The organism is Corallococcus silvisoli, from assembly GCF_009909145.1.
Lineage (GTDB): Bacteria > Myxococcota > Myxococcia > Myxococcales > Myxococcaceae > Corallococcus > Corallococcus silvisoli.
In genome coordinates this window covers 56,468-107,067 of record NZ_JAAAPJ010000027.1, presented here as the reverse complement: position 1 = coordinate 107,067, position 50,600 = coordinate 56,468, and the positions used below count along the sequence as shown (strand labels likewise).

41 protein-coding genes (1 of these 41 cut by a window edge) are annotated in these 50,600 nt (G+C 70.7%); 16 read left to right on the top strand and 25 right to left on the bottom strand.

Translation table 11 applies throughout. From position 1 onward, the window contains the following. The 3 genes from agmC to GTY96_RS35300 all read right to left on the bottom strand — a co-directional run. Window positions 1–3,189: adventurous gliding motility protein AgmC (gene agmC / locus GTY96_RS35310; RefSeq protein WP_268904001.1), on the bottom strand; the 3,189-nt coding region annotated here is incomplete at its 3' end. A gap of 342 nt (window positions 3,190–3,531) precedes the next feature. After that, the gene (gene ftsA, locus GTY96_RS35305) at window positions 3,532–4,767 is read right to left on the bottom strand and encodes a cell division protein FtsA (RefSeq protein WP_014398878.1); all 1,236 of its coding nucleotides are present in this window, start codon (window positions 4,765–4,767) and stop codon (window positions 3,532–3,534) included. Between the two features lie 41 nt (window positions 4,768–4,808). Then, complete coding sequence (locus GTY96_RS35300; RefSeq protein ID WP_143899837.1) at window positions 4,809–5,666, bottom strand: cell division protein FtsQ/DivIB; 858 nt, start codon at window positions 5,664–5,666, stop codon at window positions 4,809–4,811. 802 nt (window positions 5,667–6,468) lie between these two features. Here GTY96_RS35300 and GTY96_RS35295 point away from each other — a divergent pair. After that, a complete protein-coding gene (locus tag GTY96_RS35295; protein WP_201756681.1) occupies window positions 6,469–7,431 on the top strand; it encodes a hypothetical protein in 963 nt (320 codons plus the stop codon). Between the two features lie 132 nt (window positions 7,432–7,563). Here the strand turns inward: GTY96_RS35295 and GTY96_RS35290 are convergent, their stop codons facing one another. The 14 genes from GTY96_RS35290 to mraZ are packed head-to-tail and all read right to left on the bottom strand — an operon-like array spanning window position 7,564 to window position 23,021. Then, window positions 7,564–8,520 carry a D-alanine--D-alanine ligase gene (locus tag GTY96_RS35290; RefSeq protein WP_143899839.1) on the bottom strand — a complete coding sequence of 319 codons (957 nt, stop codon included), beginning with the start codon at window positions 8,518–8,520 and terminating at the stop codon, window positions 7,564–7,566. After that, on the bottom strand, window positions 8,517–9,449 hold the full coding sequence (murB, locus tag GTY96_RS35285) for a UDP-N-acetylmuramate dehydrogenase (protein WP_143899841.1): 933 nt from the start codon (window positions 9,447–9,449) through the stop codon (window positions 8,517–8,519). The genes GTY96_RS35290 and murB overlap by 4 nt, the downstream gene beginning before the upstream one ends. Before the next feature lie 3 nt (window positions 9,450–9,452). Beyond that, entirely contained in the window at window positions 9,453–10,874 is a 1,422-nt protein-coding gene (gene murC / locus GTY96_RS35280) for a UDP-N-acetylmuramate--L-alanine ligase (RefSeq protein ID WP_143899843.1), read from the bottom strand. Further along, window positions 10,871–12,022 carry an undecaprenyldiphospho-muramoylpentapeptide beta-N-acetylglucosaminyltransferase gene (gene murG / locus GTY96_RS35275; protein ID WP_161667023.1) on the bottom strand — a complete coding sequence of 384 codons (1,152 nt, stop codon included), beginning with the start codon at window positions 12,020–12,022 and terminating at the stop codon, window positions 10,871–10,873. The genes murC and murG overlap by 4 nt, the downstream gene beginning before the upstream one ends. Further along, window positions 12,019–13,182, bottom strand: a complete 1,164-nt coding sequence (ftsW, locus tag GTY96_RS35270; RefSeq protein ID WP_161667022.1) for a putative lipid II flippase FtsW — start codon at window positions 13,180–13,182, stop codon at window positions 12,019–12,021. The genes murG and ftsW overlap by 4 nt, the downstream gene beginning before the upstream one ends. Window positions 13,183–13,187: 5 nt before the next feature. Next, entirely contained in the window at window positions 13,188–14,558 is a 1,371-nt protein-coding gene (gene murD, locus GTY96_RS35265) for a UDP-N-acetylmuramoyl-L-alanine--D-glutamate ligase (protein WP_143899850.1), read from the bottom strand. A gap of 25 nt (window positions 14,559–14,583) precedes the next feature. Then, on the bottom strand, window positions 14,584–15,762 hold the full coding sequence (gene mraY / locus GTY96_RS35260; RefSeq protein WP_143899852.1) for a phospho-N-acetylmuramoyl-pentapeptide-transferase: 1,179 nt from the start codon (window positions 15,760–15,762) through the stop codon (window positions 14,584–14,586). Then, the gene (locus GTY96_RS35255) at window positions 15,762–17,162 is read right to left on the bottom strand and encodes a UDP-N-acetylmuramoyl-tripeptide--D-alanyl-D-alanine ligase (protein ID WP_143899854.1); all 1,401 of its coding nucleotides are present in this window, start codon (window positions 17,160–17,162) and stop codon (window positions 15,762–15,764) included. Before GTY96_RS35255 ends, mraY begins: the two co-directional genes overlap by 1 nt. 49 nt (window positions 17,163–17,211) lie before the next feature. Next, window positions 17,212–18,750, bottom strand: coding sequence for a UDP-N-acetylmuramoyl-L-alanyl-D-glutamate--2,6-diaminopimelate ligase (locus GTY96_RS35250; protein WP_143899855.1), 1,539 nt, complete (start codon window positions 18,748–18,750; stop codon window positions 17,212–17,214). Window positions 18,751–18,801: 51 nt separating this feature from the next. Beyond that, window positions 18,802–20,823 (bottom strand): penicillin-binding protein, encoded by a 2,022-nt coding sequence (locus GTY96_RS35245; RefSeq protein ID WP_143899856.1) that lies wholly within the window; start codon window positions 20,821–20,823, stop codon window positions 18,802–18,804. Then, window positions 20,820–21,212 (bottom strand): cell division protein FtsL, encoded by a 393-nt coding sequence (ftsL, locus tag GTY96_RS35240; protein ID WP_143899857.1) that lies wholly within the window; start codon window positions 21,210–21,212, stop codon window positions 20,820–20,822. The genes GTY96_RS35245 and ftsL overlap by 4 nt, the downstream gene beginning before the upstream one ends. Further along, entirely contained in the window at window positions 21,209–22,177 is a 969-nt protein-coding gene (gene rsmH, locus GTY96_RS35235) for a 16S rRNA (cytosine(1402)-N(4))-methyltransferase RsmH (protein WP_201756680.1), read from the bottom strand. The genes ftsL and rsmH overlap by 4 nt, the downstream gene beginning before the upstream one ends. Beyond that, a complete protein-coding gene (locus GTY96_RS35230; RefSeq protein WP_161667021.1) occupies window positions 22,134–22,517 on the bottom strand; it encodes an STAS domain-containing protein in 384 nt (127 codons plus the stop codon). The genes rsmH and GTY96_RS35230 overlap by 44 nt, the downstream gene beginning before the upstream one ends. A 51-nt stretch (window positions 22,518–22,568) precedes the next feature. Then, window positions 22,569–23,021 (bottom strand): division/cell wall cluster transcriptional repressor MraZ, encoded by a 453-nt coding sequence (gene mraZ, locus GTY96_RS35225; protein WP_143899860.1) that lies wholly within the window; start codon window positions 23,019–23,021, stop codon window positions 22,569–22,571. 236 nt (window positions 23,022–23,257) lie between these two features. On the opposite strand from mraZ, the gene GTY96_RS35220 reads away from it, so the two are divergent. Beyond that, window positions 23,258–23,968 carry a PilZ domain-containing protein gene (locus tag GTY96_RS35220; RefSeq protein ID WP_161667020.1) on the top strand — a complete coding sequence of 237 codons (711 nt, stop codon included), beginning with the start codon at window positions 23,258–23,260 and terminating at the stop codon, window positions 23,966–23,968. 30 nt (window positions 23,969–23,998) lie between these two features. Here the strand turns inward: GTY96_RS35220 and GTY96_RS35215 are convergent, their stop codons facing one another. Both GTY96_RS35215 and GTY96_RS35210 read right to left on the bottom strand, forming a co-directional pair. Beyond that, window positions 23,999–25,807 carry an acyl-CoA dehydrogenase family protein gene (locus tag GTY96_RS35215; protein WP_143899863.1) on the bottom strand — a complete coding sequence of 603 codons (1,809 nt, stop codon included), beginning with the start codon at window positions 25,805–25,807 and terminating at the stop codon, window positions 23,999–24,001. A gap of 181 nt (window positions 25,808–25,988) precedes the next feature. Further along, window positions 25,989–26,567, bottom strand: coding sequence for a hypothetical protein (locus tag GTY96_RS35210; RefSeq protein ID WP_328701110.1), 579 nt, complete (start codon window positions 26,565–26,567; stop codon window positions 25,989–25,991). A 367-nt stretch (window positions 26,568–26,934) separates the two neighbouring features. Here GTY96_RS35210 and GTY96_RS35205 point away from each other — a divergent pair, with 367 nt between their 5' ends. From GTY96_RS35205 to GTY96_RS35175, 7 genes are all read left to right on the top strand, one after another. Next, entirely contained in the window at window positions 26,935–29,175 is a 2,241-nt protein-coding gene (locus GTY96_RS35205; protein ID WP_161667019.1) for a protein kinase domain-containing protein, read from the top strand. Window positions 29,176–29,272: 97 nt separating this feature from the next. After that, a complete protein-coding gene (locus tag GTY96_RS35200) occupies window positions 29,273–29,488 on the top strand; it encodes a hypothetical protein (RefSeq protein ID WP_161667018.1) in 216 nt (71 codons plus the stop codon). 78 nt (window positions 29,489–29,566) lie between these two features. Continuing rightward, window positions 29,567–30,529, top strand: coding sequence for a CarD family transcriptional regulator (locus tag GTY96_RS35195; protein ID WP_143899869.1), 963 nt, complete (start codon window positions 29,567–29,569; stop codon window positions 30,527–30,529). A 94-nt stretch (window positions 30,530–30,623) separates the two neighbouring features. Beyond that, a complete protein-coding gene (locus GTY96_RS35190) occupies window positions 30,624–31,136 on the top strand; it encodes a zinc metalloprotease (protein ID WP_143899871.1) in 513 nt (170 codons plus the stop codon). After that, window positions 31,123–32,073: a hypothetical protein gene (locus GTY96_RS35185; RefSeq protein ID WP_161667017.1), complete on the top strand. Its 951-nt coding sequence runs from the start codon at window positions 31,123–31,125 to the stop codon at window positions 32,071–32,073. The genes GTY96_RS35190 and GTY96_RS35185 overlap by 14 nt, the downstream gene beginning before the upstream one ends. Further along, window positions 32,070–33,908 carry an ArnT family glycosyltransferase gene (locus tag GTY96_RS35180; RefSeq protein ID WP_143899875.1) on the top strand — a complete coding sequence of 613 codons (1,839 nt, stop codon included), beginning with the start codon at window positions 32,070–32,072 and terminating at the stop codon, window positions 33,906–33,908. The genes GTY96_RS35185 and GTY96_RS35180 overlap by 4 nt, the downstream gene beginning before the upstream one ends. Before the next feature lie 147 nt (window positions 33,909–34,055). Further along, the gene (locus tag GTY96_RS35175) at window positions 34,056–34,616 is read left to right on the top strand and encodes a hypothetical protein (protein ID WP_161667016.1); all 561 of its coding nucleotides are present in this window, start codon (window positions 34,056–34,058) and stop codon (window positions 34,614–34,616) included. 136 nt (window positions 34,617–34,752) lie between these two features. Here GTY96_RS35175 and GTY96_RS35170 read toward each other — a convergent pair whose 3' ends face one another. The 4 genes from GTY96_RS35170 to GTY96_RS35155 all read right to left on the bottom strand — a co-directional run bounded on the left by GTY96_RS35170 (window position 34,753) and on the right by GTY96_RS35155 (window position 39,546). Beyond that, window positions 34,753–35,172: an ATP-dependent DNA helicase gene (locus GTY96_RS35170; protein WP_161667015.1), complete on the bottom strand. Its 420-nt coding sequence runs from the start codon at window positions 35,170–35,172 to the stop codon at window positions 34,753–34,755. A 159-nt stretch (window positions 35,173–35,331) separates the two neighbouring features. Continuing rightward, window positions 35,332–36,516: an iron-containing alcohol dehydrogenase gene (locus GTY96_RS35165; protein ID WP_161667014.1), complete on the bottom strand. Its 1,185-nt coding sequence runs from the start codon at window positions 36,514–36,516 to the stop codon at window positions 35,332–35,334. Between the two features lie 13 nt (window positions 36,517–36,529). Beyond that, window positions 36,530–37,993 carry a glutamine synthetase family protein gene (locus tag GTY96_RS35160; protein WP_201756678.1) on the bottom strand — a complete coding sequence of 488 codons (1,464 nt, stop codon included), beginning with the start codon at window positions 37,991–37,993 and terminating at the stop codon, window positions 36,530–36,532. A gap of 65 nt (window positions 37,994–38,058) precedes the next feature. Next, window positions 38,059–39,546 (bottom strand): aldehyde dehydrogenase family protein, encoded by a 1,488-nt coding sequence (locus tag GTY96_RS35155; protein ID WP_143899879.1) that lies wholly within the window; start codon window positions 39,544–39,546, stop codon window positions 38,059–38,061. Between the two features lie 87 nt (window positions 39,547–39,633). Between GTY96_RS35155 and GTY96_RS35150 the strand changes: the two genes are divergently transcribed. The 5 genes from GTY96_RS35150 (at window position 39,634) to GTY96_RS35130 (ending at window position 45,846) form a co-directional block, all read left to right on the top strand. Further along, complete coding sequence (locus GTY96_RS35150) at window positions 39,634–40,392, top strand: glutamine amidotransferase (protein WP_235686095.1); 759 nt, start codon at window positions 39,634–39,636, stop codon at window positions 40,390–40,392. Window positions 40,393–40,516: 124 nt separating this feature from the next. Beyond that, window positions 40,517–41,335: an esterase/lipase family protein gene (locus GTY96_RS35145; protein ID WP_143899880.1), complete on the top strand. Its 819-nt coding sequence runs from the start codon at window positions 40,517–40,519 to the stop codon at window positions 41,333–41,335. A gap of 3 nt (window positions 41,336–41,338) precedes the next feature. After that, entirely contained in the window at window positions 41,339–41,800 is a 462-nt protein-coding gene (locus tag GTY96_RS35140) for a hypothetical protein (protein WP_161667013.1), read from the top strand. Window positions 41,801–41,929: 129 nt separating this feature from the next. After that, window positions 41,930–43,147 carry an AI-2E family transporter gene (locus GTY96_RS35135; RefSeq protein WP_143899884.1) on the top strand — a complete coding sequence of 406 codons (1,218 nt, stop codon included), beginning with the start codon at window positions 41,930–41,932 and terminating at the stop codon, window positions 43,145–43,147. 134 nt (window positions 43,148–43,281) lie between these two features. Then, window positions 43,282–45,846 carry an ATP-binding protein gene (locus GTY96_RS35130; protein ID WP_161667012.1) on the top strand — a complete coding sequence of 855 codons (2,565 nt, stop codon included), beginning with the start codon at window positions 43,282–43,284 and terminating at the stop codon, window positions 45,844–45,846. Window positions 45,847–45,870: 24 nt separating this feature from the next. On the opposite strand, the gene GTY96_RS35125 is transcribed toward GTY96_RS35130, so the two are convergent. Further along, window positions 45,871–46,191 carry a hypothetical protein gene (locus GTY96_RS35125; RefSeq protein WP_143899888.1) on the bottom strand — a complete coding sequence of 107 codons (321 nt, stop codon included), beginning with the start codon at window positions 46,189–46,191 and terminating at the stop codon, window positions 45,871–45,873. 22 nt (window positions 46,192–46,213) lie between these two features. Continuing rightward, the gene (gene rho / locus GTY96_RS35120) at window positions 46,214–47,827 is read right to left on the bottom strand and encodes a transcription termination factor Rho (RefSeq protein WP_143899890.1); all 1,614 of its coding nucleotides are present in this window, start codon (window positions 47,825–47,827) and stop codon (window positions 46,214–46,216) included. 502 nt (window positions 47,828–48,329) lie between these two features. Here rho and ligA point away from each other — a divergent pair. Then, window positions 48,330–50,354: an NAD-dependent DNA ligase LigA gene (gene ligA, locus GTY96_RS35115; RefSeq protein ID WP_161667011.1), complete on the top strand. Its 2,025-nt coding sequence runs from the start codon at window positions 48,330–48,332 to the stop codon at window positions 50,352–50,354. A gap of 10 nt (window positions 50,355–50,364) precedes the next feature. Further along, on the top strand, window positions 50,365–50,600 hold the 5' portion of the coding sequence (locus GTY96_RS35110; RefSeq protein ID WP_143899894.1) for an acylphosphatase. 52 nt of this gene lie beyond the right edge of the window; only the first 236 of its 288 coding nucleotides appear in the window; it begins with the start codon at window positions 50,365–50,367; the stop codon falls past the right edge of the window.

The window sequence follows — 50,600 nt, the reverse complement described above, 5'->3', positions numbered from 1 at the left end:
GCTCCAGTTACCGCCCGTCACCGTGATGGGGCCGTAGTTCGTCCCCTGGAACGTCACCGTCACGCTCGTCGCGTTCGTCGCCGTGCCCGTCACCGTCACGTTCGGGTTCGTCACCGTGGCGCCGTTGGCCGGCGTGCTGATGGCCACCGTCGGGCCCGCCACCGTGAAGGTGGTCGAGGCCTGCGTGCTCGTGGTCGTGCCGTTCGAGGACGTCGCCGTCACGGTGTACGTGCCGTTGGCCAATGGGCCGGGCAGCGCCTGGCTCCAGTTACCGCCCGTCACCGTGATGGGGCCGTAGTTCGTCCCCTGGAACGTCACCGTCACGCTCGTCGCGTTCGCCGCCGTGCCCGTCACCGTCACGTTCGGGTTCGTCACCGTCGCGCCGTTGGCCGGCGTGGTGATGGCCACCGTCGGCCCGGCCACCGTGAAGGTGGAGGAGGCCTGCGTGCTCGTGGTCGTGCCGTTCGTGGACGTCGCCGTCACGGTGTACGTGCCGTTGGCCAATGGGCCGGGCAGCGCCTGGCTCCAGTTGCCGCCCGTCACCGTGATGGGGCCGTAGTTCGTCCCCTGGAACGTCACCGTCACCGTAGTCGCGTTCGCCGCCGTGCCCGTCACCGTCACGTTCGGGTTCGTCACCGTCGAGCCGTTGGCCGGAGCGCTGATGGCCACCGTCGGGCCCGCCACCGTGAAGGTGGACGAGGCCTGCGTGCTCGTGGTCGTGCCGTTCGTGGACGTCGCCGTCACCGTGTACGTGCCATTGGCCAGCGGGCCCGGGAGCACCTGGCTCCAGTTGCCGCCCGTCACCGTGATGGGGCCGTAGTTGGTGCCCTGGAACGTCACCGTCACGCTCGTCGCGTTCGTCGCCGTGCCCGTCACCGTCACGTTCGGGTTCGTCACCGTCGCGCCGTTGGCCGGCGTGGTGATGGCCACCGTCGGCGTCGCGACAGCCACCGTGAAGGTGGTCGTCGCCGTGTTGCCCGTGTTGCCCGCGGCGTTCCGGGACACCGCCGTCACCGTGTAGTTGCCGTTGGCCAGCGGGCCGGGCAGCGCCTGGCTCCAGTTGCCAGAGGCATCCACCGTGATGGGACCGTAGTTCGTCCCCTGGAAGGTCACCGTCACGCTCGTCGCGTTCGCCGTCGTGCCCGTCACCGTCACGTTCGGGTTCGTCACCGTCGAGCCATTGGCCGGCGTCGTGATGGCCACCGTCGGCCCGGCCACCGTGAAGGTGGAGGTCGCCGCGGCGCTGGTGTCACCCGCGGCGTTCCGAGACACTGCGGACAACGTGTAGGTGCCATTGGGCAGCGGGCTGGGGGCCAGGACCTGGCTCCAGGCGCCGCCCGTCACCGTGATGGGACCGTAGGTGGTGGTGCCATTGACGGTGAGCGTCACGGAGGTCGCGTTCGCGGCCGTGCCCGTCACCGTCACGTTGTTGGGGTTGGTCACCGTGGAGGCGTTGGCCGGAGCGGTGATTGCCACCGTCGGCGCCGCCACGATCGTGAAGGTGTTCGTGTTGCTCTTGGTGCTCGCCTGGCCGTTGGTCTCCGCGTACGCGTACACGGAGTGGGCCGCGACGGTGAGCTGCGCGGTGGGCGTGAAGGTCCAGTTGCCCGAGGCATCGGACGTCGTCCGGCCAATCTCCACGTTGTCCACGATAACGACGATGGTCGTGTTCGCCGGGCCCGTACCGGTGAAGGCGGGCGTCCGGTTGGACGTGGTCGAGCCGTTGGCCGGCGTGACGACGACCGGCGCCGCGGGCGTGGTCAGCGCGGACGTGAGCGTGTTGACGACGCCGACGTTGCCAGCCGCCGCACCGTACGTCGCACCGTCATAGATTGAACTCCCGAGCGCCTGCGTCCCCGGAAGGCCCCCGGAGGTCGCCGTGGCGGGCGTGGTCGTGCAGTTGAGGGTCGCGCCCTGGAGGAAGATGTTGCCGCCGCCGCCGGCGCCGCCCGTGCCGTGCTCTTCAGCGCTGCTGCTGCCGCCGTTGCCACCCTTCGCGGAGACGTTGCCGGTGGTGCAGCTCAGCCCGCCATTGAACCGCAGCGACAGCGTGCCACCCGCACCACCGCCACCCGCCGCGTCGTTCTGGGAGCCCACACCCGCTGAACCGTCCGCGCTGATGCGACCCGCACCCGCCAGCGAACCGCCACGGATGAACACGATGCCGCCCGCGTTGCCGCCGCCGCCGCCCACGCCGTCGTTGCCGTGCCCCGAACCGCCGCCACCGCCAAAGAGCACGCGCGTCGTCGGGAGGAAGTTCATCTTCGCGCCACCGAGGCCACCCACCGGGCGCGCCGGGGCGGTGTCACCCGTCCACGTCCGGCCTCCGATGCCACCCTGTCCGCCGTTGCCACCACCGCCGCCGCCGGAGTTGTGGCAGATGCCGCCGCCGCCCGCGTTGAGGATGTTGCCGCGGCCCGCCGTGCCCGCAGGCACCGGGAAGGTCGGCGAGAGCTTGAAGCGGCCCGGCACGACTCCCTCGCCCTTGATGGCGCCGCCCGGCCACGCCTGGTCGAGTTGCGTGCAGTTGTCACCGTCCCCGTTGAAGTACCCACCACCGCGGAAGCCCGCGCCATTGGCGGAGATGGTTCCGTTGTTGGTGACCGCGCCCTGCGCCAGGAACACCACGAGGCCACCCAGGTTGTCCGTCTCGTCGGCATCGTTGGACCAACCCTTCGCCGTGATGCTGCCGCCCGCATCGACCGTCACCGTCGTGTACTCAGGAACCCGGATGGCCTGCGCCGAGGTGCGACTGGCCAACGTGCCACCCGTGAATGCCACCGTGAGGGGCGAACCGAAGGTGAGCCGGGTGGCCGTCAGCGCCGTCACGCGCGCGAACTGCCAGCGGCCCACCGGGTCCGACGAGAAGTCGAACGGCCCCTGGTTGCCGGAGGTCACCGTCCCTGTGTAGCCAGTGGACTGGAACACCATCACCAGGTCACCGACGGCGAAGCCCGTCGTGTCACCCACCGTCACGAACGACGAGCCCGCGGCCGCGTTCGCGGTCAGCCGCGCGTACGTGTTGATGGTGACCGCGTTGCCCGCGGCGACCGTCAGCGCGCCGTTGTGGCCATTTCCCAGGCCGAAGGTGTCGGGTTCCGCGGACGCGGGGGGCGCCATCAGCACGGCGCACAGCAAGGCCAGGAGGCCCGCGGCGGAGCGGCGAACTCCCGGCAGGCGCGTCAGCAACCGCGTAGTTTTTTGTGGAGTCATAAGGTCAGAGGCCCACCGGGAACGGCGGGATGCGTTCTGGGGGCCACAGCCCCCTAGCAAGCCGGGCGCCATCCTCTGTCGGATTTCCATTCCCACCAAATTCAGGCACTTGCGCCGCTCGCTCGCCGTGCCTACGGCCGACGTCCGGAAGGTGGATCCAAATTCCAGAAACTGGACCATTCCGGCGTCCCCCGCTGACGCGTCATCGTCCCTACCTGACGCGTCAGGTCCGCCCCCGGACACGGACACCGGCCCCAGAAACGCGAAAGGGCCCCCCGAAGGGAGCCCCGACTCAGCGCGTCACCGCACCGGATCCGCCTAGAAGATCTCTTCCAGCCACTCGCGCATCCGGCCCTTCACCTTCTTGTAGACGTTGCCGTCCTCGCGGATGCGGAACATGCGCCGGTCCATGTGCTTGGCGCCGTAGACCACCAGGCCCACGCCCGTGGCGTACATGGGGCTCTTCACCACGTCCACCAGGCCGCCAATGCCGCGCGGCATGCCCCGGCGCACCGGCAGACCCAGCACCTCTTCCGCCAGCTCCGGCATGCCCGCCAGCAGCGTCGAGCCGCCGGTGATGACGATGCCCGAGGCGAGCAGATCCTCGTAGCCGCACTTCTGGATTTCACGGTGCACGAGCTGGAAGATCTCCTCCACGCGCGGCTCCAGGATCTCCGAGAGGATCTGCCGGCCCAGGACGCGCGGCTGACGGCCGCCCACGCTGGGCACCTCGATCGTCTCGTCCTTGTTGATCATCGACGCGAGCGCGCAGCCGTACTTCTGCTTGATGCGCTCGGCTTCGTGCGCGGGGGTGCGCAGGCCGATGGCGATGTCGCTCGTCAGGTTGTTGCCGCCCAGGGCAATCACCGCCGTGTGGACGATGGAGCCGCCGGAGAAGATGGCGATGTCCGTGGTGCCGCCGCCGATGTCGACGAGGCACACGCCCAGCTCCTTCTCGTCCTCGCTCAGCACCGCTTCGGCCGAAGCCAGCGGCTGGAGCACGATGTCGGAGACGTTCAGGCCCGTGCGGTTGGCGCACTTGACGATGTTCTGCGCGCTGGAGACGGCGCCCGTGACGATGTGCACCTTGGCCTCCAGGCGCACGCCGGCCATGCCCAGGGGCTCCTTGATGCCGCCCTGGTCGTCGATGATGAACTCCTGGGGCAGGACGTGGATGACCTCCCGGTCCAGGGGGATGGCCACCGCCTTCGCCGCGTCGATGACGCGCGCGATGTCCGCGTCGCGGACCTCCTTGTCCTTCACCGCGACGATGCCCTGGGAGTTGAAGCCCTTGATGTGGCCACCGGCGATCCCCGTGTAGACGTGGGAGATCTCCGCCCCGGCCATCAATTCGGCTTCCTCCACGGCGCGCCGGATGGACGACACCGTGGCCTCGATGTTGACCACGACGCCCTTGCGCAATCCCTTCGACGGATGCGTGCCGATACCGATGATGTCGATACCGCTATCGGTCAGCTCGCCGACGATGGCGCAGATCTTCGTCGTGCCGATGTCGAGGCCGACGATGATCTCCCCCGACTTCTGCTTCGCCATGACTCCTCCCAGGCTCCCTCACTTTCGTGAAGGAAGCATCCTCACTGCGTCGAGTCCCCGCTCCTCTCGGAGTCGGACCCACTCGAAAGCCTCACCGCCACCCAACCCGGTCGGGCACGGTTATCCAGGCGAATGATCGCGGCTGCAAGCCCTCTCGTGCTGAGCTCGCGACGAACGCGCGCCAGCCGCTGGAGCTTGACTTCCGTATCGCCCGCGCCAAGGCGCACCTCCTGCCCCGTCGCCGTCACCAGCGCAAGTCCGCTGTTCTCCAGGCGAACCTCGGACAGCCGCTCGGATCGCCCGGGCGACAGCCGCGCATAAGCTCGGGTTACATCCAGTGCCTCGCGAAACTTCGCGCGCACCGAGTCCGCGTCCGCCACGTACGCGTCGCGCTCCACGCCGGTGACGAGCGGCAGGTCCAGCCCGTCCCCCGGGGTGACGCGCTTGAAGGGCTCGCCCTCCTCGTCCAGCACGTACAGGTCGCCCAGCACCGCCAGCGCCGCGGGTGCGTGCTCCGACACCTCCACGGACACTCCGCGCGGAAACCGCCGCGTCACCTCCACCTTGCGCACCCAGGGGTGCTGCCCCATGGACCGCGCCAGCGCCGCCGGGTCCAGCGTCCACAGGTTCTGCCCCGCCGTCAGCCCCGACAGCTTCAAGAGCTCCGGGCGCGAGGCCCGCTCCAACCCGGAGAAGGACACCGACTCCAGCGCGAAGCGAGGCGACACCACTGCCCAGGCCCGCAGCTCGCTGCCGCCCCAGATGAGCCCCGCCGTCGCCACCGCCAACCCCAACGCCTTCACCACCATCGCCCCGTGCGAACGGACGGCGCCCTTCACCGCGTCGTTGCGCGGTGCGGCGTCCAGGCGGCGGCGGTTCTTGGTTTTTCCAAAGGCCATGAGTCGGGAGGCGCATGCTGCGTGCGGACTTCGAACCACGCCAGTTTTTGGCTACAGGCACGTCGCTGTAGCGAACCCGGCCCGCTCATCGGGTGCGGGGCTTCTCGCTTCGCAGAGGGCTCGTGAAGGGTGCGGCGGACACTCGTACTCGCCCCCCTTGAACTTCCAGGGGACCGCCCTCGCGGTGCTGACGAGGGCGCTCTCGACGCTCACACCCGCGGGCCCGACCAGGCCCCGTTCTTCGCTGCCACTCGGGCTCTTCACGCGCGTCATCTCGGGTCTGGAGAGAGGCTGGGGTATTTACCACCCCCGGATTGGATGTTGGGCCATCTCTTCCTGAATGGGCAGGGTTCTCTGACTTGTGCCCTCAAGAGTTGCTGCTTTTCCACGCCTCCATGGGCGACGAACGCCTACGGCCTGAGTCACCGTCGGCTGGAGATTCCGCACGCCCCTGCGAGGCCTTGGAGTGGATGCCGTAGAAAGACGGCGGTCACGCCAGTTCTTGCGGATTAAACGCGCGTGACCGCTTCCGCGGGCCGCTTCGCGAGGAGGCCTGGGCTTCCATGGAAGTGGGAACGTCTGAATGAGGATGCGGGTATTTCACGCAGGAGGCCCACCGCATGCGGGCGGTGCGAGGCGTGCGTTTGGACTCCCGCGACCGGACATGCACCGCGCGGGAGCGCTTCGGCAGGTGGCCGGACGGCACGGTGTGACGGGCGTCGCCAGAGGAACGAGCCTCGTTCATGACGCAGGGTGTCGGTTCGGCTCGCATCCGCGCAACGAACCCGTGACAATCCGCGGCATGAACCTGCAACGCTCGATTCTCTCCCTACTGGTTATCTCTCTCACCACTGTTTCCGCATTCTCCGGCTGTGGCTCCGACACCGACGATCCGACACCGGACGCGGGCCTGGACGCAGGCACCAAGGCGGATGCAGGCACCCATCTGGACGCGGGCACCGAGCCCGACTCTGGCACCGGGTCCGACGGAGGGACCGAGAACGACGCAGGCACCGAGCCCGACGCGGGCACCACGCCCGACTCCGGCACCGGGTCCGACGCGGGAACCACGCCCGACTCTGGCACCGAATCCGACGCGGGCACTGAGTCCGACGCGGGCACTGCGTCCGACGCGGGCACCACGCCCGACGCTGGTACCGAGTCCGACGCTGGTACCGAATCCGACGCGGGCACCACGCCCGACGCTGGTACCGAGTCCGACGCTGGTACCACGCCCGACGCGGGCACCGGGACCGAACCGTTCACCGTCTGCGAGGGTACCTGCAAGGAGACGGCGGCCACGATCCGACTGGATGGCACGTCGCGAACCTTGACCAACGCCTACTTCGGTTATGACGAGCCCGCGAAGCCCGGGGACCCGTGGGAGCTGTGGATCGAGCTCAACAACGGCGCGCCGGGTGAGTGCCCGTCCGAGGTCTCGGACCTCCCGCCTCAGCTCGTCAACGTCTACTCGGTGAAGGTGCCGGTGGACGCGACGCCGCAGACAGGCTCCGCGGCGGGCGAGCCGACCGCGACGCTGGTCGACTTCGAGGGCGTGCTCACCACGGCGTACTTCCTCCACAGCACGAGCCTCACCTTCACGCCGGTGGCGGCCTCGCTCTGCCCCACCTGCGCCAAGGCGGGCGCCCCTCCCGCCTCGCACTTCGTGGCCTTCGACGTGAACGGCACCTACGAGAACGGCGCCCTCACCGGTCACGGGTACGCCACCTACTGCCCCTCGCTCGACACCTTCCGGAGCCCGTGACCCTGGGCCCGGCTCGCTTGACGGTGAGCCGGGCCTCCCCGGGCAGGTGAAGGGGCCTGGGCCTCCCGACCATCCCGTCGCCGCGCCATCCGCGCGTCACCGCGAGTGCGCGAAGCGCCGGTGCGGCGAGGCTCAGGCCTTGAGCGAAGCGCCCTGCAACAGCCGCTCGCAGAGGGCCGGGAAGTCGATGCCCCGCCCCGCCGCGATCTTCGGCAACAGGCTGGAAGCCGTCATGCCGGGCAGCGTGTTGATCTCCAGCAGGAACACGTCGCCCGCGTCCGTGACGATGACGTCCGAGCGCGACCCGCCCGCGCACCCCAGGGCCTGGTGCGCGGCGAGGGAGACGGCGTTGACGCGCGCGTACAGGTCCGGCGGCAGCGGCGCGGGGAAGAGGTACTGGGTGCCGCTGCCCGCCTTGTACTTCGCTTCGTAGTCGTAGAACTCGCGAGCGGCCTTGACCTCGATGACGCCCAGGGCCTCGTTGTCCAGCACGCCGCCCTGGACCTCGCGGCCCTTGATGAACTGCTCCACCAGGAGCGTGCCCGCGTACCGCGCCGCGTCCTCGACCGCGGCGGTGTAGTCCCCGCGCGTCTTGCAGATGTGCACGCCCACGCTGCTGCCCTCGCGGCTGGGCTTCACCACCACCGGGAAGGGGAACGGCAGCCGGTCCGCCTCCGCGAGCGCGGCCTCCGCCGTGGCGAAGGCGCGGTAGGGCGGCGTGGGGATGCCGCGCGCGACGAAGATCTCCTTCGCGTACACCTTGTCCATGCCCACCGCGGAGGCCATCACGCCGCTGCCGGTGTAGGGGATGAACATGGCCTCCAGCAGGCCCTGGATGCAGCCGTCCTCACCGAAGCGGCCGTGCAGCGCGAGCCACGCCACGTCCACCTTCTCCGCGATGAGGCGCGCGGGCAGGTCCTTGCCCACGTCGATGTCCACCACGTCGTAGCCCAGGCCCCGGAGCGCGCCCGCCACCGCGGCGCCGGTGCGCAGGGAGACCTCGCGCTCGCTGGAGAGGCCGCCGTACAGCACGCCCACGCGCTTGGCCTTCAACTCGGCCGGGGTGAAGCCTCGGGGACCGATGCTCATGGAAGGAAGACTCCGATGCTCTTGACTTCGGGGTGCATGGCGACGCCCGTGGCCTCCAGCACCCGCGTCTGCATCAGGGTGATGAGGCCCTTCACGTCGCGGGCGGCGGCGCCGCCCAGGTTGACGATCCAATTGGCGTGCAGGGTGGACACCTGCGCGCGTCCCAGCGTGTGCCCCTTCAGGCCGACGAGTTCAATCAGCCGCCCGGCGTGGTCGCCCGGCGGGTTGGTGAACACGCTGCCGAAGTTGGGCTGGCTCAAGGGCTGCGTGCGCTTGCGGTAGCCCAGGTCCGCGTCCATGGTCGCCTTGCTGGCCACGACATCGCCCTTGGGCAGGTGGAAGCGCACGCGGGTGACGATCCCTCCGGGGGGCAGCGTGGCATGGCGGTAGGCGTACGGGACCTGCGCCTTCGTCAACCACCCCACGCCGTCCGCGGTGGCGACCTCGAGGGCCTCCACCACGCGGAAGCACTCGCCGTTCTTGGTGCCCGCGTTCATGGTGACGGCGCCGCCCAGGGTGCCGGGGATGCCCGCGAGGAACTCCGCGCCCACCAGGCCCTGGGCCCGCATCACGTTCACCAGGCGGGCGATGGCCGCGCCGGTGCCCAGCGTCACCCGCCCGTCGTCCGCGCCCACGTCCAGCGCCTCCGGAAACAAGTCCGAGGGCAGCTTCACGGTGAGCCCCGGCACGCCGCCGTCGCCCACCAGCGTGTTGGCGCCGCCGCCCAGCACCGTCACGGGCACGCCCTCGTCGCGGGCGAAGCGCAGCAGGTCCACCAGCGCGTCCGGCGAGCGCGGACGCACCAGGGCCTCCGCCGGACCTCCCACGCGCACGCTGATGAGTGGCGCCAGGGGCTCCCCCGGCTTGACGTCCAGGCCCGGCATGCGCGCCACGCGCGCCGCGAGCAGAGTGACAGCGCCCGCCTCCATCCCCTACCCGCCCTTCGCCGCGCCCATCAGGTTCAAGAGGTCCGGGCCCACCTGGGTGATGTCGCCCGCGCCCAGCGTCAGCACCAGGTCGCCCTCGCGCACGCGCTCCTGGAGCGCCTTCGCCACGTCCGCGCGCTTCTCGATGAACGTCACGTCGCGGTGGCCGTGCGCACGGATGGCCTCCGCCAGCGCGTCGCCGGTGGCGCCGGGGATGGGCTCCTCGCCCGCCGCGTAGACGCTGGTGACGAAGAGCACGTCCGCGTCGTTGAACGCGGTGGCGAACTCCTTCATCAGGTCGTGCGTGCGCGTGTAACGGTGCGGCTGGAAGGCGGCCACCACGCGGCGGCCGAAGGCGCGGCGCGCGCCCGACAGCGTGGCCATCACCTCCGTGGGGTGGTGCCCGTAGTCATCCACCACGGTGATGCCGCCCACCTCGCCGCGCACGGTGAAGCGGCGCTGCACGCCGCCGAACTCCGCCAGCGCGGAGCGCACCGTCTCCAGCGGGATGTCCATCTCCTCCGCGATGGCCACCACCGCCAGCGCGTTGAAGGCGTTGTGCGCGCCCACCATCCGGACGCGGAACTCGCCCAGGTCCTCCTCGCGGCGGAAGGCGCGGAAGGTGGTGGTGAAGCCATCCAGCGAGATGCCCTCCAGCCGGTAGTCCGCCATGTGCGAGCTGCCGTAGGTGACGAAGCGCTTCTCGATGCGCGGCAGCAGCGCCTGGACGTTGGGGTTGTCCAGGCACAGCACGTTGAGGCCGTAGAAGGGGACGCGGTTGCAGAACTCCACGAAGGCGGACTGGAGCGTCTCCAGGTCGCCATAGTGGTCCATGTGCTCCGGGTCGATGTTGGTCACGACCGCGATGGACGGGTGCAGCTTGAGGAAGCTGCCGTCGGACTCGTCCGCCTCCACCACCATCAGCTCGCTCTTGCCCAGCTTGGCGTTGGAGTCGAGCACGTTCACCTTGCCGCCCACCACCGCCGTGGGGTCCAGGCCCGCCGCCGACAGCACCGTGGCCACCATGGACGTGGTCGTCGTCTTGCCGTGGCTGCCCGCGACGGCGACCGCGTACTTCAGGCGCATCAACTCCGCGAGCATCTCCGCGCGCGGGATGACCGGAATCTTGCGCTGGCGCGCCGTCACCACCTCCGGGTTGTCCTTGCGCACCGCGGAGGAGATGACCACCACGTCCGCGTGCACCAGGTTGGACGCGCGGTGGCCTTCGTAGAGCGTGGCGCCCAGCTTCGCGAGCCTGCGGGTGATGTCGCTCTCGCGCAGGTCGGAGCCGGACACGCGGTAGCCCAGGTTGAGCAGCACCTCCGCGATGCCGCTCATGCCGATGCCGCCCACGCCCACGAAGTGCACGTGCGCCGCGTGGCGCGTCTTGAAGAGGCTGCCGGGCTTGTGGGTGAGGGACTTGTTCATGCCTTGCTCCCGGGTGCCTTCTTCACGTCCTTCGGTCCGCGGTCGCGACCGCCCGGGCCCCAGGCCTGGGTGGTCAGGTCCACGCACACGTCCGCCAGCTCCTTCGCCGCGGCGGGGCGGCCCAGGATGCCCGCCTTCTTCGCCATCTGCTTGAGCTTCGCCGGGTCCGTCATCAGCCCGCGCAGCGTCTCCGCCAGCTTCTGCCCGGTGAGCTCCGACTCGCGGAACATCACCGCCGCGCCCGCGTCCACCAGCGCGCGGGCATTCACTTCCTGGTGGTTGTCCGTCGCGTGCGGGAAGGGCACCAGGATGCTGGGCTTCTTGCACACCGTCAGCTCCGCCAACGACGTGGCGCCCGCGCGGCAGATGACCAGGTCCGCCTTCGCGTACGCGGAGGACATGTCGTCGATGAACTCCACCACCGTGGCCACGTCCGCGAAGCCCTTGTCCGCGTAGCCCTTCCGCACCGTCTCCAGGTCCAGCTTCCCCGTCTGGTGGACGATGGAGATCTGCTCCTTCACATCCCCCAGCGCGTCCAGCGCGTCCAGCACGCGGGTGTTGACGCCGCGCGCGCCCAGGCTGCCGCCAAAGACGAGGACGGAGAACTTCTCGTGCGCGGCGCTGCTGCGCAGGTAGTTGTCCATCAGCTTCTTGCGGATGGGGTTGCCAATCATCTGCACCTTGGCCTCCGGGAAGTGATTGCGCGCTTCCTCGAAGGAGGTGAAGACGACCTTCACGATGCGGCCCAGGATCTTGTTGGTGAGGCCGGGCAGCGCGTTCTGCTCCTGGATGGCGGTGGGGATGCCCATCAGCCACGCGGCCAGCACCACCGGCCCGCTCGCATAGCCGCCCACGCCCACCACCACGTCCGGCTTCTGGCGCGACAGGATGCGGAACGACGCCAGGAACGCCAGCGGCAGCGCGATGAGGCCCTTGATGAGCCCGACCACGCCCTTGCCCTTGAGCCCCTGCACCTTCACGAACTCCAGCGGGTAGCCCTCCTTGGGCACCACGCGGGCCTCCAGCCCCCGCTCCGTGCCCACGAAGACGACCTCGTTGTTCGGGTGGCGCGTGACGACCTCTTCGGCCAGCGCGATGCCCGGAAACAAGTGGCCGCCCGTGCCGCCGCCCGCGATGAGGACCTTCACGCCGCCACCTCGCGCAGGTCGGAGGAGCCCGCGCGCACCGGCCGCGACGCGCCCTGGGTGTTCGCGCTCAACGAGAGCAACACCCCCGCGGACCCCATCAGCACCACCAGCGACGTGCCGCCGTACGACACGAACGGCAGCGTCAGGCCCTTCGTGGGCAGCAGGCCCATGGCCACGCACATGTTCACCGTGGCCTGGAACGCGATGATGGAGCTGATGCCCAGGCCCAGGTACGTGCCGAACGTCTCCCCCGCCGCGAGGCTGGCGCGGATGCCGCGCCAGAGCACGATGCCGTACAGCGCGACGAGCAGGCCCACGCCGATGAGGCCCAGCTCCTCCCCCAGGATGGAGAAGATGAAGTCCGTGTGCGCCTCCGGGAGGAAGAACAGCTTCTGCCGGCCGTCCCCCAGCCCCAGGCCGGTGATGCCGCCCGAGCCGATGGACATGAGCGACTCCGCCACCTGGTAGCCCACGTCGTGCCGGTGGGCCCACGGGTCCAGGAACGCCAGGATGCGCTTCATGCGGTAGGGGCTGGTCGCGATGGCGACGAACGCCAGCGGCAGCGCGAGCAGCACGGAGCCCACCAGGTACGAGAGCTTCGTCCCCGCCGCGAACAGCAGCACGAAGAGCATGAACACCAGCAGCACGCTGCTGCCGAAGTCCGGCTGGAGCATGCACAGCAGCACCAGGATGCCGCACAGGGCCAGGTGCGGCAGGAACCCGATGGAGAACGTGGCCACCTTCTCCCGCTTCTTCGCGAGCGAATAGGACAGGTAGACGAGCCACGCGAACTTGGCGATCTCCGCGGGCTGGAGGCTGAAGCCCGGCAGGCGGATCCACCGCCGCGCGCCGCCCGCCGTGGTGCCGATGCCCGGGATGGCCACCGCGACCAGCAGCACGATGGCGACGAGCAGGAGCGGGTACGCCAGCCGCGCCAGCTTCCGCCACCCCAGCTTCATCGCCACCGCCATGGCCACCAGGCCCAGGCCCGCGGCGGACAGCTGGCGCTTGAGGAAATAGAGGCTGTCCCCCAGCTTGTCCTGCGCCAGCACCGCGCTGGCCGAGTACGTCATCACGAGGCCCAGCGACACCAGCGCCAGCACCGCGCACAGCAGGATGGGGTCGAACCGCACGGGGGCGGCCGGAGCAGAGGTCTTCATCACGGTCAGAGCGCCCCGACGAGGCGCTTGAACGTGTCGCCCCGGTCCTCGAAGTTCTTGAACTGGTCGTACGACGCGCACGCCGGGGACAGCAGCACCGTGTCCCCCGCCTCCGCCAGCTGGCGCGCCTTCGCCACCGCCGCGTCCAGCGCGCCGCACGCGTGCACCGGCGCGTCGTTCGCGTACGCCCGCGCCAGCGTGTCCGCGTCCTGGCCAATGGTGAGCACGCCCTTCACCTTCCCCCGCCCCGCCTCCACCATGGGCGCGTACGGCGCGCCCTTGCCCTTGCCGCCCGCGATGAGCCACACGCCGCCCGCGAACGCCTTGAGCGCCACCAGCACGGAGTCCACGTTGGTGGCCTTGGAGTCGTTCACCCACTCCACGCCGTCCAGCACGCGCACGCTCTCCAGCCGGTGCGCCAGGCCCGGGTAGCTGTCCAGCCCCGCCTGCACCGCGTCCTTCGACACGCCGCCCAGCCGCGCCAGCAGCGCCGCCGCCATCGCGTTCTGCGCGTTGTGCGCGCCCCGGAGCGCGCGGTTGGTGAGCGTGTAGTCCTCGCCGGCGAACTCCAGCTGGAAGCCGCCGGGCCGGGACACCGCGAGCCCCGCCAGCCGGGGCATGCCCACCACCGGGTGGCCGGTGAGGCTGAAGCCGTACACGGGCACGCGCGCGGAAGCGGCCAGCTCCATCACCGCCGCGTCGTCCGCGTTCACCACGGCGAAGTCGCTGGCGCCGCCCTGGTTCATGAAGATGCGCGCCTTGGCCGCGCCGTACTCGGCGGGGTTGGCGTAGCGGTCCAGGTGGTCCGGCGTGAGGTTGAGGATGGCCGCGCCGGTGGGCTTGAGCGTGTGGATGCCCTCCAGCTGGAAGCTGGACAGCTCCACCACCAGCGCGTCCCAGTCCCCGGGCACCATCGCGGCCTCCGCCAGCGGGCGGCCCAGGTTGCCGCCCACGAAGGTGCGCAGGCCGCCCTTCGCGTACAGCTCGCCGGTGAGCGCCGTGGTGGTGCTCTTGCCGTTGGTGCCGGTGATGCCCAGCAGGCGCGTGCCCTCCAGCATGCGCGCCGCGAGTTCAATCTCCCCCCAGATGGGGACCCCCGACGTGCGCGCGCTCTCCAGCTCCGGCAGCGACAGCGGCACGCCCGGGCTCACCACCACCAGGTCCTGGCGGGTGAGCAGCCCCGGGGGCGTGGCGCCCGTCACCAGCGTCACGCCCTTCGCGTGCAGCTCCTTCGCCACGTCGCCGAGCGCGTCCTCGGAGCGCGCGTCCAGCGCCGTCACCTTCGCCCCGTGCTGGACGAGCAGGCGCAGCGCCGCGACGCCACTCTTGGCCAGCCCGAACACCGCGACCTTCCGACCGGACAGCGACGTGCTCATGGGTGGGCCGACCTCTTCGAAGCGACTAGCGCAGTTTCAGCGACAGCAGGGCCACGCCACCACAGAGGATGGCGACAATCCAGAAACGCACGATGATCTTCGGCTCGGCCAAGCCCTTGAGCTCGAAGTGGTGGTGCACGGGCGCCATCTTGAACACGCGCTTGCCCGTCATCTTGTACGAGGCCACCTGGATCATCACGCTCAGCGCTTCGGCGAAGAAGATGCCGTGGATGATGGCAGAGACGACCTCGTTCTTCGAGAACACGGCCAGCCCGCCCAGCGCGCCGCCCAGGGCCAGCGAGCCGATGTCGCCCATGAACACGGACGCCGGGTAGGTGTTGAACCAGAGAAAGGAGATGCCCGCGCCCACGATGCTGGCGCAGAAGACGGCCAGCTCCGCGCCGCCCGGCACCTGGAGGATGCCCAGGTAGCGGTACAGCGGCGTGGCTGTGAGCCGGGTGACGCCGTTCACCGTCTCCGTGTCCGCGATGTGCAGCGTGGTGCCCGCCACGTAGCAGAGCACGCAGAACGTCACCGCCGAGACGATGGTGGGCACGATGGCCAGACCGTCCAGGCCGTCCGTGAGGTTCACCGCGTTGGACGTCCCCACGATGACCACCCACGCGAACACCACGTAGAACCAGCCCAGGTCCGGGTTGAACCAATGGGACGGCACGAACGGCAGCGTGAGCCGCGTGTCGATGAGCAGCTTGGGCCCGAAGGAGCCGTCCGGCAGGGTCCACGTGCACATCAGGCCGAAGACGGCGATGAGGAAGAAGGCCGTCTGCAGCAGCATCTTCTTGCGCCCGGCCAGGCCCTTGGAGTTGCGCTTGGACAGCTTGAGCCAGTCGTCCAGGAAGCCGATGAAGCCGTAGCCGAAGGTGAGGAGGATCATCACCCAGACGCCGCGGCTCTTCAGGTCCGCGAACAGGAGCGTGCCCGCCGCGATGCAGATGAGGATGAGCGCGCCGCCCATGGTGGGCGTGCCCTTCTTCTTCTGGTGCGAGTCCGGGGTGTCCTCGCGCACGTTGCTCTGCCCGTGCTGCTTCAGGCGCAGCCGCGCGATGAGGCGCGGGCCAATGACCATCCCCAGGAGCAGGGCGAAGACGCCCGCGGCGATGATGCGGAAGGTCGGGTAGCGCAGGAAGTTGAGGACGCGCCCGGCCTCGGTGTTCTGGATGAGCTCGTACAGAAGGTACAGCACTAGTGACTCCCTCCGGGGGGGGCCGCGCCCGTGAGGGCGGCCACCACGCGCTCCAGCCGCATGCCGCGACTGGCCTTCACCAACACCACGTCACCGGGGTGGAGCCGGGGCGTCAACCACGCCACCAGGGGCTCCACTTCGGTGAAGTGGGCGGCGGAATCTCCCATGGCCGCGCTCCCGTGGCCGCCCGAGGACCGGGGACCGAAGAACGCGACCAGCGACGCGTGCGTCCGGACGAGCTCACCCAACCGGGCATGCTCCTCCGCCTCACCCGCGCCCAACTCCAACATGTCGCCCAGCACCGCCACCGCCCGGCCGCCCTCGGGCACCAGCGTGCCCAGCGTGACCAGCGCCGCCTCCATGGAAGCGGGGTTGGCGTTGTAGCAGTCGTCCACCACCGTGACGCCGTTGCGGCCGTCCAGGATGTTGAGCCTGCGCGCGTACGGCCGCGCGGACTCCAGGCCCTTCACGCACTCCTCGGGGGAGTAGCCCAGGGCCAGCGCCGTCGCGAACGCCGCCGTCGCGTTCTGCGCGTTGTGCGGCCCCACGAAGTGCAGGCGCACCGGCCAGTCCTTCTGGGCGTAGCGCACCGTGGCCACCATCCCGTCGCGCCCCAGCGTGTGCACCGCGGTGAGGCGCACGTCGGCGCCCTCCGCGCGGCCGAACGTGAGGTGCTTCGCGCCGCTGCGCGCGGCCTGATGCACGATGTGCGCGTCGTCGATGTTCACCACCGCGGTGGCCTGCGGGAGCATCTCGCGGAACAGCTCGCCCTCCGCCTCCGCCACGCCTTCCAGGCTGCCCAGGCCCTCCAGGTGCTCCGGCTGGACGACGGTGATGACCCCCGCGTCCGGCTGCACCTTGCGGGTGAGCCTCTCGATTTCGCCGGGCTGGTTCATCCCCACTTCGATGACGGCCGCCACGTGGGACGGCTCCAGCCGGAAGAGCGTGAGCGGGACGCCCACCTCGTTGTTGAAGTTACCCTCCGTCTTCAGCGCGGGGCCCCGCGTGGCCAGGATGGCGCCCACCATCTCCTTGGTGGTCGTCTTCCCGTTGGAGCCCCCCACCGCCGCCACCGGGATGTGGAAGCGGCGGCGGTGCAGCGCGCCCAGCCCGCCCAGCGCGGCCAGGGTGTCGTCGACCTCGAAGAGCGGGTAGCCCTGGGGAAGGGCGGGCAGCGCCCGGCCCCGCTTCACCACCGCCCCGGCGGCCCCCTGTCGCATGGCGCCGTCCACGAAGTCGTGGGCGTCGAAGCGCTCGCCCTGGAGCGCCACGAAGAGGCACCCCGGGGTGAGCGACCGCGTGTCGGTGCAGACGTCGGGAAACCCCGCGGGGACGGCGTCCCCGCGACGGGTCGCACCGGTCGCCTGCACCACCTCGTCATCGGAGAATCGAGCGGCCATGAAGGGGGGAGCCGGAGGGAAGGGGGCCCGGGAGGCCCCCTTCTGGTTTTCAGCCCGGGATGCGGTTGGCCAGCGCCTTCGCGGCGACCTCGCGGTCGTCGAAGGCGAGCTTCTCCGTGCCCACCGTCTGGTAGGTCTCGTGGCCCTTGCCGGCGATGAGGACGACGTCGTCGTCCTTGGCCAGGTTGATGACCTGCTCGATGGCGGCGCGGCGGTCCGCGTCCACGAGGTAGCCCTTCTCCCCGCTCTTCGCCTTGCCCGCGGAGATGCGGCGCAGGCCGCCCTTCTCCAGGCCCGGCGTCACCTGGGAGATGATCTCCTCCGGGTCCTCCGTGCGCGGGTTGTCGCTGGTCACCATCACCAGGTCGGCGCCCTCCGCGGCCACGGTGCCCATCAGGGGGCGCTTGCCCTTGTCGCGGTCGCCGCCGCAGCCGAAGACGACGATGACGCGGCCCTTGGCCAGCGTGCGCGCCGCTTCGATGGAGCGCTTGAGCGCGTCATCCGTGTGCGCGTAGTCCACCAGCACCGCCGGCGCGGGACCGCCCCGGTGGTTCTCCGCGCGGTCCATGCGGCCCGCGACCTGGGAGACCAGCTCGATGCCGCTCTTCACGTCGGAGCGGGAGATGCCCGCGCCCAGCGCGATGCCGGCCGCGAGCATGATGTTCTCCAGGTTGTGGGGCCCCAGCAGCTTGCTCTTCACCTTGATGTCGCCCGCGGGCGTCTTCAGGGTGGCCTCGATGCCCTTGAGCGAATACGTGGCGTCCGCGGCGGAGATCTCACCGGCGCCCAGGCGGCTGAACTTCCACGCCATGCGCTTCTGGCCGCGCAGCTCGTTGTAGACGCGGCTGGCGAAGGTGTCGTCGCCGTTGACCACCGCGGTGCCTGTGGCGGAGAGGTTCTCCACGAAGAGCTTGCGCTTCACCTGGAAGTACTCCTCCAGGTCCTTGTGGTAGTCCAGGTGGTCGCGCGACAGGTTGCTGAAGCCCACCGCCTTGAAGGTGAGCCCGTGCACGCGCTCCTGCGCGAGCGCGTGGCTGGACACCTCCATCACCACCGTCTCCACGCCCGCGTCCACCATCTCGCGGAAGATGCGGTGCAGCTCCAGCGGGTCCGGCGTGGTGTTGGCCAGCTCCGTCGTCTTGCCGCCGAACTTGTAGCCCAGCGTGCCGATGACGCCCGGCGGGTTGGCGCCGGTGTACATGGCGGCCGTCGCGAGGATGGCCTCCAGGAGGTACGTCGTCGTCGTCTTCCCATTGGTGCCCGTGACGCCCAGGAGCGTCAGCTTGTCGGCGGGGCGGCCATGGAAGTTCGCCGCGATGAGGGCCAGCGCCTTGCGAGCGCTGCTCACCTTGAAGAACGGAACCTGCGAGGACTGCCCCTGCTTCTCCGACACCACGGCCACGGCACCGCGCGACACGGCTTCGCCAATGAACTGGGCCCCATCTTCCTTCAGGCCCGGAACGGCGATGAAGAGATCCCCCGGCTTCACGCGCCGCGAATCCTGCGTCACTCCCGTGACGTCGACCGCGGAACGGCCGCCCGAGGTCTGCTCGGCTCCACACCCTGCGAGGACATCCGTCAGCTTCATCTCTTCCCCTTCACACGCATTGCTGATGCGGGGCCTGGAAAGGACACGGCCTCATTGCCGCGTCGCCAGTTCCAGCGTCACCCGAGCCCCCTTCTCCACCAGCGCACCGGCGGGGGGGGTCTGAGACACCACTCGTCCACTGCCTTGCAGCTGTGGCTCCAACGCCGCGGCAAGCAACTTCACCACGGCTTCGCGTCCTGCCTGACCCTGGACATCCGGCACACGCACCGTGCCGTCTTCCGAGGTCTCGGTCACCGCTACCTCCAGACCGGCCCGAACAGGGACGGCCTTCGCCAGCGCCTTCGATGCCGGAGGGGGCACCACGGGCACGGCGGCCGCGGCCACCTCGGCGGGTGCCACCGTCCGGGACGGGGGCACGGCCAGGTGGGCCATGGCGGCGGTAGCGATTTCCTTGAAGGCAGGGGCAGCCACGTTCCCCCCGTATACGTCCGTCGTCGGTTCGTCCAGTACCACGAGAATCACGGCGCGCGGGGCCTCGGCCGGCACCATGCCCGCGAACGACGCGATGCGTTTGTCGGAATACCCCCGCGCGACGGGGTCCGCCTTCTGCGCGGTGCCCGTCTTGCCCGCCACCCGGTAGTCGTCCATGGCCGCCTTGGTCGCGGTCCCTCCCTTGACCACCACGCTCTCGAGCATGCCCACGACCTGGCGCGCCACCCTCTGGGAGACGACCCGCCGCAGCTCCGTGGGCTGGTTCTCCAGCAGCACCACGCCGTCCGGGTCCACGACCTTGGACACGAGGTACGGGCGCATCAGGACGCCGTCGTTGGCCAGCGCCCCGTAGGCCGCCGCCAGCTGCACGGCGGTGGAGGTCATGCCCTGGCCGAAGGACTGGGTGGCCAGGGAGATGTCCGATTTTGGAAACGGGATGACGCCCCGGCTCTCCCCGGTGAGCGCCAGGCCGGTGCGCTCGGCGAAGCCGAAGGCGTGGTAGGCCGCGACCATCTTCTCACGGCCCAGGGTGTCCGCCACCTTGGCGGCGCCGATGTTGGAGGACACCTGGAGGATGCCCTGCGCGTTGAGCCACCCGTGGCGGTGGGTGTCGTGGATGGTGTGGCGGCCAATGCGCAAGGAGCCATTCTCGCAGAAGATGAGCGTGTCCGCGGTGATGGCCTTCTCCTCCAGCGCGGCGGCCACCACGAAGGCCTTCATCGTGGAGCCGGGCTCGAAGGCGTCCAGCGCGGCGCGGTTGCGGATGGCGTTCTTCACGCCGTCCTCTGGCGTGTTGGGGTTGAAGCGCGGGTTGTTGGCCAGCGCCAGCAGCTCACCGGTGCGCGGATCCAACACCACCGCCATGCCCGCGAGCGCCTTGGCGTCGTCCACCGCCTTGGCCAGCGCCTTCTCCGCCACGTACTGGAGGTGGCGATCCATCGTGAGCGTCACGGCGGCGCCCTGGCGCTCCAGGGGATCCATGGCGCCCTGGACCATCAGCTTGCGGCCCTTGGCGTCGCGGAAGCCGGAGGTGCGCGAGTTCTGTCCGGACAGCTCGTCCTCGAAGGCCAGCTCCAGGCCCTCCAGGCCGTGGCCGTCGGTGCCCACCATGCCCACGATGTGCGCGCCCAGCTCGCGCTGGGGATAGAAGCGCTTGGGCTCCTTGGTGAAGCCCAGGCCCGGCAGGCCCAGCGCCTTCACGGCGTCCACTTCCTGAGGCTTCGCTTGGCGCTTCACCCACGCGAAGCGCTTGGCGCGGCCCAGGCGGGCGGCCACGTCGCTGGGGTCCAGGTGCACGGCCTTCGCCAGCTGCCGCGCGGCCTGGGGCACGTCGGGGAGCAGGGACGGGTCCACCCAGATGGAGTCCACCTCCACGCTCTGGGCGAGCGGCGTGCCGCGCCGGTCGAAGATGTCCCCGCGCCGGGCCGGGATGTCGATCTGCCGGACGTACTGGTCCTGCGCCAGGCCGCGCAGCTTCTCCTGCTGGAAGACCTGGAGGGACACGGCGCGGCCGAAGGCCGTGCCCAGGAGCACGAGGAACAGCCCGAACAGGAGCTGGACCCGCAGCTTGAGCCCCTTGGCGTTGGATTCGGGCGGCCGCGAGCTCTTGAAGTCCCTCACCGCTGGGTCCCCCGCTCCGCCACGCGGACGGCCGGGGCCGAGGCGCGGGCCTGCGCGGAGCGCGAATCCTTCACGCGCTCGTCGCCCAGGGACACCACCGCGCCGCCCTTGGGCATGGCCATGCCCAGCTGCTCGCGCGCCACGCGCTCCATGCGGCCCGGGGCCTTGAGCGTGGCCAGCTCCAGCTTCAGCCGGTCGTTCTCCCGGGTCAGCGAGCGGCTCTCGCCCTCCGCGTTGGACAGGCGGTAGCCCATGTCCACCACCAGCACGCGGCTCGTGACGTGGAGGATGCCCACGCCGACGAACAGGGTGAAGAGCATCACCGCGGGCAACAGGTGCAGCAGCACGCCGGCCACGGACACGGAGGGACGCGAGAGGGCCTTGCTCATCGGATTTTCTCCACCGCGCGCAGGTGCGCGCTGCGAGAGCGGGGGTTGGCCTCGACTTCCGCCTCGGAAGCCGCGACGGCCTTCTTGGACACGAGGGCGAAGTCGCCCTGGCTGTTGCAGACGCACACCGGGAAGCCCGGCGGACAGGTGCAGCCGCCCACCAGGGCGCGGAAGGCTTCCTTCACCTTCCGGTCCTCCAGTGAGTGGAAGGAGATGACGGCGGCGCGGCCCCCCACCTTGAGGAGCGACGGCAGCGCGGCGAGCAGCGCGTCCAGCGCCTCCAGCTCCCCGTTCACCGCCATGCGCAGCGCCTGGAAGGTGCGGGTGGCCACGTGGATGCGGTCCGGCCACGCCTTGCGCGGCACGGCGCGCTTCACCACCTCCGCGGCCTCCAGCGTGCGCTGGGGCAGCGCCTTCTTCAGCTCCCGGGCGATGGGCCGCGCGAAGGGCTCTTCCCCGTAGTCGCGCAGCAGCTGCGCCAGGTCGCGCTCGTCGGTGCTGGCGATGAGCTCCGCGGCCGTCTGCCCGCTGTCGCCCATGCGCATGTCCAGCGGGCCGTCCTTCATGAAGGAGAAGCCGCGCTCGGCGACGTCCAGCTGGGGCGAGGACACGCCCAGGTCCACGAGCACGCCGTCCACGGGCAGCAGGTCATGCGCCACGCGGGGCAGGTCCGCGAAGTTGCCCTGCCGCGCCTGGAAGCGCGCGTTCGCGCCCATGCGGGCGGTGGCCGCCGCGAGCGCCACCGGATCGCGGTCCACGCCCACCACCGTGGCGCCCCGGGCGAGGAGCGCTTCGGTGTGGCCACCGCCGCCGAGGGTGCCGTCGAGAATCACCCTGCCCTCCGCCGGGAGCAGCAACTCCACCGTCTCGTGGAGCAGGACGGTCTGGTGCTGGAAGTCCACGGCAGGCCCCGGTGGTGGTTCAGACGAAGGGAGCGCGCGCGAGCTGGAAGGCCGCCCGGGCATCGTTCAGGTGCGGATACAGCTCGAAGGTGTCGTGGGCGCCGGCCGCGCGGAAGATGGCGGCCAGGTACGGCGACAGCCCGGACAGCTTCACGTCTCCTCCCGCGCGGCGGAACGCCTCCGTGCGGGCCATCAGCGGGCGCACGCCGCGGTAGTTCAGGTGCGACACGTCCGCGAAGTCCAGCACCACCTGGCGCGTGCCCCGGTGCAGCCGGTGCATCAGGTCCTCGCACAGCCGCACCAGGTCCGCCTCCTCCAGTTCGCCCTCCAGCATCAGCGTCTCCACGCGCTCGGACGCCGCCACCATCACCCTGTTCCGACGAACCTCCTGCACCTGGTCCATGCGCCTGCCACCCTTCTCTTGACGAACTTCCGGCTGCTGTCGACTTCCCGGCTACGGCTGGCGCAGTTCGCCCAGCACGCGCAACACGTCCTGGGAGGTGGCTTCCTGGCGCGCGTCCTCTTGCGCCTTCGCCCAACCGTCCAGGCTCCACAACTCAATGACCTTGACCATCCCCGCCCACACCACGTCCTTCTCCAGCTTCGCGTACGCCCTGAGGGACGGCGGGATGAGCAACCGGCCCAGCTTGTCCAGCGGGCACTCCTGCGCGCTGGCCACGTACAGCCGCATCAACGTCTTGACCCCCGGCTCCATGGGGTTGCGCCGGGCGAGCGCGGTCTCCAACGCCTCCCACTCCCGCACCGGATAGGCGTGGAGGCAGGGGTCCAGGGCCGTGGTGACGATGAGCCGCTCGTCGTAGGCGCCCACCAGCGTTTCCCGCAGCTTGGCCGGGAGGCTGGTGCGCCCCTTCGCGTCGATCTGGTGCTCATAGACGCCTCGGAACACGCGGGACGATCCACCTTTTCAGCCCAGCACGGGACGGACCACCACTCCTTCCCACTTCTTACCCCTCTGCGGCCGGCATACATACGCGCCCCCCCCAGGGGGGTCAAGAAAGCGCAACAGGATGGAACACCGCCCGCCCGCCGCCGGACATCCGCTGGGGCAGGTGCCGCACGGCCTACCCCTGGAGGTGGGGCAAACTTGAATTTTTCCTCCCCCAGGCCGAGAGTGACGGGCGCGTGAACACGAACGTTCGACTGAAGGTGGCCTACAAGACGCCGCAGTCGTTGGTCGGCGAGTACACCCGGAGCGTGGGCCAGGGCGGCGTCACCCTGGAGACGCGAAGGGCCCTGCCCCTGGGCACCCGGTTCACCTTCGAGCTGCACGCGGGCGGCATGCCCCGCCCGGTGGAGGTGCTGGGCGAGGTGGTCAAGGTGGAGCCCCGCTCCGGCGAGCGCTTCCTGCTCACGGTGCGCTACGACGGCTCCGAGGATCGCAGCCCCCTGGACGCGGTGCTCCAGCACATCTTCGCCCAGGAGGAGCAGAACGGCCTGCGCCGCTTCCCGCGCATGCCGCTGCACCTGCGCGCGCAGGAGAGCGACCCCAAGGCGCCGTCCTTCTTCGTGCGCGACATCTCCCGGGGCGGCGTGGGCCTGGAGGTGGAGGCCCCTGCCCTGCCCAGGGAGGTCCAGGTGGGGGCGCCCTTCCTCATGGAGATGGAGATGAAGGAGGGGCCGCTGCTGCTGCACGGCGAGGTGGCGTGGACGTCGTCGGTGCCGCGCAAGGGCGTGGCGCAGGCGGTGACGCCGGGCTTCGGCGCGACGTTCGGACGGCTGCGGCCGGACATGCTCCAGCGGCTGGAGGCGCTGATGGCGCTGGAGCACCTGCCGCCCGCGCCCTGGCGGGCCCGGGTCAGCTTCGGGCTGGACGCCGTGTCGCGGATGCCCTGAACCCCCAGGGCACCCGCCCCCCTCGGCGGACTACAGCGGGTTGTAGGGGTAGCCGCCGGCCTCTTCCAGGCCCGCCACCACCGTCTCCCGCAGCTGGGCGGGGTCGTACGGGGTGAAGGCGTCCAGCGCGGAGAGGCGCTTGAGCTCCAGCGCGAGCACGTCTCCCTTGAGCGTGGCGCACAGCGCGCGGCGGGTGCGCTCGAAGGCGCGCGCGGTGGACTCCATCGCGTACAGCCTCACCAGCGCCACGCGCACCGGGTCCAGCACGCCGCCGGCGGCGGACTGACGGGTGCGCGTCACCATGGAGTCCAGCGCGTACGCGTCCATCACCACGTCCGCCAGCGCGGCCATGACCTCCTGGTGCTTGTCCAGCTCCGTGCCGAACGCCTCCGCGGCCAGGCGCATGCCGTGGATGGCCAGGTGCTTGGCGCACTCGGCGGCGACCTCCTCGTGGGCCAGCGCGTCCTCGCGGCCCGCGCGGGGACGCTCGCCCCGGCTCAGCTCCTCCGCCACGGAGCGCCCCTGCGCGAACAGCGGCAGGTCGCCCTTCACGGCGCGCTTGAGGAGCATGCCGGTGATGAGCATGCGGTTGATCTCGTTGGTGCCCTCGAAGATGCGGTTGATGCGCGCGTCGCGGTAGGCGCGCTCCACCGGGTACTCCTCGATGTAGCCGGCGCCGCCGTGCACCTGCACCGCGTCGTCCACCAGGAAGCCCAGGGCCTCCGAACCGAAGACCTTCATGATGGAGGCCTCGGTGGCGAACTCCTCCATGGCGGCGATGACGTGCGCGTCGTAGTCCGCGTCCGAGCGCTCCTTCGCGGCGAGCCGCCCGTCCACCAGGCCCGCGGTGCGGTACGTCATGCTCTCCACCGCGTAGACGAGCGCGGCCATGCGCGCCAGCTTCTCGCGGATGAGCGGGAACGTGGCGATGGGCGCCTTGAACTGCTTGCGCTCCTGCGCGAACCGGAGCGCGTTGCCCAGCTGGAGCTTCATGCTGCCGATGACGCCCGCGCCCAGCTTCAGCCGGCCGTAGTTGAGGATGTTGAAGGCGATGCGGTGGCCCTTGCCCAGCTCGCCCAGCAGGTTCTCCGCGGGCACCTTCGCGTCCTCGAAGTAGAGCGGACAGGTGGACGAGCCGCGGATGCCCATCTTGTGCTCCTCCGGGCCCACGGTGAGGCCCGGGGTGTCCTTCTCCACGATGAAGCCGGTGAACTTGTCACCGTCCACCTGCGCGAAGACGACGAACACGTCCGCGAAGGCCGCGTTGGTGATGTAGAGCTTGGAGCCGTTGAGCAGGTAGTGCTGGCCGTCCGCGGAGCGCACCGCCTTCGTCTTCGCCCCGCGCGCGTCGCTGCCGCTGCCCTGCTCCGTCAGCGCGTACGCCGCCACCCATTCCCCCGTGGCGAGCTTCGGCAGGTACTTCGCCTTCTGCTCCGCGTTACCGAACCACACGATGGGCAACGACCCGATGCCCGTGTGCGCGCTGGACGTCACCGACCAGGAGCCCAGCAGGCTCATGGCCTCCGCGAGGAGCAGCGACGTCGTCTTGTCCAGGCCCGTGCCGCCGTAGGACTCCGAGATGTCCACGCTCAACAGGCCCAGCTCGCCCGCGCGGCGCAGCAGGTCGCGCAAGAGCGCGTTGTCCTTGCCCTCGATGCGCTCGGCCAGGGGCAGCACCTGCTCGCGGCAGAACTGGAGCGCCGTCTTGAAGAAGAGCCGCTGCTCCTCGGAGAACCCCTCCGGCGTGAGGATGCGGGTGGCGCCCACCTCCTGGAAGAGGAACGTGCCCCCGGCGAGGACATCCTGGGGACGCGAAGCGGGCTCGGTGACGGCGACCATCGACAACCTCCGGGGAGGGAGCAGTGGCCCCTCCGAAGCCTTCATGGAAAAAGGCGCGCGGCACTCTAGGGCGCGCGGCCCGCTGGGGGTAGTAGCGGCGCGAGCACGCGGCCTCAATGCGATGACGGTCCCCCCGGAGCGCGCGCCCGCCAGGAGGGCAGGAGACTGCGTGGAGCGCCGCCTACGGGGTTCCCGCGTCCCGCGCGGGCCTGGGCGTCGGGTACACGAGGCAGAGCGTGTCGAAGAGCCCGTCCCCCGGCGCGACGTACGTCCCGCCAAGCGCCCGCGCCACCTGCGCCAGCTCCGTGCCGAATGACGGGACGAGGCAGAGGTCCTCCGACGTGGTGAAGCGCCCCTTGAGCCGGGAGAGCTCCCGCCGCAGCGTCGCGATGTCCTGGCGCCCCGCACGCACCGGCACGGACGGGCCGTTGCGGTCCGGCCCGGGCAGCTTTCCCACGCTCGTCGCCAGCTCGAAGCCGTCCGCCCGCTGGATGATGCGCAGCTTCCCGGGCGCCACCTCCGCCAGCCACTCCCGGAAGCCCTCCTCGTCGCGCAGCACCAGCCGGTAGGCCACCGGCGCGTCCGGATGCCGGAGCCACACCGACGCCCCCTGCGCCCGCAGCACCGCCAGCGTGTCGGACACTTGTGCGAGGAACGTGTCCGGGTCACCCACCGTCAGCAGCACGTCCCGGCCCCGCACCCGCTCCGCCAGCCGGTCCGCGTCCCGGGTCCGGGACGGAACGAAGGACTGTGTGTCCATTCGAACCTGTTCTCCAGACATTTCCATGATTAGCAGTTGTTCTGGGAGAGGCTCGCCATAGACAGGGGCGGACGGGGGCGCGACGGTCGCGTCCACCCAGGTCCCGGCGTCCCCCAGGGGGGTAGAAAGGGCCCCTTCTCCGCTGGGCGGGTGGGTCACGGAGGACGCCGGCGGGGCGGCGCTCGCGGGGGTGGGCTCACGGCAGCCGCTGGAGGCCAGGTTGCTCAACAAGAGGAGGAAGAATGCACGGTTACGGGAGCGGGCTGGCGAGCGCAGCGGAATATTCCACCCTGAGCGTCTGAATGGTCCCATGATAGCGTCTCGCGATTTTCCCGAAGGACTCCCTCCAGAAGGAGCCGATTCGAACGTGCCGCAGCCTTCCGCGGGCCTCCAGTTCGGAAAGTACAAGCTGCTCGAGCGCATCGCGACGGGCGGCATGGCGGAGATCTACCGCGCCCGGATGACGGCGGTGGCGGGCGTCACGAAGCCGGTGGTCATCAAGAAGATCCTCCCCGGCTACGCGGACGACAACGCGTTCGTGTCCATGTTCATCAACGAGGCGCGCATCGCCCTGGGGCTGTCCCACGGCAACATCGCGCAGATCTTCGACTTCGGAGAGGTGGGGGGCGAGTACTTCCTGGCGATGGAGTGGGTGGACGGCCATCCGCTGTCGCACGTGATGCGCCGGGCCCGGGCCAAGGGGCTGCCCGCGCTGCCGCCGCCCCTCGCGGTGCTGGTGGCCATCGACATGCTGAGAGGGCTGGCGTACGCGCACACGCGGCTGGACGACAACGGCCGGCCGCTGCACATCGTCCACCGCGACGTGAGTCCGCAGAACGTGCTCCTCTCCTTCGAGGGGCAGGTGAAGCTGGTGGACTTCGGCATCGCGCGGGCACGGCTGGCCGGGCGCGGGGACACGAAGGCGGAGGCGGCGAAGGGCAAGTACGTCTACTTCGCGCCGGAGCAGGCGCGGGGCGAGGCGCTGGACGCGCGCACGGACGTGTTCGCGGCCGGCACCGTCCTCTACGAGATGCTCTGCGGACGCCGCCCCTTCGAGGGCACGCTGCAGGAGGTGCTGCGGAAGATCTCGCTGGGCGACTTCCCAAGGCCGCGCGAGTGGACGCCGGGGATCCCGGCCGCGCTGGAGCGCATCCTGCTCACCGCGATGGCCACGAGCCCGGATCAGCGCTACCCCACCGCGCAGGCCTTCGCGGAGGCCCTGGCGCGGCAGCTCCACGTCACCGCGCCCGACGTGTCCACCAGCGACCTGGGCCACTTCATGGGCTACCTCTTCGAGCCGGAGCTCGTGGAGGCGGGCCGGCCCGTGCAGCTGCCGCGCGAGTTCATCGCCCAGGTGGGCCGCTGGAGCGGTGTCGCGGAGCCGCCGCCCGTGCCGACGCCGCCGGAGCTGCTGCGCTCCACCCTCGAGCCGCGCGGGGTGCCCCGGGGCGACCTGACGACCCAGCCGCTCCCCACGCAGGCGGTGCCGTCCTCGCCGCCGTCCGCGTGGCACCGCTCCCTGCGCGGCTGGGCGGTGCGCGGCGCGCCGGTGGTGGTCGCCGCGCTCGTGGCCACGTGGCTGGGCCTGGTCGTGGGCGGCTCCAACACGTTCGCGGTGGAGCTCAGCTCGTCGCCCGCGGGCGCCAGCATCCGCGTGGATGGCCGGATGCTGCCGGAGACGACGCCCACGCTCGTCACCCAGCTGCCGTCGGACACGGAGCACACGCTGGAGGTGTTGCTGCCGGGCATGGTGCCCTGGAGCCAGCGCGTGCACGCCGAGCACGGCACCACGCTCGCGGTCCATGCCCGGCTCCTGCCGAAGCGGCCCGCCGCGGCGCGGGCCCTGGTGAACCCGGGCCAGGGAACCCCGCCCGTGTCCGGCGCCCGCTACCCCACGGGGGGACCGTTCACGCTCAGCGCGGTGGCGCACGCCATCCGCATGCCCCCACCCGCCGCGGCGCGCATGCGGTTGGATCCGTCCCGCGTCTACGGCCTGCGCGTGGAGGGGTACGTGTCGTTGGGCGGCCCGCTGCCGGTGGCCCAGGCGGTCTACTTCCTGGAGGGCGGCTCGGCCCTGGCCGCGCACGACAGCTTCGGCGTGGTGGGCACCGACGAGGTGCTGGTGCAGAACGCCTCCGCCCTCTCCGTGTTCTTCTGGGACGACCGCCGGGACGACAACCGCGGCGCGCTCCAGGTGCACGTGCATGAACAGACGAACGACGCGCTCCCGCCCCGGCAGGCCGCCGCGGGCGTCACCACGCTGCTCCTGGACTCGTACCGCCACGCCGTCTCCCTGTCGCCTCACGATGGCTTCACGCTGAAGGAGCTGGATCCCTCCACCACCTACCGCGTCGTCGTGCGCGCGGGTCCAGAGCCGGCTCGCACGCGCGGCTTCAACGGCGGCGAGGTGGACGCGGTGCTCGCGCTACACGGCGCGGGCGAATCCCCGGCCACGTCCCCCGGCACCCTGGAGGTCCTGGAGGTCAACCAGCCCACGGTGATGCGGGGCGCGCGCTGGCTGCGGCTCGCGTTCCCGGACGACGACCCGGGCGACAACTCCGGCGGCCTCACCCTGGAGGTGACGCCGGTGGCGCCGCTCCATCAATAGCGGGTGCCACCGGGCGCTACAGCCCGCAGGCGGCCTGTTGCTGAAAAATTGATCATCCGGACTCCGCCCCTACCCTGGGCCGCCACGGAGGACGCTCATGAAGAAGCTGATGGCGGTGCTGGCCCTGGGGATCGCGGTGATGGCCACGGTGGGACTTTCCACCCGAGTGGATGCGCGGCCTGGAAGCATGGCGGACGAGGGGCCGACCGATGCCCAGATTGACGCGGTCCTGGACGCGCAGGCACACGAGGTCATGGTCCGGCTGTTGGAAGCACAGCGCAATGCCCACGGGATGACAAAGCTTCCCCGGTAAACTCGTGGCATCCGGCGGGGCACGGTGCTACGACCGGCGCTCGCTTCGGTGCTCATCCCACCCGCCCACGAGGGGGCCATGCCAGAAGGGTCCGCTGCACTCCAGCTCCAGGTTGGAGACCGGGTCGTCTACCCCAACCAGGGGGTCTGTCGCGTCGCCGCCATCGATGTGAAGGAGGTGGCGGGACAGAAGCTCACCTTTGTCACCATGCGCCGGGAGGAAGACGGCGCCGTCGTGATGGTGCCGCAAGGAAAGATTGTCTCCATCGGCGTGCGCAAGGTGGCCAGCCCCGCGGACGTGGAGGAGATCTACGCGTTCCTCCGCTCGGACAGCGACAAGGCCGACCTGGACTGGAAGCAACGCGCGCGCACCAACCTGGACCGCATGACCCAGGGCGGCATCCTGGGCCTGGCGGAGGTGGTGAAGGGCCTCCAGGTCCTGAGCGAGCTGCGGCCGTTGCCCACCAAGGAGCGCGAGCTCTACGACAACGCCCGGCACCTGCTCGTCTCGGAGGTCGCCGCCGCGCTGGGCACCGCCGAGGCCAACGCCGAGGACTCCATCGACATCGTCCTCTTCCCGCCCGGCAAGGAGCGCCCCAAGCGCACCGCCGCCGAGTTCGCCCGGCCCGGAGGCGACGAGGACGACATGGACCTCGACGGCGACCTCATGGGGCTGGAGGGCGGAGAGCTGGACCTGCCCTCGGACGAGGAGCCGCAGGCCGAGCCGGAAGAGGAGTCCTCCGAGGAAGGCGCGGAGGAGGAAGGCGGCGAGGAGGCGGCCGAGGACGCCCCCAAGAAGCGCGGCCGTCCGCCCAAGGCCAAGCCCGCCGAGGGCGCCGAACCCGCGGCCCCGAAGAAGCGCGGCCGTCCGCCCAAGCCGAAGCCCGAGGTGACGGCCGCGGAGGCCGCCGAGCCCGCCGCGCCGAAGAAGCGCGGCCGTCCGCCCAAGGCCAAGCCCCCGGAGGGCGCCGCGCCCGCGGAGCCCGCCGCGCCGAAGAAGCGGGGTCGTCCGCCCAAGGCCCGTCCGCCCGAAGGCGAGTGAACCCCTGGACCCCACGGCCCTCCCGGCCGCCCGGCCCGCGCCCCTCGCGCGCGCCCGGCACCGCGCGAGGGCCTTCCCGCCGAGGTGACGCCCCGTGATTCGCGTCGTGACGCTGGACCCTTTCGACGACAAGCAGCTCGCCAAGTTCAACCGCACGCTCTACACGGCCTTCGGCGTGGGCAGCGAGCACAGCGGCTCCGCGGAGGTGCCCGCGGGCATGTCCGAGCCCCTGGACGCGGAGAAGCTGCTGGACGAGGTGAAGGGCATCCGGGCCTACAAGGACGACAAGGTGCTGCTGCTCACCTCGCGAAAGCTGAAGGACCGCGACCTGCCCAGCGGCAAGGCGCCCACGTCCGGCTTCGCGCGGTACGGCAAGGACCGGGCGGTGCTCTCCATCGCGCCGTACAAGGACCTGGAGACGGGCTACAAGGCCATCGCGCGCCACGCGCTGCACCAGCTGGGCACGCTGTGGGAGCTGCACCACTGCCTGGATCCGCGCTGCTCGATGTACCCACCCTGGACGCCGTCCTTCAACCAGGGCGACCACATCTTCTGCACCTTCTGCCGCGAAAAGAGCGAGCAGAAGATCCGTCTTGCCAAGTCCTAGGCTCGCGCGCGCCCTGCCCCTCGTGGAGCTGGGGGGCCTGCTCCTCGTCGCGCTCGGGTGCCTCGTCTTCCAGCTGCGGCTGCCGGGCCGGCTGCCCACGGACGCGGACGAGCGCGCCGTCGCGGACGTGCTGACCCGCGACGCGCGTCCTGGGGACGCGGTGCTGCTGTTCCCCTGGTGGACCGAGCGCGCCCGGCTCTTCGTGCCGCCCTCCGTGCCCGTGTACGGGTGGCTGGAGTCGGACCGCGCGGACCTGAGCGCGCACCCGCGCATCTGGGTGCTGGGCCAGCCGGAGCTGCCTCGCTCGGATGCGGCGGCGTTCGACGCGGCCTTCCTGCCCGGCCGCAAGGCGCTGGGCCCGGAGTCGCGGCTGGGCCCGCTGTCGCTGCGCCTCTATGAGAACGGCCGCTACCGCCCCCGCCACTGGGTGGCGAGCGAGTCCGCGAGCGCGGCGCGCGTGTACCTGGAGCAGCCGGACGGCTCCCGCCGCGACTGTCCATTCGACGGGCGCGCGCACCGCTGCCCCGGCCCGCCGCACCTGTACGTCGCGCCGGAGTGGCACGAGATCCTCTACGAGCCCCGGCACTGCCTGTGGATGCACGCGCCGGGAGGACCGCAGCGGCTGGTGGCGGAGTTCGCCAACGTCCCCTCGGGCATGGGCCTGCGGCTGGAAGGCGGCATCATCTTCGAGTTCGCGCACCCGAAGGACCCGCGCCTGAGCACCGCGTACCTGGGCGTGGACGACGCGGCCACGGGCGAGCGCCTGCTGGACGTGGCCATCCCCCCGGGCCGCGAGGGCGTGCAGAAGGCGGAGGTGGTGCTGCCGCCAGGGCCTCCTCGCACGGTGAAGGTCTGGGTGCAGGCGGACAACGCGGAGTCGCGGCAGGTGTGCCTGGACGTGATGGCGCTGGAGCCAGCGGTGGGGGTGAAGCCGTGACGGGCCGGGCGGCGACGCGCGAGGAGAAGCTCTCGGCCCTGGCGCTGTGGGTGCTGGCGTTCGCGGCGCTGTGGAGCACCGAGGCCGCGGTGGGCTTCACGCGCGACGAGAGCGTCTACTTCGCCGCGGCGGAGGGCTACGCGAGCTGGTTCCGGCTGCTCCTGCATTCACCCGCGCAGGCGTTCACCGATGCCGCCATCGTGCGCGCGTGGGACTACAACCACGAGCACCCGGCGCTGATGAAGACGCTGTTCGGGCTGAGCCACCTGCTCTTCCATGACGGCCTGGGCCTGATGCGGGACGCGACGGCCTTCCGGCTGCCCGCGTTCGCGATGGCGGCGCTGGTGCCCGCGCTGTGCTTCCTGTTGGGCAGCGCACTGTATGGCCGCACCGCGGGGTGGTTCGCCGCCCTCTCCTTCCTGCTGGTGCCCCGGCAGTACTTCAACGCGGAGCTGGCGTGCTTCGACATGCCGGTGGCCGCGATGTGGCTGCTCGTCGTGTACTGCTTCTGGCGCGCGCTGGAGGACACCCGCTGGGGCATCGCGTGCGGCGCGGCGTTCGGCCTGGCCATCGCCACGAAACACAACGCCCTCTTCCTGCCGTTCGTGCTGACGCCCTTCGCGCTGTGGCGCGCGTGGCACGCGAGCGAAGGCCTCCCGGAGGCCCGCGCGCGGCTGGGCCGCTTCGTGGGGCTCTTCGCGGCGGTGGCGGTGCTGTACGGCGCGCTCGTGCTGTTCATGGGCGGGAGCGCCGCGTTCCAGCGGCGGTTCCTGCTGCTCAGCCCGCAGACGCTGTTCTTCGTGGGGCTCGCGGTGGGCTGCGCGCTGCTGCTCCGGGACCTGCGGCGGGTGAGCCTGCCGGTGACGCGGGCGCTGGTGCCCATCGCCGCGATGGCGGTGCTGGGCCCCGTCATCTTCTACCTGCACTGGCCCTACCTGTGGCACGCGCCGGTGGACCGCACCGCGTGGTACCTGGCCTTCCACGCGACCCACAACCACTACGCCTGGTTCTACCTGGGCACGCTGATGCGGGGGCCGCCCTTCCCGCTCACCTACGTGGTGGTGAAGACGGCGCTGACGGTGCCCACCAGCCTCTTCGCTCCGATGGTGACGGGCTTCGCCGCGCTCGTGGGCCGGGCGCTCCTGAGCGTGAGCGCGCGCACGCGGGCCTGGGTGCGGATGCCCACGCCGGCGGAGGCGCTGGTGGGCGTCAACGCGGTGACGTCCATCCTCATCATCAGCCACCCGCAGGTGCCTCACTTCGGCGGCGTGAAGCACTGGTTCCCGTCCATGCCCTTCCTGGGCATCCTGGCGGGCGCGGCGGTGGCGCGCGGCTGCTTCGCGCTGTGGGAGGTGCTGAAGGCGCGGAGGCCGTCCGTGTCACCGCTGGCGGTGACCGTGCCGGTGTTCGCGCTGCTGCTGGCGCCCGCGCTGCTGGCGCTGGTACGGGTATTCCCTTACGGGACGGCGGCGTACTCGGAGCTCGCGGGGGGCCTGCCGGGCGCGGCGACGCTGGGCATGCAGCGGCAGTTCTGGTCCAGCCACGTCACCGGCGTGCTGCCGTGGATCAACGCCCACGCGAAGCCGGGCGCGCGCATCTACCTGCACGAGGTGAATGGCTTCTCGTTCCGCGACTACCAGCGCAACGGGATGCTGCGCGACGACGTGCGCGCGGTGAACAGCCCCTTCGACGCGGACATCGTCGCGTACCAGTACCACCAGGAGTTCCGCGAGCACGAGTTCCTCACGTGGCAGGCCTTCGGCACGCGCACGCCCGTCACCGGGCTGTACCTGGACGAAACGCCGCAGGTCGTTGTCTACCAGCGCCCGGAGTAATCCCGGCCTGACATAACGCAGAAGGCCATGTGCACGACCGTGCACTCGGCGTGCTGGCGAGCCTCACGGGCTGAGGGAACGGATGGGAAGTCGAGGGACCAGGGTAGGCTCCAGGTGTCTGCCACTCCACCCTGCTGGGAGGGATACATGACTCGCTGGACGGGATTGCTGACAGTGCTGGCACTGGGCGCGGCGTGCACCGACACGAAGCCGCCCGAGCGGGTGGCGCGGGCCCAGGTGAAGCGCACCGGCCCGGCGACGATGGAGGTCGTCCCCTCGGCGGGGCAGCTCCCCTACTGCATGCTCTTCACGATGTCCGAGAAGGGCGTCATCCGGCAGCTCACGCTCACGCGCGAGAACCGCTCCATCCGCTGCGACGCGAACAGGCCCGTCGCCAACACCAGCTTCCGGGTGCCGGTGCAGGAAGGGAAGGTGCGCCTCTACGTCTTCTTCTCCGACGACCGGGTGCCCGCGGGATCCGTGGCGCAGCAGCTCTACGACTTGCGCGACCGGGAGCGCGTCACCGCCATGGACCTGCGGCTGCCGGGGCGCGTCTTCGTGGAGACGCTGGAGTTCATGCCGGAGGCGGGCGAGCCAGAGCAGACGGGCGGCGTGGTGGGCGCGGGCGGTGTCGTGACGTCCCACGGTGGCGCGGGTGATGCCGACGCCGGTTCCAGCATGCTGTCGTTGCAGCCCGCGGCGGAATGACCGGCCGCGAGCCGGCGGGAGACACAGAGAGCCCGCGCCGGCCGCGTGCGTGTCCGGACGTGAAGAAGCCCGAGGGTGATGCTGCCCCCCGGGCTTCGGTGCTGCCTCGGAATGTGGAGGGCCGGGGCCCCCCTGCTCAGTTCAGCCAGCCGCCGTTGTGCGCCACCCGGTCACGCTGGGCCTGACGCTCGCGCTGCTGCCGCTCGCGCTCCAACCGGGCCTGACGCTCGCGCTCCTGACGCTCGCGCTCCAGCCGGGCCTGACGCTCGCGCTCCTGACGCTGCCGCTCCTGACGCTCGCGCTCCAGCCGGGCCTGACGCTCGCGCTCCTGGCGCTCCCGCTCCCGCCGCTCGCGCTCCAGCCGGGCCTGACGCTCGCGCTCCTGACGCTGCCGCTCCAGCCGGGCCTGCCGTTCGCGCTCCTGACGCTCGCGCTCCATGCGGGCCTGGTCCTGGCGGCTCACGAAGGGGGTGGCCGCGTGGTAGTCCGCCGCCATCACCGGCGAGCTCGCGATGAGCGCCACAGCCACCACCATCTTCTTGAACATTGCCTTCATGACCTGCCTCCGTGAGCCGCGTTGTTGCTGCGTTCTGAACCTTCTGACGGAGGAGGCGCCGGCTGATTCAAAGGCTCCACGATGAAGCGGGGCCGCCCCGATTCTCCTCGGAGCGGCCCCGGCGGAAACAATCCGAAATTGAAGCGGCGTGACGCCCGCTCAGTAGGCCTCGCGGGCCATCGCCAGCAGGTCCGGCTCGGTGACGGCGCGAGGGTTTCCCTGGTGGGACGCGTCCAGGAAGGCCTTCTCCGCGATGCGCGGCAGGTCCTTCTCCTCCACGCCCGCGTCGCGAAGCCGCGCGGGAATCCCGATGGCCTCCGCCAGCGTGCGCACCCGCTCGATGGCGTTGCCCGCGCGCACCTCCTCGCGCGCGTTGGACGAGTCCCCCAGCGCCGCGGCGATGCGCGCCAGCCGCGCGGTGCTCGCCGCGCGGTTGAACTCCATCACCACGGGCAGGACGATGGCGTTCGCCAGGCCGTGCGGCACGCCGGAGATGGGCGTGAGCGCGTGCGCCAGCGCGTGGCTCGCGCCCAGGCCCTTCTGGAAGGCCATGGCGCCCTCCATCGCCGCCGCCATCATGTCCGTGCGCGCCGCCAGGTCGCGCCCCTCCTTCACCGCCGTCACCAGCGACCGCCCCACGCGCATCACGCCGTCGATGGCCACCGCGTCCGCGAGCGGATGGAAGCCATTCGCGAGGTACGCCTCGATGCAGTGGGTGAGCGCGTCCATGCCCGTGGCCGCCGTGACCGACGGGGGCAGCCCCAACGTCAGCTCCGGGTCGATGATGGCGGCCTTCGGCAGCAGGTGCGGGCTGAAGATGACCGTCTTGCGGCCCGTGTCCGCCAGCGTCACCACGCCCGAACGCCCCACCTCCGAACCCGTGCCCGCGGTCGTGGGGATCGCGATGAGCGGCGGCAGGTCGTCGCGCACGTACTGGTCGCCGCCCTTCGCGTCGTCATACCGGCTGAGCGGCGGCTCGTGCGTGGTGAGCAACTGCACCAGCTTGCCCGCGTCCAGCGCGCTGCCACCGCCCAGGGCGATGACCCCGTCGCTCCGGTGCGCGCGGTATGCATCCAGGCCCGCGAACACGTCGCGCTCGGTGGGGTTGGGCTCCACGCCGTCGAAGACCGCGCAATCCAGGCCCGCGCCCCGGAGCACGTCCGTGACGCGCGCGGCGAGGCCGGCCTTCACCACGCCCGCGTCCGTCACCAGCAGCGGGCGCTTCATGCTCAGCCGCGCCGCGTGCGCGGGCAGCCTCTGGAGCGCGCCCGCGCCGAACACGATGCGCGTGGGCCAGGCCATCTCCGTGACACGCGGCTCCGCGGGAATGTCGAAAGGCTTCATGGAAGGTCCTCCTTCAGATGAGCTCCAGGTAGCGCTCCAGCTCCCAGGAGGTGACCGCCCGCTCGTACTGGCGCACCTCCCACTCGCGGGTGCGCACGAAATGGTCGACGAAGCCCTCGCCCAGGATTTCGCGGGCGCGCTCGCTGTTCCTCAGGAGCGCCACCGCGTCCTTCAGGCTGCGCGGCAGGGGTCGGGTGTTCTTCGCCTCGTAGGCGTTGGACAGCACCGGCGCGGGCGGCTCGATTTCGTTCTCGATGCCCCACAGGCCCGCGGCCAGGCTCACCGCCATGCCGATGTACGCGTTCATGTCCGCGCCCAGCTGGCGGTACTCGATGCGCATGGACTTGCTGCCGTCGCCGATGACGCGCAGGGCGCAGGTGCGGTTCTCCAGGCCCCACGTCGCGGTGGTGGGCGCCCAGGTGTTCTCCACGCTGCGCTTGTAGCTGTTGATGGTGGGCCAGTAGAGCGCCGTGAGTTCCGGCATCAGCGCCAGCTGCCCGCCGATGTAGTGCCGCATCAGCCGGCTCATCCCGTGCTTCTGCGACGGGTCGTGGAAGAGGTTGTCCTCCCCCTTCAGGTTCCACAGCGACTGGTGCACATGTCCCGAACAGCCGGGCAGCTTCGGGTGCACCTTCGCCATGAAGCACGCGGACACGCCGTGCCGCGCGCAGATCTCCTTCACCACCGTCTTGAACAGCGCCGCGCGGTCCGCCGCCAGCTCCAGCGTGTCGTACCGGATGGCGGCCTCGAAGACGCCGGGCCCCGTCTCCGTGTGGAAGCCCTCGATGTCGAGCCCGTACGCGTTGCAGCCGTCGATGAGGGCGTGCACCAGCGGCGCGTTGAGGGACGTGCGCAGCCACGAATAGCCGAACATGCCCGGCGTCAGCGGCGTGAGGTTCTGGAAGCCCTTCTCATGCAGGCTCTGGGGCCCCTCCTTGAAGAGGAAGAACTCGTACTCCGCGCCGAACTTCGGCAGGAAGCCGAGCTTGCGCGCGCGCTGGCCCATCTTCTGGAGCAGCTGGCGGGGGCTGGCCTCGAAGGGCGTGCCGTCCGGGTTCACGAAGTCCAGCAGGAACGCCGCCGTGTCCGGCTCCCACGGGATGATGCGCGCGGTGGACAGGTCCACCTTCGCGGGCGTGTCCGGGTAGCCCGTGTGCCAGCCCGTCACCTTCGTGTTGTCCAGCAGCTCGTCGCCCAGGTCCCAGCCGAAGACGACGTCGCAGAAGCCCATGTGGCTCTTCGCGGCGCTGTAGAACTTCTCCAGCGAGATGTACTTGCCGCGCCACACGCCATCCATGTCGATGGCGCCCACCTTCACCTTGCGGACGCCCTTCTCCTCCATCCACCGGCGCAGGGAGTCCATGTCCCCCTGCTGACCGGGCGCCGCGCGCTGCGAGCCCTCGCCGCGCTCCTTCGCGCGGACACGGCGGGCCATCGCCGGATGCGGGAGCACCTTGGCCTTGGGACGCGACGCCATCGGGACCTTCCTTTTCGTCATCGGATTCGCTGCGGTGGAGTGCGAAGGGGAGGACGCGCGGGCCGTCAGGGCGACGGCAGCTTCGTCCACACGGCCTTCGTCTGGAGATAGCCATCCAGCGCGTGGTGGGACAGGTCCCGGCCCCAGCCGGATTCCTTGTAACCGCCAAAGGGCGCCGCGTCGTCGAACTCGTTGAAGCAGTTGATCCACACCACGCCGCTCTTCACCTGCTTCGCCAGCGCGTGCGCCTTCGCCACGTCGTGCGTCCAGAGGGACGCGGCCAGGCCGTAGGGCGTGCTGTTCGCCAGCGCCAGCGCCTCCGCGTCGTCGCGGAAGCGCATGCAGCTCAGCACGGGCCCGAAGATCTCCTCCTGGGCGATCCGCATGTCCGGCTTCACGTCGCCGAAGAGGGTGGGCTTCACGAAGCAGCCCTTCGCCTTGAGGCCCTCCGTGTCTCGCCCACCACCCGCGAGCAGCTTCGCGCCCTGCTGCTTGCCGCTCTCGATGTAGCCCAGCACGACCTCCATCTGCTTCTGGCTCACCAGCGCGCCCATCTCCGTGGACGACTCCAGCGGGTCGCCCACCTTCAGCGCGCGCGCCTTCTCCGCGAGCTTCGCGACGAACGGCTCATAGGCGCGCTCATGCACCAGCACGCGGCTGCCCGCGTTGCACGTCTCGCCCTTGTTGCTGAAGATGCCCCAGAAGCACGCCTCCACCGCGCGGTCGAAGTCCGCGTCCGGGAAGATGATCTGCGGGCTCTTGCCGCCCAGCTCCAGCGTCAGCTTCTTCAGGTTGCTCGCGGCCGACGCCTGGAGCAGCCGGCGCGCGGTGCGGCCAGAGCCGGTGAAGGAGATCTTGTCCACGTCCGGGTGCCGCGCGATGGCCTCGCCCGCGGGGTCGCCCAGGCCGGTGACGATGTTGATGACGCCGGGCGGGAAGCCCGCCTCCAGCGCCAGCGCGCCCAGCTTCAGCGCGGTGAGCGGCGTGTACTCGGAGGGCTTCACCACCACCGTGCACCCGGAGGCCAGCGCGGGCCCCAGCTTCCACCCGAGCATGCACGTGGGGTAGTTCCACGGGATGATGGCGCCCACCACGCCCACCGGCTCCTTGAGCGCGTAGGTGTGGAAGGGGCCGTCCACGGGCAGCACCTCGCCCATGATGGTGCTGGCCATGTCCGCGAAGTTCGCGAGCGTCGCGGCGCCCGGCGCCACGTCCCCCCGGATGGCGTCCTTGAAGGTCTTGCCGTTGTTCAGCGACTCGATGAGCGCGAACTCCTCGCGGCGCTCGTAGAGCAGGTCCGCCAGCTTGCGCAGGAGCTTGCCGCGCTCGCGGCCCGTCATCCTCCCCCACGGCCCGGACTCGAACGCGCGGCGCGCGGCCTTCACCGCGCGGTCCACGTCGGCGGCCGTGCCCGCGGGCGCGTCACACAGCTTCTGTCCGGTGGCGGGGTTCGTCACCGCGAAGGTGCCACCTTCGATGGGGTCCACGGTCTGCCCGTCGATGAGCAGCTTGAGCACGGGGAGCTTGGGAGTGAGCGAACGAGCGTCGGTCATGACGAAGCCTCGGGTGAGCACGGCGCGCGGGCGGCCGGAAGTGCCGGGCACCGGACACGGACGGCAGGACACGGTAGGAATGGGTCCATGACGCGGCAACCCGTCCCCATGAAGAACGTCCTGCTGCTGAAAGCCGGCGACGCGGCGAACTCCGTGCGCCTGTCCGTGGGCGACTACGAGCAGTGGTTCCTGCGAACCATCGGACTGTCGGGCCGGCGATTCGACATCCTCCCCGTGCACCAGGGCGCGCCCCTCCCGAAGGACGCGAAGGGCTACGACGCGGTGATGATGACGGGCTCCCCCCTGTCGGTGACGCGGCGCGAGCCGTGGATGGAGCGCGCCGGGGCCTTCATGGTGGAGGCGGGCGAGCAGGGCATCCCCGTGCTCGGCGTGTGCTTTGGCCAACAGCTGCTCGCCGAGCAGTACGGCGGCCAGGTGACTCGCAATCCCAACGGCCGTGAGACGGGCACCGTGGAGGTGACGCTCTCACCGGAGGGGCGCGTGGATCCGCTCTTCACCGGCCTGCCAGCGCGCTTCGCCGTCCAGGCCACCCACGAGGACGTCGTCTCCCGCCTGCCGAAAAGCGCCACGGTGCTCGCGGGCAACGCCAACACCGCGAACCAGGCGCTCGCGTTCCGCCCCAACGTGCGCGGCGTGCAGTTCCACCCGGAGATGCCCGCGGAGGCCATGCGCGCGGTCATCCTCGCCCGCGAGGAGAACCTGGAGACCCTGGCCCGCGAGAAGGGCGTCCCGCCGGGCGAGTACGTCCCCCAGCTCCTGTCCGGCATCACCCCGACGCCGCTCGCGCACCGGGTGCTGATGAACTTCCTGGAACACTTCACCTGAGCGGACCTCCCGGTTTCGGGCCGCCGTGCGCGTGAAAGCGGACAGTGGCCCGGCGCGGCTCCGGGCCTGCGGGTGACGCGCTCCCTACCTTTGCCCCGGGTTCCAGGGCGGGACGGGGGTGGGGATGAATCCGTTCGTGATGCAGTACCGGAAGATGAAGTGCCAGCTGAAGTACCTGGCCAGCTACGTGGATCTGGATCCACGCGGCAACCAGGTGGTGCGCCGCACGGACTTCAAGCACTGCCTCAAGCCGGTGCTCCTGCTGCACGGCTTCTTCAGCACGCGCCGCGTCCTGGAGGTGCTGGAGCACCGCCTGCGCCGCGAGGGCTACTGCGTGTGGTCCATCCACCTGGGCGGGACGATGGACCGCTTCAACACCCACCGCATCGACGAGCTGGCGCGCAAGGTGCGCGGCAAGGTGGACCGGCTCTACGAGCGCCACCCGGACATGGGACCGCTCACCATCATCGGCCACTCCAAGGGCGGCCTCATCGGCACGTACTACGTGAAGCGGCTGGGCGGGGACACGCGCGTGAGGAGCCTCATCACCCTGGGCACGCCGCACCGGGGCACGCGCATGGCGTACCTGGGCTGCGCCGCCCTGGGCTGGTTCAGCCGCAGCATGTGGCAGCTCACGCCCGTGTCGCCCTTCATCAAGCAGCTGGGCGTGGGCGCCTTCCCGCGCCACGTGCGCCTGACGTCCATCTACTCGCGCGACGACGTCGTCGCGCGCTTCCCCTCCTCCGTGCTGGACGTGGACGGCCAGCCCAACGTCTTCAACGTGGAGCTGTCCGGCGTGCCCCACGGCGAGCTGCTCACCCGCAGGTCCGTGTGGGAGGTCATCCAGCGCGAGCTGGCCCTGGGCTATGCTGACGGCGCCGCGGCCGTCGCCGCTCCGCCCCCTCCCCTTCCGGTGGCCCTGCCCGCCGCCGTCAGCCCCTGACACATGCCCTCGCGCTGGGACCACCTCTTCGACCTCAAGCCCGTCGCCCTCGTGGACCACCTGCTGGAGGAGGTGGCGCGGCTGCTCGCCCGGGACCTGGAGTCCTGGCCCCCGCCCGTGCAGGACCTGGACCCGGCCACCCTGGGCGAGTTCACGCCGTTGTTCCAGGAGGCCACCCGGCGCCCCTCCCCGGCCGTCTACACGGAGGCCCTGCGGCTGGCACGGTGGGACCTGGCCCGCGAGTTCGACGCGTTCGACGACTACGTCCGCAACAAGCGCTACCTGGAGCGGGGCCTGGCCCCCGAGGACCGCGTCCCCCTGCTCTTCCTCACCCGCTGGCTGACCGAGCAGATGCTGGGCCTGGGTGAGGCCACCCAGGGCCGCATCAAGCGCCCCCGGATGCAGGACTGTCTGGACCGGCTGGAGGCTCACCTGGGCCCGCCGCCGGGGCTGCCACGGGCCTGAGGTCTTTCGGCGGCGTATGGACGTCCGCCCTCCGCGCCGGGCCGCTTGGGGGGCATGGAAGGTGGGGCATCCGGAAGCTTTCCGCCGGAAGCTTGTCAGGAGGGAGGTTGCTGCCCTAAGCCGGGTTCCATGTCGCCGCCCGTGGAAGCCACCGCCCCCGACGAACGCCGCAAGCGCCTGCTCCTCCTCACGGGATTGTGGGTGGCCCTGGCGGTGATGCTCTTCGCCCTGCGCTCGGTGGTGATGCCCTTCGCGGGCGCCGCGCTCATCGCGTACCTGGTGCAGCCGCTGGTGGCGCGCATCACCCGGGTGAACGTGGCCGGCCGCTCCGTGCCCCGGTGGGTGGCCATCCTGCTCATCTACGCGGGCTTCTTCCTGGGCGTGTACCTCTTCTTCGTCGCGCTGGTGCCGCAGCTGTACCGCGAGGTGGCGCGCATCAGCCGGGAGATGGCGGGCTTCGCCAGCGCGCTCACGCCCGAGCACCTGCAGGAGCTCGCGCGGCGCGCGGAGACGTGGCTCAACGTGTACGGCATCCCCGTGGCGCTGTCGGACCGGGCCATGGAGGGCGCGACCGGCCCGTCCGGCGGCTTCAGCCTGGCGCTGGACCTGGAACAGATGCTCACCGACGCGGTGGCCCGCGTCACGTCGCTCGCGAAGGAGAACCTGGCGGACATCGTCAACGTGTCGCGGCGCATCGTCACGGAAGTGCTGGCCAGCGTCTTCATGCTGTTCTTCATCCTGATGGTGGCCGCGTTCTTCTCCATCGACGCGCAGGCCATCCGCCGCTACTTCGGCACGCTCGTCCCCGCGGAGTTCCTCCCCGACGCGAAGACGCTGGTGGCGCGCATCGACAAGTCGCTGTCCGGCGTGGTGCGCGGCCAGGTCACCATCTGCCTGGTCAACGGGGGCCTCACGCTGGTGGGCCTGCTGCTGTTCGGCGTGAAGTTCGCCTTCCTGCTGGCCACCATCGCCACGCTCTTCAGCCTCATCCCCATCTTCGGCACCATCATCAGCTCGGTGCCCATCGTGCTCATCGCGCTGGCGGACGGCGTGCAGAAGGGCTTCGCGCTCCTCTTGTGGATCGTCGGCATCCACGCGCTGGAGGCGTACTTCCTCAACCCGAAGATCATGGGCGAGGCCGCCCGCATCCACCCGGTGGTGGTGGCCTTCTCGCTCATCGCGGGAGAGAAGCTCTTCGGCCTGTGGGGCGCGCTGTTCGCCGTGCCGGTGGCCTCCATCGCGGTGGCCTGCTTCGACTACGCGCGCATCAAGGCCCAGCCGCCTCCGCTGGTGACCCCAGCGGCTCAACAGGCGGTCGCCTCCACGGACGCGGCCCCCGCCGCCTGAGCGACCTTCCGTCCGGGACACGGCCCCGAAGCGTCCACCGGTGAAAGCCATGGGTCGGCCCCTTGCGTCCGCCCTGGCCATCCCGGGGGGGAGTGACTAATTCCACGCACTCCTCCGGTTTCCGAGGACGTGTGATGCCCCCCACCCCCCTGGTGGCCCCGGATTTCCGGAGCCTGTTCGAAGCCTCGCCTGATCCATACCTGGTGCTGACGCCGGGGTTCATCATCGTCGCGGTGACGGACTCGTACCTGCGCGTCACCCAGACGCGGCGAGAGGCCATCCTGGGTCGCCACATCTTCGACGTCTTTCCCAACAACCCCTTGGACCCCACGGCCACCGGGGTCGGCAACCTGCGCGAGTCGCTGGAGCGCGTGCTGAGGACGCGCGCCCCGGACGCGATGGCGGTCCAGAAATACGACATCCCCCGGCCCGAGTCGGCTGGCGGAGGGTTCGAGCCGCGCTACTGGAGCCCGTTGAACACGCCCGTCTTCGACGCGGACGGCACGCTGCGCTACGTCCTCCACCGGGGCGAGGACGTCACGGAGTTCATCGGCCTGAAGAACCGGGGCGACGAACAGAACCGACAGCACGCCGCGCTCCGGGCCCGCGCGGACGAGATGGAGGGCGAGATCTTCCGTCGCGCCCAGCAGCTCCAGGAGACGAACCAGCAGCTGCGCACCGCGAACGAGCAACTGGGGGAGCTGGACCGGCTCAAGTCGGAGTTCTTCGCCAACGTCAGCCACGAGTTCCGCACGCCGCTGACGCTGATGTTGGGGCCCACCGAGGACCTGCTCGCCGGGCGTGCGGGGCCCCTGTCGGACGAGGTCCGCAAGGAGATGGAGCGGGTGCATCGCAACGCCGGCCGCCTGCTCAAGCTGGTGAACGCGCTGCTGGACCTGTCCCGGCTGGAGGCCGGCCCCCGGGAGGAGCGCTTCGTGCCCGCGGACCTGGCCGCGCTGACGGCGGACGCGGCGAGCAGCTTCCGCTCCGCCATGGAGCGCGCGGGGCTCAAGCTCACGGTGGACTGCCCGCCCCTGTCCCAGCCGGTGTACGTGGCGCCGGACCTGTGGGAGCAGATCGTCCTCAACCTGGTCTCCAACGCCTTCAAGTTCACGCCCCAGGGGGGCGTCACGCTGCGCCTGCGGGAGCACGGGCAACGGGTGTCGCTGGAGGTGGAGGACACCGGCCCGGGCATCCCCGCGCAGGACCTGCCCCACCTCTTCGAGCGCTTCCACCGCGTGCCGGGCACGCCGTCGCGCACGCACGAGGGCAGCGGCATCGGGCTCGCGCTGGTGCAGGAGTTCGCCCGGCTGCACGGCGGCACCGTGGCGGTGCGCAGCACGGAGGGCCAAGGCACCACCTTCACCGTGGAGCTGCCCCTGGGCCATGCGCACCTGCCTCCGGAGCGCATCCGCACCACCGCCCGTCCCCGCTCCAAGGCGCGCGAGGCCACGTCCACCTACGTCGAGGAGGCGCTGCGGTGGAGCAGCGCCAAGACGAAGGAGCGCACGCAGTCCTCGCATCGCCACCTGCCCGCCCCGAACGGGCAGGTCGCGCCCCCGCTCCCCCGCCCCCGCATCCTGCTCGTGGACGACAACCGCGACATGCGCGACTACATCCAGCGCGTGCTCTCCGCGGAGTACGAAGTGGAGACGATGACGGACGGCCAGAAGGGACTGGAGTCCGCGCTGGCCCGTCCGCCGGACCTGGTGCTGACGGACGTGATGATGCCGCGGCTGGACGGCGTGGGACTGCTCAAGGCCCTGCGCGCGGTGCCGCACACGCGCGAGCTGCCCATCCTCCTGCTGTCCGCGAAGGCCGGAGAGCAGGCCACCGTGCAGGGGCTCGCGTCCGGGGCGGACGACTACCTGGTGAAGCCCTTCTCCGCCGGAGAGCTGCTCGCGCGCATCGGCTCCAACCTGAAGCTCGCGCGGATGCGCCGGGAGATGGCCGACGAGCGCGTCCGGGCGGAGGGGCTCGCGGAGGCGCTGCGCGCCCGCGACGACTTCCTCTCCGTCGCGGCGCACGAGCTGCGCACACCGCTGGCCGCGTTCCAGCTGCACCTGGAGCTGGTGGAGCGAGGGCTGGGCCGGGACGCGCCGCCCAAGGCCCTGGAGCGCCTGAAGCAGGCCCGCGCGTTCATCCGCAGGCTGGCGATGCTGGTGGACGTGCTGATGGACGTGTCGCAGATCACCAGCGGCCGGCTGAAGCTCGTCCGCACGGACGTGGACCTGGGGGACCTGCTGGTGGAGGTCACCCGCTTCGCGGAAGAGGAGGCCCGCCGCGACGGCACGCCGCTCACCGTGGCCGTGAAGGGGCCGGTGACGGGCGCCTTCGACCCGTCGCGCATCTCCCAGGTGGTGCACAACCTGGTCGCCAACGCGCTGAAGTTCGGCCGGGGCCGGCCGGTGGACGTGACCCTGCAGCCGGACGGCGCGGTGGCGCGCCTCTCCGTCGTGGACCACGGCATCGGCATCAAGCCGGAGGACCGCGAGCGCATCTTCGAGCGCTTCGAGCGCGCGGTGTCCTCGCACCACTACGGTGGGCTGGGCCTGGGCCTCTGGGTGTCACGACAGGTGGTGGAGGCGCACCAGGGGCGCATCGACGTGGAGGACACGCCGGGCGGAGGCACGACCTTCCGCGTGACGCTGCCCCTCCAGGGCGCCCCGGTGGACATGGCCGGCGCGCACCCCGGCTGAGGACGGGCGAAGGGGCCGCGCGGGCTACCGGCAGGCGGCGGCGCAGCGCGAGTCGCGGCACGTGGGGATGCAGCGGCCGCAGTCCACGCTGCCGGGGGGACAGGTCCCATCACACCGCACGTTGGAGCAGTCCGGCCCCTGGTCGCGGTGGGTGATGGCGGTGCCCTCCCCGCAGCACGCGTTCGCCACGCAGTCCGAGTCGTCGTAGCAGACCTGGTTGGAGAGCACGGGCGGCGTGTCCTCCGGTGGCAGGTCGTCCACCCCCAGGTCGCACCCCGCCAACAACCCCAGGGTGAGGCCCGCGACAGCGCGGGCGACGAGACGCGGGAGGTGGGAACGACGCATGGGGGCTCCTTGGCCGGAAGGACTACCGGTTCATCGAGCCCAGGAACTCCGCGTTCGCCGCCGTCGGACGCATGTGCTTGAGCACGAACTCCATCGCGTCGATGGGGGTGAAGGGGTGGAGCACCTGGCGCAACGCCGTAATGCGCACCAGGTCCGCCTGGGACAAGAGGAGCTCCTCCTTGCGGGTGCCGGATTTGTTGATGTCGAGCGTTGGGAAGATGCGCTTCTCCATCAACTTCCGGTCCAGGACGATTTCGGAGTTACCCGTGCCCTTGAACTCCTCGAAGATCACCTCGTCCATGCGGCTGCCGGTGTCGATGAGCGCCGTGCCGATGATGGTGAGGCTGCCGCCCTCCTCGATGTTGCGCGCGGCGCCGAAGAAGCGCTTGGGCTTGTGGAGCGCGTTGGCGTCCACGCCGCCGGAGAGGATCTTCCCGGACGCCGGCACCACCGTGTTGTAGGCGCGGGCCAGGCGGGTGATGGAGTCCAGCAGGATGCACACGTCGTACTTCTGTTCGACCAGGCGCTTCGCCTTGTCGATGACCATCTCCGCCACCTGCACGTGGCGCGTGGCGGGCTCGTCGAAGGTGGAGGACACCACCTCGCCGCGCACGCTGCGCTCCATGTCCGTCACTTCCTCCGGGCGCTCGTCCACCAGCAGCACGATGAGGTAGACGTCCGGGTGGTTGCGGCTGATGGCGTGCGCGATGTTCTGCAGGAGCACCGTCTTGCCCGCCTTCGGGGGCGCCACGATGAGACAGCGCTGTCCCAGGCCAATGGGGCAGAACATGTCGATGATGCGCGTGGTCATCTCCGACGACTCGTGCTCCAGCTTGAGCTTGCGCGTCGGATAGAGCGGCGTGAGGTTGTCGAACAGGATGCGCTCGCGCGCCGCGTCCGACATGGGGTCCGCGAAGTTGACCTTGTCCACCTTCTGCAGCGCGAAGAAGCGCTCGCCCTCGCGGGGCTGGCGGATGGGGCCCGTCACCGTGTCGCCGGGCCGCAGGTTGAAGCGGCGCACCTGCGACGGCGACACGTAGATGTCGTCCGGGGACGGCTGGTAGTCGCTGTCCGCGCTGCGCAGGAACCCGAAGCCGTCGCTCAGCAGCTCCAGCACGCCCTCCGCGTGGACCTCGAAGCGCTTGTCGGCGATGCCGCCCAGCAGCGCGAAGATGAGGTCCTGCTTCTTCAGCCCCTGGTAGCCCTCGATGCCCGTGTCGTGGGCCATCTTCGCCAGGTCGACGATCTTCATCCGCTTCAGGTCATTGAGCTTGATGACCTGCATCGGGGTGCCGTCGCGCTCCACCTCCGTGATGGCGGGGGACTCGGCGGACTCCTGGGGGGCGGCCGGAGCGGCGTCCTCGGCGGGCGCCTCCTCCGTGCCACGCAGCTCCTGGAGCTCGTCGTCGCGCACGGGACGGGAGATGGGCGTGAGCACCGGGCGGGGCGCTTCCGCGGCGACCTCGGGGGCCTCCGCCTCCTCCACGGGGGCCTCTTCCCGGCGGGCCGGCGCACGGCGCGAGCGGGGCGCGGGCTTCTCCGCCTCCTTCGCCGCCGCGCGCTTGCGCCGCGGCTTCTCGTCCGCGGGGAACTCGGGCTCGACTACCTTCTCTCGGGGGGAACGGGCTTTGGCCATGACGGTCTGCAGACGGAATGGGGGGAAGCGCCCGAAGGCTCGGGCAGGCTGTACGCGGGACGACGGTCCGTCCGCGCGGCGCTCGGAAGCACCTTCCAGGAGGGCAGCACCACCCGGGTCCTTGGAACGGACCGGAGGGCGCGTGGGCCTGTGGTTGGGAAGAGACGGCGCGGGGGAACCCCAGCGCCAGGAACCGCGCTGGAAACTATTGACCGCCTCCAGAGCTGTCAAGGCATCCGTGCCTGGCTCTGTCCCATTTTTCAGGGGGTTGCACCGGAGGGCGGGGGTCCTGCCAACAGGTAATCCGCTATGTAGCTGAAATTCGGGCCTACTGAGGGTGCCCAGGGGCTTCATGGGGGAACACGCGTCCCCGGGCGCCCCTTCCCGTCATCCCTGGCGTCCGGGCAGGCCCTGTCAGGTGGGGCCGGTAGAGTGGTCCTCCTCCAACGCGGGGCGTGCGCATCCTGGCCGCGCCCTTGAATTGGGGTAAGGACAACACCCCGTGGACACCTTCCCGCAAGCCGAGACCCGCGCCCGAGCGCTCCGCCAGGAGCTGGCCCACCACAACCACCGCTACTACGTGCTGGACGCGCCGGAAATCAGCGACGCGCAGTACGACACGCTGATGCGGGAGCTCCAGGCGCTGGAGGAGCGCTACCCCCAGCTCGTCACGCCGGACTCCCCCACCCAGCGCGTGGGCGGCGCGGCGGTGGAGGACTTCGGGCAGGTGGTGCACACCACGCAGATGCTGTCGCTGGCGAACATCTTCGATGACGCCGGGCTGGTGGAGTTCGACGACCGCATCCGCAAGCTGACGGGCCTGACGCAGGTGGGCTACGTGTGCGAGCCCAAGCTGGACGGGCTGGCCATCTCCCTGCGCTTCGAGGACGGCCGCTTCGTCCAGGGCGCCACGCGCGGAGACGGCACCACGGGCGAGGACGTCACCTCCAACCTGCGCACCATCAAGAGCCTGCCCCTGGAGCTGTTCCCCAAGGACGGCGTGAAGGTGCCCCGGCGGCTGGAGGTGCGCGGCGAGGTCTTCATCCGCAAGGAGGACTTCCGCAAGCTCAACGAGAAGCGCGAGGAGGAAGGCGAGTCGCTCTTCGCCAACCCGCGCAACGCCGCCGCGGGGAGCCTGCGCCAGCTGGACCCGAAGGAGACCGCCGCCCGGCCCCTGTCCGTGTACCTCTATGAGTGCGTGCCCGGCGACGGCGTGCCCGCGTTCAAGACGCACACCGACAAGCTGGAGTACCTCAAGACGCTGGGCCTGCCCATCAACCGCTACCAGCCCGCCGAGGGCGCGGACGGGGTGCGCCAGCGCTACGACGAGTCCCTGAAGGGCCGCCACGCCCTGCCCTTCGAGGTCGACGGCATGGTGGTGAAGGTGGACGACGAGGACCTGCGCCGCCGGCTGGGCCAGGTGTCCAAGAGCCCACGCTGGGCGGTGGCCTACAAGTTCCCGCCGGAGGAGGAGTCCACGGAGGTGCAGGACATTGGCATCCAGGTGGGCCGCACGGGCGCGCTCACGCCGGTGGCGCACCTGAAGCCGGTGAAGGTGGGCGGGGTGACGGTGTCTCGCGCCACGCTCCACAACGAGGACGAGCTGCGCCGCAAGGACGTGCGCCGGGGCGACACCGTCTTCGTGCGCCGCGCGGGCGACGTGATTCCGGAGATCGTGTCGGTGGTGCTGTCCAGGCGCCCGGCGGACTCCCAGCCCTTCACCTTCCCCACCCACTGTCCGGTCTGCGGCGCGGTGGCGACGAAGGACGAGGACGGCGCCATCATCCGCTGCACGGGCGCGTCCTGCCCCGCGCAGTTGGTGGAGAAGGTGCGCCACTTCGCCAGCCGCATCGCGATGGACATCGAGGGCCTGGGCGACAAGCTGGCCACGCAGCTGGTGGCCTCCGGGCAGGTGAAGGCGTTCGCGGACGTGTACGCGCTCACCCGGGACTCGCTGCTGAAGCTGGAGCGCATGGGGGAGAAGAGCGCGGACAACCTCCTGGCCTCCATCGCGGGCAGCAAGGACACCACGCAGCGCCGCTTCCTGTATTCGCTGGGCATCCGCCACGTGGGGGACGCCACGGCGCGGGCGCTGGCGGAGGCGTTCCCGGAGGTGACGTCGCTCTTCACCGCCAGTGTGGAGGACATCAGCCGGGTGAAGGACGTGGGCCCGGTGATGGCGCAGGTCATCCACACCTTCTTCCAGGAGCCCCAGAACCAGGCCGCCATCCGGGCCCTCCTGGACGCGGGGGTTCGTCCGGCGCCCCCGGCGGTCGCCACGGGCGGCCCCTTCGTGGGCAAGACGGTGGTGCTCACCGGCACCATGGCGGGGCTGGCGCGCGAGCAGGCCAAGGAGGAAATCGAGCGGCGCGGGGGTAAGGTCTCCGGAAGTGTCTCGCGCAAGACCGATTTCGTCGTCGCGGGCGAGGACGCGGGCAGCAAGCTGAAGAAGGCGCAGGAACTCGGGGTAAGAATCCTGGATGAGCAGGCGTTCCTGCGGATGCTAGAAGGGGACGTCAGAGCATGAGGCCAGAGGCATGAGCACGCAGCGCCGGGTGACCCTGCGCATCCAAGGCGCGGTCCAGGGCGTCTCCTACCGGGAGAGCGCCCGCCAGGAGGCGCTGCGCCTGGGGCTCCTGGGCTGGGTGCGAAACCGGAGCGATGGCACCGTGGAGGCCACGGTGGAAGGCGAACCGGACGCGCTGGAAGACTTCATCCGCTGGTGCCAGACGGGCCCTCGCATGGCGCGCGTCACGGACGTGGCGCGCACCGA

Bases quoted from the DNA above. Each gene is read 5' to 3' on its own strand.
- ftsA (WP_014398878.1), bottom strand. From the start codon at position 4,767: ATGGCGAAGCAGAAGTCGGGGGAGATCATCGTCGGCCTCGACATCGGC.
- GTY96_RS35300 (WP_143899837.1), bottom strand. From the start codon at position 5,666: ATGGCCTTTGGAAAAACCAAGAACCGCCGCCGCCTGGACGCCGCACCG.
- GTY96_RS35295 (WP_201756681.1), top strand. From the start codon at position 6,469: ATGAACCTGCAACGCTCGATTCTCTCCCTACTGGTTATCTCTCTCACC.
- GTY96_RS35290 (WP_143899839.1), bottom strand. From the start codon at position 8,520: ATGAGCATCGGTCCCCGAGGCTTCACCCCGGCCGAGTTGAAGGCCAAG.
- murB (WP_143899841.1), bottom strand. From the start codon at position 9,449: ATGGAGGCGGGCGCTGTCACTCTGCTCGCGGCGCGCGTGGCGCGCATG.
- murC (WP_143899843.1), bottom strand. From the start codon at position 10,874: ATGAACAAGTCCCTCACCCACAAGCCCGGCAGCCTCTTCAAGACGCGC.
- ftsW (WP_161667022.1), bottom strand. From the start codon at position 13,182: ATGAAGACCTCTGCTCCGGCCGCCCCCGTGCGGTTCGACCCCATCCTG.
- murD (WP_143899850.1), bottom strand. From the start codon at position 14,558: ATGAGCACGTCGCTGTCCGGTCGGAAGGTCGCGGTGTTCGGGCTGGCC.
- GTY96_RS35255 (WP_143899854.1), bottom strand. From the start codon at position 17,162: ATGGCCGCTCGATTCTCCGATGACGAGGTGGTGCAGGCGACCGGTGCG.
- GTY96_RS35250 (WP_143899855.1), bottom strand. From the start codon at position 18,750: ATGAAGCTGACGGATGTCCTCGCAGGGTGTGGAGCCGAGCAGACCTCG.
- ftsL (WP_143899857.1), bottom strand. From the start codon at position 21,212: ATGAGCAAGGCCCTCTCGCGTCCCTCCGTGTCCGTGGCCGGCGTGCTG.
- rsmH (WP_201756680.1), bottom strand. From the start codon at position 22,177: ATGCCCGGGCGGCCTTCCAGCTCGCGCGCGCTCCCTTCGTCTGAACCA.
- GTY96_RS35230 (WP_161667021.1), bottom strand. From the start codon at position 22,517: ATGGACCAGGTGCAGGAGGTTCGTCGGAACAGGGTGATGGTGGCGGCG.
- GTY96_RS35215 (WP_143899863.1), bottom strand. From the start codon at position 25,807: ATGGTCGCCGTCACCGAGCCCGCTTCGCGTCCCCAGGATGTCCTCGCC.
- GTY96_RS35210 (WP_328701110.1), bottom strand. From the start codon at position 26,567: ATGGACACACAGTCCTTCGTTCCGTCCCGGACCCGGGACGCGGACCGG.
- GTY96_RS35200 (WP_161667018.1), top strand. From the start codon at position 29,273: ATGAAGAAGCTGATGGCGGTGCTGGCCCTGGGGATCGCGGTGATGGCC.
- GTY96_RS35195 (WP_143899869.1), top strand. From the start codon at position 29,567: ATGCCAGAAGGGTCCGCTGCACTCCAGCTCCAGGTTGGAGACCGGGTC.
- GTY96_RS35175 (WP_161667016.1), top strand. From the start codon at position 34,056: ATGACTCGCTGGACGGGATTGCTGACAGTGCTGGCACTGGGCGCGGCG.
- GTY96_RS35170 (WP_161667015.1), bottom strand. From the start codon at position 35,172: ATGAAGGCAATGTTCAAGAAGATGGTGGTGGCTGTGGCGCTCATCGCG.
- GTY96_RS35165 (WP_161667014.1), bottom strand. From the start codon at position 36,516: ATGAAGCCTTTCGACATTCCCGCGGAGCCGCGTGTCACGGAGATGGCC.
- GTY96_RS35160 (WP_201756678.1), bottom strand. From the start codon at position 37,993: ATGGCGTCGCGTCCCAAGGCCAAGGTGCTCCCGCATCCGGCGATGGCC.
- GTY96_RS35155 (WP_143899879.1), bottom strand. From the start codon at position 39,546: ATGACCGACGCTCGTTCGCTCACTCCCAAGCTCCCCGTGCTCAAGCTG.
- GTY96_RS35150 (WP_235686095.1), top strand. From the start codon at position 39,634: ATGACGCGGCAACCCGTCCCCATGAAGAACGTCCTGCTGCTGAAAGCC.
- GTY96_RS35145 (WP_143899880.1), top strand. From the start codon at position 40,517: ATGAATCCGTTCGTGATGCAGTACCGGAAGATGAAGTGCCAGCTGAAG.
- GTY96_RS35140 (WP_161667013.1), top strand. From the start codon at position 41,339: ATGCCCTCGCGCTGGGACCACCTCTTCGACCTCAAGCCCGTCGCCCTC.
- GTY96_RS35135 (WP_143899884.1), top strand. From the start codon at position 41,930: ATGTCGCCGCCCGTGGAAGCCACCGCCCCCGACGAACGCCGCAAGCGC.
- GTY96_RS35130 (WP_161667012.1), top strand. From the start codon at position 43,282: ATGCCCCCCACCCCCCTGGTGGCCCCGGATTTCCGGAGCCTGTTCGAA.
- GTY96_RS35125 (WP_143899888.1), bottom strand. From the start codon at position 46,191: ATGCGTCGTTCCCACCTCCCGCGTCTCGTCGCCCGCGCTGTCGCGGGC.
- rho (WP_143899890.1), bottom strand. From the start codon at position 47,827: ATGGCCAAAGCCCGTTCCCCCCGAGAGAAGGTAGTCGAGCCCGAGTTC.